36 protein-coding genes are annotated in these 40,641 nt (G+C 66.7%); 15 read left to right on the top strand and 21 right to left on the bottom strand.

The annotated features are described in order from the left end of the window. Positions 1 to 431 precede the first annotated feature (431 nt). Positions 432 to 1,286 carry a UDP-2,3-diacylglucosamine diphosphatase LpxI gene (lpxI, locus tag VM054_03555; protein ID HUT98129.1) on the bottom strand — a complete coding sequence of 285 codons (855 nt, stop codon included), beginning with the start codon at positions 1,284 to 1,286 and terminating at the stop codon, positions 432 to 434. A gap of 98 nt (positions 1,287 to 1,384) precedes the next feature. Here lpxI and VM054_03550 point away from each other — a divergent pair, with 98 nt between their 5' ends. The 5 genes from VM054_03550 to VM054_03530 all read left to right on the top strand — a co-directional run bounded on the left by VM054_03550 (position 1,385) and on the right by VM054_03530 (position 7,632). Further along, complete coding sequence (locus VM054_03550; GenBank protein HUT98128.1) at positions 1,385 to 3,118, top strand: carboxypeptidase-like regulatory domain-containing protein; 1,734 nt, start codon at positions 1,385 to 1,387, stop codon at positions 3,116 to 3,118. A 150-nt stretch (positions 3,119 to 3,268) separates the two neighbouring features. Further along, positions 3,269 to 3,796: a hypothetical protein gene (locus tag VM054_03545; protein ID HUT98127.1), complete on the top strand. Its 528-nt coding sequence runs from the start codon at positions 3,269 to 3,271 to the stop codon at positions 3,794 to 3,796. Then, complete coding sequence (locus tag VM054_03540; GenBank protein HUT98126.1) at positions 3,797 to 5,098, top strand: MiaB/RimO family radical SAM methylthiotransferase; 1,302 nt, start codon at positions 3,797 to 3,799, stop codon at positions 5,096 to 5,098. Between the two features lie 111 nt (positions 5,099 to 5,209). Next, positions 5,210 to 6,676, top strand: coding sequence for an MATE family efflux transporter (locus VM054_03535; GenBank protein HUT98125.1), 1,467 nt, complete (start codon positions 5,210 to 5,212; stop codon positions 6,674 to 6,676). After that, positions 6,673 to 7,632 (top strand): glycosyltransferase family 2 protein, encoded by a 960-nt coding sequence (locus VM054_03530; GenBank protein HUT98124.1) that lies wholly within the window; start codon positions 6,673 to 6,675, stop codon positions 7,630 to 7,632. Before VM054_03535 ends, VM054_03530 begins: the two co-directional genes overlap by 4 nt. A gap of 243 nt (positions 7,633 to 7,875) precedes the next feature. Here VM054_03530 and VM054_03525 read toward each other — a convergent pair whose 3' ends face one another. The 8 genes from VM054_03525 to VM054_03490 all read right to left on the bottom strand — a co-directional run bounded on the left by VM054_03525 (position 7,876) and on the right by VM054_03490 (position 14,166). Next, on the bottom strand, positions 7,876 to 8,394 hold the full coding sequence (locus VM054_03525; protein ID HUT98123.1) for a hypothetical protein: 519 nt from the start codon (positions 8,392 to 8,394) through the stop codon (positions 7,876 to 7,878). A 65-nt stretch (positions 8,395 to 8,459) separates the two neighbouring features. Then, positions 8,460 to 8,954 (bottom strand): polymer-forming cytoskeletal protein, encoded by a 495-nt coding sequence (locus VM054_03520; GenBank protein HUT98122.1) that lies wholly within the window; start codon positions 8,952 to 8,954, stop codon positions 8,460 to 8,462. A gap of 45 nt (positions 8,955 to 8,999) precedes the next feature. Continuing rightward, positions 9,000 to 9,890, bottom strand: a complete 891-nt coding sequence (locus VM054_03515; protein HUT98121.1) for a M23 family metallopeptidase — start codon at positions 9,888 to 9,890, stop codon at positions 9,000 to 9,002. Between the two features lie 126 nt (positions 9,891 to 10,016). After that, positions 10,017 to 10,964: a ParB/RepB/Spo0J family partition protein gene (locus VM054_03510; protein ID HUT98120.1), complete on the bottom strand. Its 948-nt coding sequence runs from the start codon at positions 10,962 to 10,964 to the stop codon at positions 10,017 to 10,019. After that, a complete protein-coding gene (locus tag VM054_03505) occupies positions 10,961 to 11,743 on the bottom strand; it encodes a ParA family protein (protein HUT98119.1) in 783 nt (260 codons plus the stop codon). The genes VM054_03510 and VM054_03505 overlap by 4 nt, the downstream gene beginning before the upstream one ends. After that, on the bottom strand, positions 11,740 to 12,429 hold the full coding sequence (locus VM054_03500; protein ID HUT98118.1) for an RsmG family class I SAM-dependent methyltransferase: 690 nt from the start codon (positions 12,427 to 12,429) through the stop codon (positions 11,740 to 11,742). The genes VM054_03505 and VM054_03500 overlap by 4 nt, the downstream gene beginning before the upstream one ends. 4 nt (positions 12,430 to 12,433) lie before the next feature. Next, complete coding sequence (locus tag VM054_03495; GenBank protein HUT98117.1) at positions 12,434 to 13,342, bottom strand: hypothetical protein; 909 nt, start codon at positions 13,340 to 13,342, stop codon at positions 12,434 to 12,436. Further along, positions 13,339 to 14,166: an acyl-CoA dehydratase activase gene (locus VM054_03490; protein ID HUT98116.1), complete on the bottom strand. Its 828-nt coding sequence runs from the start codon at positions 14,164 to 14,166 to the stop codon at positions 13,339 to 13,341. Before VM054_03490 ends, VM054_03495 begins: the two co-directional genes overlap by 4 nt. A gap of 123 nt (positions 14,167 to 14,289) precedes the next feature. Here VM054_03490 and VM054_03485 point away from each other — a divergent pair, with 123 nt between their 5' ends. Then, positions 14,290 to 16,110 (top strand): CsgG/HfaB family protein, encoded by a 1,821-nt coding sequence (locus VM054_03485; GenBank protein ID HUT98115.1) that lies wholly within the window; start codon positions 14,290 to 14,292, stop codon positions 16,108 to 16,110. 625 nt (positions 16,111 to 16,735) lie between these two features. Here the strand turns inward: VM054_03485 and VM054_03480 are convergent. From VM054_03480 to rpsT, 5 genes are all read right to left on the bottom strand, one after another. Continuing rightward, a complete protein-coding gene (locus tag VM054_03480) occupies positions 16,736 to 17,368 on the bottom strand; it encodes a V-type ATP synthase subunit D (protein HUT98114.1) in 633 nt (210 codons plus the stop codon). 597 nt (positions 17,369 to 17,965) lie between these two features. Then, positions 17,966 to 19,102 (bottom strand): radical SAM protein, encoded by a 1,137-nt coding sequence (locus tag VM054_03475; protein HUT98113.1) that lies wholly within the window; start codon positions 19,100 to 19,102, stop codon positions 17,966 to 17,968. Next, complete coding sequence (locus VM054_03470; GenBank protein HUT98112.1) at positions 19,099 to 20,235, bottom strand: glycosyltransferase family 2 protein; 1,137 nt, start codon at positions 20,233 to 20,235, stop codon at positions 19,099 to 19,101. The genes VM054_03475 and VM054_03470 overlap by 4 nt, the downstream gene beginning before the upstream one ends. Positions 20,236 to 20,238: 3 nt before the next feature. Next, positions 20,239 to 24,072: a tetratricopeptide repeat protein gene (locus VM054_03465; GenBank protein ID HUT98111.1), complete on the bottom strand. Its 3,834-nt coding sequence runs from the start codon at positions 24,070 to 24,072 to the stop codon at positions 20,239 to 20,241. Between the two features lie 508 nt (positions 24,073 to 24,580). Continuing rightward, positions 24,581 to 24,847: a 30S ribosomal protein S20 gene (gene rpsT, locus VM054_03460; GenBank protein HUT98110.1), complete on the bottom strand. Its 267-nt coding sequence runs from the start codon at positions 24,845 to 24,847 to the stop codon at positions 24,581 to 24,583. 133 nt (positions 24,848 to 24,980) lie between these two features. Here rpsT and VM054_03455 point away from each other — a divergent pair, with 133 nt between their 5' ends. The 7 genes from VM054_03455 to VM054_03425 all read left to right on the top strand — a co-directional run bounded on the left by VM054_03455 (position 24,981) and on the right by VM054_03425 (position 30,595). Beyond that, positions 24,981 to 26,915 (top strand): M6 family metalloprotease domain-containing protein, encoded by a 1,935-nt coding sequence (locus VM054_03455; protein HUT98109.1) that lies wholly within the window; start codon positions 24,981 to 24,983, stop codon positions 26,913 to 26,915. Between the two features lie 112 nt (positions 26,916 to 27,027). Continuing rightward, the gene (thiC, locus tag VM054_03450) at positions 27,028 to 28,329 is read left to right on the top strand and encodes a phosphomethylpyrimidine synthase ThiC (protein ID HUT98108.1); all 1,302 of its coding nucleotides are present in this window, start codon (positions 27,028 to 27,030) and stop codon (positions 28,327 to 28,329) included. 64 nt (positions 28,330 to 28,393) lie between these two features. Beyond that, positions 28,394 to 28,762 (top strand): hypothetical protein, encoded by a 369-nt coding sequence (locus VM054_03445; protein HUT98107.1) that lies wholly within the window; start codon positions 28,394 to 28,396, stop codon positions 28,760 to 28,762. A gap of 406 nt (positions 28,763 to 29,168) precedes the next feature. Beyond that, a complete protein-coding gene (locus tag VM054_03440) occupies positions 29,169 to 29,345 on the top strand; it encodes a hypothetical protein (protein ID HUT98106.1) in 177 nt (58 codons plus the stop codon). 18 nt (positions 29,346 to 29,363) lie between these two features. Continuing rightward, the gene (locus tag VM054_03435) at positions 29,364 to 29,804 is read left to right on the top strand and encodes a DNRLRE domain-containing protein (protein HUT98105.1); all 441 of its coding nucleotides are present in this window, start codon (positions 29,364 to 29,366) and stop codon (positions 29,802 to 29,804) included. 170 nt (positions 29,805 to 29,974) lie between these two features. Further along, complete coding sequence (locus tag VM054_03430; GenBank protein HUT98104.1) at positions 29,975 to 30,139, top strand: hypothetical protein; 165 nt, start codon at positions 29,975 to 29,977, stop codon at positions 30,137 to 30,139. Positions 30,140 to 30,142: 3 nt separating this feature from the next. Next, positions 30,143 to 30,595, top strand: coding sequence for a DNRLRE domain-containing protein (locus tag VM054_03425; GenBank protein ID HUT98103.1), 453 nt, complete (start codon positions 30,143 to 30,145; stop codon positions 30,593 to 30,595). Positions 30,596 to 30,668: 73 nt separating this feature from the next. Here the strand turns inward: VM054_03425 and tpiA are convergent, their stop codons facing one another. The 7 genes from tpiA to VM054_03390 form a co-directional block, all read right to left on the bottom strand. Further along, positions 30,669 to 31,421, bottom strand: coding sequence for a triose-phosphate isomerase (gene tpiA / locus VM054_03420; protein HUT98102.1), 753 nt, complete (start codon positions 31,419 to 31,421; stop codon positions 30,669 to 30,671). A gap of 8 nt (positions 31,422 to 31,429) precedes the next feature. After that, positions 31,430 to 32,830 (bottom strand): aminopeptidase, encoded by a 1,401-nt coding sequence (locus VM054_03415; protein ID HUT98101.1) that lies wholly within the window; start codon positions 32,828 to 32,830, stop codon positions 31,430 to 31,432. A gap of 3 nt (positions 32,831 to 32,833) precedes the next feature. Then, positions 32,834 to 34,207: an FAD-binding oxidoreductase gene (locus tag VM054_03410; protein ID HUT98100.1), complete on the bottom strand. Its 1,374-nt coding sequence runs from the start codon at positions 34,205 to 34,207 to the stop codon at positions 32,834 to 32,836. After that, positions 34,207 to 35,049 (bottom strand): hypothetical protein, encoded by an 843-nt coding sequence (locus tag VM054_03405; protein ID HUT98099.1) that lies wholly within the window; start codon positions 35,047 to 35,049, stop codon positions 34,207 to 34,209. Before VM054_03405 ends, VM054_03410 begins: the two co-directional genes overlap by 1 nt. Positions 35,050 to 35,211: 162 nt before the next feature. After that, complete coding sequence (gene lptB / locus VM054_03400) at positions 35,212 to 35,979, bottom strand: LPS export ABC transporter ATP-binding protein (protein HUT98098.1); 768 nt, start codon at positions 35,977 to 35,979, stop codon at positions 35,212 to 35,214. Between the two features lie 5 nt (positions 35,980 to 35,984). Next, positions 35,985 to 37,142 (bottom strand): LptA/OstA family protein, encoded by a 1,158-nt coding sequence (locus VM054_03395; protein HUT98097.1) that lies wholly within the window; start codon positions 37,140 to 37,142, stop codon positions 35,985 to 35,987. Positions 37,143 to 37,216: 74 nt separating this feature from the next. Then, a complete protein-coding gene (locus tag VM054_03390) occupies positions 37,217 to 37,357 on the bottom strand; it encodes a hypothetical protein (protein ID HUT98096.1) in 141 nt (46 codons plus the stop codon). A gap of 418 nt (positions 37,358 to 37,775) precedes the next feature. Here VM054_03390 and VM054_03385 point away from each other — a divergent pair, with 418 nt between their 5' ends. Both VM054_03385 and VM054_03380 read left to right on the top strand, forming a co-directional pair. After that, the gene (locus tag VM054_03385; protein ID HUT98095.1) at positions 37,776 to 39,743 is read left to right on the top strand and encodes a M14 family zinc carboxypeptidase; all 1,968 of its coding nucleotides are present in this window, start codon (positions 37,776 to 37,778) and stop codon (positions 39,741 to 39,743) included. 85 nt (positions 39,744 to 39,828) lie between these two features. Then, the gene (locus VM054_03380) at positions 39,829 to 40,347 is read left to right on the top strand and encodes a hypothetical protein (GenBank protein ID HUT98094.1); all 519 of its coding nucleotides are present in this window, start codon (positions 39,829 to 39,831) and stop codon (positions 40,345 to 40,347) included. Positions 40,348 to 40,641: the final 294 nt, after the last annotated feature.

Below are 40,641 nucleotides of genomic sequence, written 5' to 3'. Positions count from 1 at the left end.
GCGACGCTTTTAGACTCGGAGTTGACCGCGGGCCGTCACGAGGCGACCTGGAACTGCGGCGAGGTTCCCTCGGGCGTTTACCTCTACCGCCTGGAGACGACCGCGGGATCGTTGACCCAGAGGCTGGTCATCAGCCGGTAGGGGTTTCTCTCTCCCTTTGGGAGCGGGATTTATCTGTGTGGGCTACCTTGAAAAACGCGGCGGGGATTAAAATCCCCGCCCTTCGTTTGGGATAGCCGACGAGCATTGAAGGGCGTATGTAAGGCGGCTCCGTAGGACGCGTTCCCTGCGGGTCGCTGTTACGCCCCCAGAGGGGGAGGGGATTTATCTCTAAGGAAACCCTCACCCCAGCCCGTACCTCGCAGAGCTCCCACGGGGAAAGGGAAAGCGTAGGGACGGGTTTGGACACCCGCCCCTACGACAAATGGGCATCAGGCGTCGTGGAGCGGCACACCCAGCACGGCGATGCCCAGCTTTGCGGCGGTTCGCGCGAACTCCTCCACCCCATCGGCGATGAGAGTCCGACCGCTCTCCAGGGCGATGCAGGTTACGCCCGCCTCCTTCGCCTTCGCCAAGGTGTCCGTCCCCACCGTGGGCACGTCGGAGCGGACGTCGTGGTCCCATCCGGCGGCCTTGGCCATCACCAGACCCCCCTTGAACAGCCTGGAGCCGCCGCGGCTCAGTTCCCCCGCCCGGACGAGGCAGCGATCGGACCCCTCCAGCGCCTCCACGGCCACAACGATCCCGCCGCGGACCAGAACCGTCTGGCCGATGCCCAGACGCGAGCACTCCAGCGCCAGGCGGAAGGCCAGATGGGCGTCCTCCTCCTCGGCCGGGCCGGGTCTCTTCTTCGTCAACGCCCCCTCGGGGGTGACCAGCTCTCGCAGGAGATCGAGCTGGCTGACCACCTCGAGCCCCCTCTCCCCCGCCAGGTCGCAGAGCGTGCGAATGATGCCCCGGTCGCTCCGGTCACGGGTCGCGAGCCAGAGCTTCATCGCCAGGGCATCCAGCTTGAGCCCGTCGAAGAGCTTCCCCTTGACTACCTTACCCAGCAGGCTCACCTGGCGGGCGCCCGTTCCGAGGGCGTAGTCCAGGATGCCGCCGACCTGGCCGATGCTGAAGACGACGGCCTCGGTGGTCAACTCCTCCAGCTCCGGGGTAATCTGCCGAGAAAGGCTGACCAGGTGGAGGCGCCCGCCACCCGCCCGGTGGCTCCGGGCGGCCACTAGGGGGAGTCGGCCCGCCCCGGCGACGAGGACCAGTGGTTCCTGCGGTTCGTAGCTCACGGTCGGGTGATTATAATTCAGCCGCGGTCGAATGGGAAATCGAAGCTTCCCGGGCGGCTTGTCAGGCGCAGTTTCTTATGCTAGCGTAGCCGTCACAGATGAAGCTGAAACTGAAGCTGCTCCTCCCGCTCGTCCTGGTCTGGGGCGCCCAGGCGAAATTCATCGCCGGGGTGGTCCTGGACGCGGCCACGGGTGTGCCGGTGCCCGGGGCCGAGGTGACCATTCAGGATGAATCGGTTCAAGCCGACAGCCGGGGCGAGTTCCGAATCACATTTGACGGCTTCGGGGTCCTGGTGGTCGAGGCCGGGGAGCGTTTCGCCGCCTATCGGCGGCCCGTGGGGCGCACCGAGCGGGTCACCGTCGCCCTCGTCCCCGCCTTGGTGCGCCTGGGCGAGGTTCCGGTCTCCCTGGTGGATTTCATCCGGGATTCCAGTGCCACCTCCCCGGCGGATGCGGACACCCGCTGGCGGTGCCGCTGGGATTCGCCGCCCCGGGTGTACGTCGAACCGGACCTGACCGGGGCGCTCGACGACATCCGAGAACCCCTCTCCGGTCCCCGGCTCCCGGACATCGGCTTCATCGAGCTCACGCGCGCCGCCGAGGACGAGCTCCGGGCCGACATCATCGTCCGGAGCGCCCCAGTCGCAGCAGAACTGACGCCGACCTACGACACTCGGACCGGTAGGGTCGTGGGGGGCGTTGTCGGGATTCCCCCCGAAGGCGATTCCGCCGAGCTCGGTCGCGTTCTCTCGCGTGCCCTGATGCGGATCTACGGCTTCAACCCCCTCGGCGGTGGCGATCCCCGTCGAGCCCTGACCGTCCTGGGGGACGCGCCGGCCTTCACCCGGCTGGACGCCCTGGCGCTGGCGGTGGCCCGGAGGCTGCCGCCGGACACCGACATGGCGTGGTTCGGGCACCGTCTCCCCCTGGAACTGGAGGCGCGGCGCAACCGAGTCCTCGCACTCCCCTTCGTCCTCTCATACGAGGACCCTTACATGAGCCTCATCGCGGCGGCCGAGGTGGAGGAGGTGCTCGACGACTACGGCCCCGACTTCCGCGTCGTGCTGCACCCCGATCTGGCCGAGCTCGGGAAACTGGCCGAGCAGGAGCTTGAGCCCCCGGAGCGGCTCATCCGGCACAGGGCCTTCGGGTTGGAGGAGGCCGTCGCTCAGGCCGGGGAGGCTGGATGCCGGTACGCATTCTGGGGCGAGCTGGCCAACGCGGGGATGAGCTCCACCATCTCGTTCTTCGCCGTGGATGCCCTGATGGGGGAATTCATCCTGGTGCTGGAAGGAGATGTGCCCGACCGGCTCCACTTCCCTCGCTTCCTGTCCGAGGCCGGACTGGTCCTCGCGCAGGCCATCGAGCCCCGGGACGATGTCCAGACGGCGGACGGCGTCCTGCGGCTCTTCTTCACCAGTCAGCACGGCTCGACCTACGTCCACGCCCTGGTTGACGACTCCCTGGTGGCCGTTCTGCACGCGGCCGCGGGCGAGGTGAAGATTCCCCTCCCGCCGGGCCTGCACCGCGTGGAGTTCCGCTACTTCCTCCCCATGCGGCACATGGGTTGCGTGGCGGGCGTCTTTGCCGGCGAACGGGCCTTCTCCGTGGAGATTCAAAGCGGGACCGAATCCAGCGTGGCCACCCTCTACGGGATGAACCCCACGGAAACAGGGCGGGCCTGGAACTACGCCAAGACCAAGGTGGTAGGGCCCTCCGGCGAGGTCGTGCTCGAGGAGTCCCACGACCTCTACTCCGAGCGCAAGATGTGGCTGGACAGCTTCTGCCTCATCGAAAGGCTGCGGACGCCTAAGACGCCGGTTCATGACTGACCGTCGCCGCCGGGCGGCTCGATACGGTCTGGAGGCTGGATTTTACCCCGGTCGGCGTTTATAATCGTTGCAACCCGACCGCCCCCGTCCGCCGGCGAGGGAGGGGTCAAGTTAAAACACGTCCCCTGCCACTCTTTGGGGAGTATGCCGATGGATGATTTGCGCGACCGAATCGCCGATGACCGCTCGGGTGTGGAGTCGAAGCTCGCCCGCCTGATCCCCGGCTACCAGGGCTACAAGGAGCTCAAAACCCGCCGGGAGGCCGACCGCCTGCTGCGCGAAATTCTCGTCGCGCGCCTGGACGGCCTCAAGGTCAAGCTGCGCGAGATGGTCATCTCGCTGACCAACAACGGCCTGCTCGAGCTCCTGAAGGCGGTGGACGCCGTGGAGAACCGCCTGGAGACGGTGACAGACGCCTTCCACTACGCCGATTACGGCTACTCGGGAAAGACCGATCCGATCAAGGTCACGGGGGAGGTGCTGGACCAGCTCTACTCCTATGACGAGGGGCTTCTGGAGAAGGTCGGCCGTCTCGTGGAGTCGGGCGAGGGCCTCGGCACCGCCGGCGCGGACGCGGAGTCGGTGAAGAACGTGCTCCTCGCCTTCGACAACGAGCTGAAGGGGTTCGCCGCCGTGGCTCGCGACCGGAGCAAGGTTCTGAGCGGCGTCGAACTCTAGGTGAGGGTCGCCGTCGCCAGCCTCGGCTGCAAGCTCTCCGCCTGCGAGGCCGAGGCCACCCTGAGCGCCTTCGTCGGGGCCGGGTACACGGCCGTGGAGTTCGGCGAGGCCGCGGAGGTCTGCGTCGTCCATACCTGCACCGTCACGGGGAGGGCCGACTACCGTTCGCGGAACCTGTTGCGCCGGGCGGCCGGGGTCGTCGTCCCGGGGGGAAGGGTCGTGGCCGCCGGGTGCTACGCCGTCACCGATCCGGACGTCCTGGAACGCATACCGGGCGTGACGGACGTGACCCCCCTCGCGGGGGCCGCCCTTCTGCGGGCGGTGGAGGGTGGGATGGTTGAGGAAAACCGCTGGCCCGAAACGGCCGGCGGTTTTTTGCACCACACGCGGGCTTTTCTGAAGGTGCAGGACGGCTGCGATGGCGCCTGCACCTACTGCAAGGTGCGACTGGCCCGGGGGAAGGCCCGGAGCCGCCCGATTGACGACGCGAAAGCGGCTCTGGAGCGTCTCGTCGCCGCCGGGCACCGGGAGGTCGTCCTGACCGGCGTTCACCTGGGCGCCTGGGGAGCCGAATCGGGTAAAAAACTGACGGACCTCTTGGGGGCGCTCCTCGAAACCCCAGGCCTCGAGCGCCTGCGCCTGACCTCAATCGAGCCCGACGAGCTGACCGCGGGGCTGGTCAATCTCATCGCCGGTTCGGAGGGCAGGATAGCCCCACACCTCCACGTGCCGCTCCAGTCCGGAGCCGACGACGTTCTGGCCCGGATGAACCGGCCGTACACCGCCGCGCGCGCCCTGGAAAACATCCGCTTCGCCAAAGAGCGCATCCCGCGCCTGGGGCTGGGACAGGACGTAATGGTCGGCTTCCCCGGCGAGACCGACGCCGATTTCGCCCGGACGGTGGAGGTTTCTCAAAAAACCGCGGACTACCTCCACGTGTTCAGCTTTTCCCCCCGGCCGGGAACGGCGGCGGAAGGTTTTACCGACCGCGTCCCGCCCCTGGTAAAAAAAGAACGCTCCCGCGTCCTCCGGTCGCTCTCCGCCGAGCTGGCATTTAATTTTGCCGGGGAAAATATGGGCACTCGTGTCCGTCTGCTGGTCGAGCGGCGGCGGTCCGATTCGGGCGCGCAGACGGGCGTCACCGGGAATTACCTGCGCGGCGAGCTGGTGGACGCGCCGGAGGGCCTCGGCGGGCGGATGATTTCGGGCGAGGTCGTCGGCCTCCACCCCGACCCGAACCTGGCCCGTCCAAACCACGGGCCGGCCTCGGTCCTCGTCCGGTATTTGGAGGTTTCGCCCTAGGACGGCGGAGTCGAAAACAACGAAGCGACTCTCAATCTCCGTCGTCTCACCCGCGGCTCCGCCGGTCTTTTCAAATAATGCCCGTTCGATTGCTCCGCCAAAGGTAAGGCCGTGGTCCGCGAAGAAAACCTCGTCCTCGACGCCCGGCACCTGAACGGGAACATCTTACGCCTGGCGCTCCCCGCCGTGGGGGAGATGGTCCTGCAGACCATGGTGGGCGTGGTGGACACCATCATGATCGGCCAGGCGCTGGGGAAGAACGGCGTGGCGTCGGTGGCCCTGGGCGGCGGCGTGGTCTGGCCGGTTCTCTTCCTCCTGACCAGCGTGGGGGTGGGGACCACGGCGGTGGTGGCGCGCCTGTGGGGCCGTCGGGACCGTGACGGGGCGCGGTTCATCGGCGGCCAGTCCATGTTCGTGGCCCTCGGATTCGGCCTCTTCCTCTCCGCGATAGGCCCCTTCCTGCTCCCGCTCCTGCTGTCCATCTATAAGGCCGAGCCGGCGGTGATGTCCGCTGCCACGGCGTACGTGCGCATCCTGTGCTACGCCGGCCTGCCGTGGGTGGTGACGATGGTGGGCGCGTCGGTGATGCGCGGCTTCGGCGACAACGTCCGGCCCCTCATCATCACCCTCATCGCCAACCTCTTGAACGTCGCCTTCAACTACGTCTTCATCTACGGCCTGGGCCCCATCGAGCCCATGGGGGTCGCCGGGGCCGCCCTCGGGTCGTCGCTGTCCATGACCGCCGCCGGGGTCGCCACGGTGGTCATCCTCTACTTCGGGTTCACCAAGGAGCGGCTGAAATTTTCCGAGACGCTGCGGCCGGTCTGGTCCGCCATCCGCCGCATCTTCCACGTCGGCACCCCGGCCATGTTCGAGCAGGGCGTGTTCCGCGTGGGGCAGATGGTCTCGGTCTGGATCGTGAGCCAGCTCGGGACGGTGGCCCTGGCGGCCAACCAGATCGGCATCCAGGTGGAGAGCCTGTCCTTCATGCCGGGGTGGGGGCTGGCGCTGGCCTCCACGACCCTGGTGGGGCAGTACCTGGGCGCGGGGGAGCCGGAGCTGGCGGAGAAGGCGGGCCGGCGCTCGGCCGTCGTCGCCCTGGTCCTCATGGGCGCGATGGGGGTGGTCTTCGCCCTCTTCGCTCATGACCTGGCGGGGGTCTTCATAGACGAGGGCGCGACCGGGGTCAAGCTCCTGCACACCGGTGCCGCGGCCATGGTTCACACCGGGCAGGGGTGGTTCGAAAAGGTGCCCGCCCTCTTCCCACCGGCGCCCTCGGGCCAGGTGCTCTCCACCGGCGCGGTGCTGATCACCATCGCCGCCCTCGAACAGCCGGCCCTGGCCATCATGATGCCCCTGACCGGCGGTCTGCGGGGGGCGGGCGACACGCGCTGGACCCTGGCCCTGGCCGTCATCGGCTTCTGGGGGCTGCGTATTCCCCTCTCCCTTCTGGCCGTGTTCGTATTCAAATGGGGGATAGTGGGTTTTTGGGCCCTGTCGGTCCTGGCGTTCTACGTCCGCGCCGGGCTCGCCTACTGGCGGTTCGCCGGCGGCAAATGGAAGGGGTTGAAGGTGTGAGGGTCTGCGGTTTCAGCTTCGTCCGCAACGCCCTGGAGAACGACTACCCCGTCGTGGAGGCGGTGCGGAGCGTCCTGCCGCTGTGCGACGAATTCCAGCTCGTGGTCGCCCGTTCCACCGACGGCACCTTGGATTACCTCCGGGCCGAGCTCTGCGACCCGCGCGTGGTGATTTCCGAGGCGCCCTGGGACGAGTCGCTGCGGACGGGGGGCCGGATTCTGGCCCGGCTGACCGACGTGGCGCTGGAACGCTGCTCCGGCGACTGGGGCCTCTACGTCCAGGCCGACGAGGCGATACACGAACGCTACCACCCGGCCGTCCGCGCCTGTATGGAGCACCACCTGGCCGACGGCGAAATCCAGGGGCTCCTGTTCCGTTTCCGCCACTTTTACGGCGGTTATCACACGGTTCACACCGGGCGGAAGTGGTACCGGCGCGAGGTGCGGGTGATCCGGCTCGGCATAGGGCTGAAATCCTGGGGCGACGCCATGGGCTTCCGCTTCCCCGACGGGCGGCTCGCCGAACGGAAACCGTGGGTGGTCTGGGCCGCAAACGCGGAGGTCTTCCACTACGGCTGGGCCCGGCCCGAGGAATCCTTCCGCGCCAAGCAGCGGAACTTCACCCGGCTGTACGTGCCGGACGACGCCGAGCTGGAGGAGCGCCTGGCGCGGCCCGACGAGGTGCAACCTGCGCCGGTCTACAAAAACTCGCGCTACATCGTCCCCTTCACCGGGACACACCCGGCGCCGATGGGAGCCCGGGTCTTTGCCGCGCGGAAACAGGTTTTATCCGGTCCTTATACCGATTCCCCGGGTAGGCGTGCCTTGGAGTGGATCGAGCGCCGCCTCGGGGTGCGCTTCGGCGAGCCGAGGAATTTCCGCCTCCTGCGGGGCAAGCCGGGACCCGCCGGTTATCCCGCCGAGCCGCCGCCCTTCGACACCCCGCCCACGGTGTGAGCGCAATTTAGTGGGGGGAGGGTTTGGGTAAAGAGCGGCGGGGTTGGGAACCCCCGCCCTACGTTTGCGTGGGCCGTGGTGAGGGCGAAATATAAAAGCGGCGGCCGCAGAGGACTCGTCCTCCGGGGCCGCCCTATACCACCGTAATATATGTGGTGCGGTTAAAAACGGCGGCCCGCAGAGGGGCCGCCCTACATCATTTAATCTGGATGGCGGTTGCGTCATCCTTCTTTACGTGTGTTTTTAAAACCAGTACACGTTCACGTAGAGGAATCCCTTCACGTCGGGGTCCAGCCCCTCGCGGCCCAGGGGGAAGGCGATGGGCACTTCGATGTGGATCGAGAGCCAATCGGTGATGCGGGCGGTGAGCCCCGGCTCGAGGGTGATGGAGAAGACGCCGGAGGGTCCGAAGCCCTCCCCGGATACGAGGGCGTCCCAGGGGGCCTGGTGGTACTCGGCGCCCAGGAGGGCGGTGACGTACAGCTCGTGCCGGGTGAAGTTGGAGCGCCATCCCGAGAAAACGCCGGCGCGAAGGTTCCAGCCGTCGTGAATGTCGGAGTAGAGGTACGAGAGGCGTCCTCCGACGTAGAACCAGTGGTCGTAGTATCCGACGTCCGCGCGGGGGCCGATGTTGAGAAAACCGCTGAAGGCCTGGGCGACATTGAGGACGCCGCCGCCCTTCACCTCGAGGCCGGCCCTCCTCCCCGCCGCCGCGGGTGACAACAGGACCAGGATGAATATACCGGTCAGTATCCTTCGCATCCCACACCGCCGGAAGGCGCGCGCCGCCGCCGCCCTGCCGGTCGTTCGTTTGAATTGGATCCGCGCTACTTCTTCGCCTCGGGGGGCCGGTGGGGGAAGTTCGACTCGGGCCTGGGCTCCGGCCTGGGTTCGACCCTGCCCTTCTCTCCGCCGCCGCCCCCCGGTTTGGCCAGGTTGCCCAGAGACGCGAGGCGGTTCTTGTACCCCTCGGACTTGCCCATGTCTATGAAACCGTGGACGATCGCCTTCTCCGTGATGGTCAGCGACTCGGTGCGCACGTCGCCGATTATCTCCGCGGTCTCCTCGATCTCGGCGGACATGGGCGAAACCAGGTTGCCGTGGATCTTCCCGCCGATGACGCTGCGGTTGGCCTCCACCTCGGCCGTGACCTCGGCGGAGCGCCCCACGTAGAAGGCGTCGCACTTGATGGTGCCCTTGAAGATGCCGTCAATGCGGAGGCTGCCCTGGACGGAGATGTTGCCCTCGAAGATGGTGCCCTCGCCGACGATGGAGTGCACGCCGGAGGATCCGCGGTCATACTTTTTCTCTTCTTTGGTCATCAGGCCTCGCTTTACTGGGATGGCTGCCGTAACTCGTTGAAAAAACTATTCCTCTAAAAACGGCGTGGGATCTATGGGGATGTCGTCCCGCCGTATCTCGTAGTGCAGGTGGGGGCTCGTGCTGGCGCCTGTGTTGCCGGAAAGAGCGATGTGCTGTCCCCTCTCCACCGTGTCTCCGACCTGGACCAGGAGTTTGGAGTTGTGACCGTAGGTGGTGGTGTACCCGGAGTCGTGGCTGATGACGACCTTCAGTCCGTAATGCCTGTCCTCGGAGGCGAAGACGACCACTCCGGCCGCCGTGGCGGAGACAGGCCTCCCCTCGTCGCAGGCGATGTCTATTCCGGCGTGCTTCGAGTCCCCGGCGGGGACGAACCCCCGCGTGATCCAGCCCCGAAGCGGCCAGCCCCGGGGTGTGGACAGTCCCTGGACCGCCGCCCTGGCCACGTAAGCCGCCAGCTCGCTGGTCCTCCCCGCCGCCGGGCCGGTCGGGGCGTAGGTCGCCGCCTCGCCGGTCAGCTCCAGCGCTTCCGGTTCCTCGCCGGGCACGTAGGGCACCGCCGAGGTGAGTATCCTCTCCGCCTCCGCGCGCCGCTCCTCGGCAAGGTCAATCCCCAGCATCCCGCGCAGGCGGCTGACTATCTCCTCGCCCAGGGTCACCTCGCGTTCGAGGTCGACGATTAACGTCAGCTCCCCCCGGAGCTCTTCGTTCTCCACCCGCAGGCGTTTGAGCTCGACGAAGTTGAACTGGTCCATCCCCAGGGTGATCCCGAAGGATAGAAGAACGGTGATGACGATGGCGGCGAAGGCGATGAAGGTCACCAGGGAGGCGCCGATTAAAAGGGCCCTCCTCTTCAGCTCGGTGAGCCGGAAAATCCTGTGCCTCCCCGTCGAACGGGGGATGATGTGGATTTCCCATTCTGGCTGCTTTTTACCCAATGTGGTTGGCGCACGCGAGAGCGCCCGGGATGTGCATCCCTTAACGAAACGCCGTAGGGGCGGGTGTCCACACCCGCCCGCGGGCGACCGTGGAGGACTCGTCCTACCGGTCGCCCCTACGGGTTATTACCCGGTCAGCTTCTCGATGATTCCTGCCAGCTCGTCGGGGGAGTAGTACTCGATGATTATCCGCCCGCGCCCCGACTTGAGGTGGCGGATCTTCACCTGGGTGCCGATCCGGCGCTGGAGTTCCTCCTCGAAGAGGACGAGGTCTGGGTCCTTGACCGACGCCGCCCGCCGGGGTTCCGACGATTTGCCAGGGGCATAGCTCGCTTCGCTCGGTTTTTTTACCCCGCTTCCGGGCTCGGTCGGAATCTCGACCGCCGCCTGATCGGCGATGAGCATCTCCAGCTCGCGGACGGTCAGGTCCCTCTCCACGACCAGCTCGCCCAGGGCCTGCGCCATCTCTGGGGAGTCCAGGGAGGCCAGGAGCCTCCCGTGCCCCGGGGTGATGAGCCCCGCGTCCAGCAGTTCCCGGACCTTCTCCGGCAGCTTCAAAAGTCTCAGGGTGTTGGAGACTTGCTCCCGGGAGACACCGAGCCCCCGCGCCAGCTCGACCTGGGTGAGGCCGAACCGCTCGACCAGCTCCTTCAACCCCTGGGCCAGCTCGATGGGCCGCAGGTCCTCCCGCTGGAGGTTCTCCAGCAGGGTCAGGGTGAGCGCGTTACGGTCGTCCACGGCGCGGACGATGACCGGAACCCGCTCGAGACCGGCCATCCTCGCGGCCCGCAGGCGCCTTTCGCCGGCGATGACCTGATAACGGCCCTCCTCGCCCTCTTTGGGCCGGACCAGAATCGGCTGGAGGAGGCCCTGGGCCTTGATCGAGGAGGCCAGCCCCTCCAGGCTCTCGGGGGGGAAGTGCCGGCGCGGCTGGAGGGGATTCGGCTCGATCCGGTCGAGCTCCACCTCTCCCTCGGCCGGCACGGCTCGCCGTCCCGGGGTCGTATCGGCCAGGTCGCCCAGGAGGTCGTCCAGACCGCGGGCCAGACCGCGCTTGGGGTCCCGGGGGCTCATCGCGCCCCCTCGGCGAGCCGCGCAGGTTGAAGCATCAGCTCCCGGGCCAGCGCGATGTAACTCTGGGAGCCCTTGCTCGCGAGGGCGTACTCGATGACCGGCATCCCGCGGCTGGGCGCCTCGGAAAGCCGCACGTTGCGCGGGATGATGGTCCGGTAAACCTTGTCCTTGAAGTGCCTGCGGACCTCGGCCTCCACATCGGCGGCGAGGCGCGTCCGCGAATCCCCCATCGTCAGCAAAAAGCCCTCTATCTCAAGGGGGTGACCGAGGCGTTTCTGAACGTACTCCACCGCCCGCAGGAGCTGGGTCAGGCCCTCCAGGGCGTAGTACTCGGCCTGGACCGGGATCAGGATGCTCTGCGCCGCCAACAGGGCGTTGAGGGTCAGTATGCCGAGCGACGGGGGGCAGTCGAAGAGGATGAAATCGAAATCGGTGAGCCGGTTCACCGACTTGGAAAGCCGGTAGGGCGCGTCCTTCGCGTGCAAGAGGTCGCGCTCGAGGCCGATCATCTCGGGGACGCTGGGGGAGATGAAGAGGCAGTCGGAGTCGGTGGGCCGGATCGTTTCCTCCAGGTCGGCTCGATTCAGGAGGGCGTCGAGAACGGTGGGCCTGGAATCCCTCTCGAAGACGCCCAATCCCGAGGCGGCGTTCCCCTGGGGGTCGGTGTCCACGATGAGCACACGCCGGCCCGCGGCGGCCAGGGAGGCCCCGAGGTTGATGGCGGTGGTGGTCTTGCCCACTCCGCCCTTCTGGTTGGCGATGGCTATCCGTCGGCTCATTTGTATCGCCACAGAAGTCTGCGGGAGCTGTAGCCCTCGGGATGGGGGAAGAGGTCGGCGTAGCTCGACCGGCTCCACCCCTGGGGCGCGGTTGCGTCCGGTCCGGTGAGGGCGATGTAGAGGCCCCCCGGAATTAGATGGGGAGCCGCCCTCCCCCACCCCTCTTCGGGAGGCCAGACGGCCCGGGAGAAGGCGGCCCGCCAGAGACGATGTCTACGCGGACCCTCCTCGAGCTCCTCCAGACGGGCGTCCTCGACCTCGAAACCGCCGGTCCCCCGGTCGGCCAGGAGCGCCGCCACCCGCCGCAGGAAGCCGGCCTTGCGCGTGTTGGACTCGACCAGCACCAGGTCTAAACCGGGTGCTAAAAGAGCGAGGGCGACGGATAGAAGTCCGGCTCCGGCCCCGAGGTCGGCCACCGTTCGCCGGGGGCGTAGCTCGCTTCGCTCGGTTCCGTCGCCGGTCTCGAGAATCCGGGTCAGCGCGGCGGCATCAACCAGGGCGTCGGCGAGGAGGTCCGTGGGATCGCTGGCGCGGGAAACCAGATTGATCCGGCGATTCCACCGGACGAGGAGCTCCAGGAATTCGACGAGCGTCCCCGACTCGGGAACGGTCACCACGCTCTCGACGACCTCGAGGGCGCGACTGAAACGCGGCGAGTCTAGCACAGCTGGGAGCGAAAAGTCCACCGTGTCACCGCGTCCAGGACACGTCGGTGTCGAACTCCGGGGTGCTCGTCACCCGGCGGATGAAGTCCCCCGAGAAGGTGAAGATGCACAGGTCGCTGGTGCCCTCCCGGTCGCTCACGACGCAGATGTAATCCCCGTCGGGGGAGAAGCAGGGCGAGTACTCGTTCCACTCGTCGCTCTCGATGATCGTACCGTGCTCGGTGGGGGAGTCGAAGTTACAGTAAGCTATCTCGGGGTTCCCGTGGATCATCAACTCGTAGATGACGTACTTCCCGTCGGCCGAGAAGCTGGGTTTGGAAACGTCGCCGTACTCGTCGGTCAGGCGCCGCAGCGGCTCCACATCGGTCAGGTCAACGGCGTAGAGGTCGTAGGCGCCCTGCCGGTCGCTCACGAAGGCGACGAAGCGTCCGTCGGGCCGGACCGCCGGGTCGGTGTCGTTGGACCTGGAGTGTGTCAGGCGCTCCGGTTCGGCGTCCAGGTCCTCCAGATCGAGCTTGAATAGCTCCAGGTCGCCGCCGGGATCGGAGGCGTACACAACGTACCGCCCGTCGGGGGTCACCGAGGGCGAGATGTCCCGCGCCTTGTTGTGGGTGAGTTGGGTGACCTTGGGCGGGGAACCGGGCTCTACCAGCACAAGCTCGTAGTTACCGTAGATATTGGCCACGGCCACGAAGCTCTCCCCGTCGGGGAGCAGGCAGGCGTCGAAGAAGGAGCTGGCGCCGCGGATGGTCTCCGGGTTGGTGAGCGCCTCACGGTGCTCGCCCTGGGGGTCTATCCGCATGACGTGGATTCCGCCCTCGTACTCCGTCGCGTAGATTATCTTCCCCGCCAGTTGGATGTGGGGGTTGACGCTGGGTCCGCAGCCCACGATTACGGCCAGGGCGATGGACAGGGGGATGAGCAGTTTTTTCACTCCGGCTCCTTCCCGGTGGGAGTAAGTTGTGCAGCGGCCAGGGCCGCGCCGTACGCGACCGCAAGACTCGGTTCCGGCAGGACCCGCACCGGCAACCCCAGGGCGGTGAAGGCCCCGCGGAGCGCCGCCACGACCAGGGCGTTGTTGGACACGCCGCCCGCCAGGACCAGCCCGCCGTCCTCGGGCATCCCGGGACGCCCCGCCTGGACCGCCAGGGGCAACATGCGCGCTGCGATGGAGAGCGCCGCCGCCGCGGCCAGGGAGCGGGGATTAACCCCGGACGCCAGGTGACCCACCAACTCGCTCTCGGCGAAGACGCCGCAGGTAGCCGAGAGGACCAGCCCCCCCGCCTCGTCGAGCCCGACCGTTTCCCATTCTTCGAGCCGCAGCCCAATCCTCGCCGCCGCCAGCTCCAGGAATCTGCCCGTTCCGGCGGCGCAGCGGTCGTTCAGCGCGAACCCCGCCGGACGGCCGTCGGGTGTCAGCCAGAGGAACTTGGAGTCCTGACCGCCTATGTCCAGGCAGGCCGCCGCGTCACGGTCGAGGGCCCGGGCTCCCAGGGCGAGGCAGGTTATCTCGGTCAGCGTCCGATCGGCCCCGGGGACCAGCCGCCTGCCGTACCCGGTGCCCACGATGAAACCAGGTCTCCCGCCCGCCGCGTCGGCGATGACGTCCCGGGCGGCGGACGCAAAATCCTCGCCGGTGGGTCTCAGGGACCGGCCGACGACCTCCCCGTCCGCCAGCGCGACCGCCTTGGTGGTCGTCGAGCCGACGTCCACGCCGAGATGGATGGCCGCCGTCGCCTGGGTATTGCCTCCGGGCACGGGTGTAGATTAACATATTACCCCTGTTCAGGGTAAGCTGCGGGATGCATCTGGAACCCATCGGGACGGTACGACGTAACTATTTAATCCCTCATTCGGTTTGAAAGAAGCTCAGGAGGAACCATGCGTAACGCTCTTTTGTTTGTGCTTCTCGGTTTCCTGGCCCTGCCTGTCCTGGCCGGCGTGCGGATAGGCGTGCTCTACTTCGACGTCGCCGCGCCGGATGACACCTACGATTACCTCTCCACCGGCATGGCCGAGATGCTGATGACCGACCTGGCCAACCAGCCCGACATGACCGTGGTGGAGCGGGAGCGGCTGGACGAGGTCCTGGCCGAGCACTCCCTGTCGGGCTCCGGCATCACCGACCCCGTCACCGCCGTCGAATTGGGTCGCATCCTCGGTCTGGACCTGATGGTCATGGGCTCCCTGACGGTGGTCGAGGGGAGCATGCGGCTGGACGCCCAGGTCCTCTTCGTGGAGTCGGGGGAGATAGCCGGCGGCGTGCGGGCCGAGACGACCGACTCCGGCGGCGTCTTCGAGATGGTGGACCTGGTCTCCCACCAGCTCGTGGACAAGATACGCTCCCTGCGGTACGGCGTGGGGTACACCCCCGTGCTCTTCGTGGATCCCAACTCCGGCGCGCCGCGCGTGGACGTGGCCTTCTTCGTGGACACCACCGGCTCCATGGGCGACGAGATCGAGGTGGTCAAGCAGGAGATGCGCAAAATCGCCGTGAACATCGCCCAGGGCACCCCGTCCCCCGCGGTGCGCTTCGCCATCGTCGAGTACCGCGACCGGGGCGACGCGTACGTGACCCAGCTCACCGACTTCAACTACGACGTCCTCGCGATCCAGGATGCCATAGACGCCATCTACGCCGGCGGCGGCGGCGACGAGCCGGAGAGTGTTTTCCGCGCCCTGGACGACGGCATCAACGAGCTTTCCTGGGACTCCGACCGCGAGGTGACCAAGCTCGCCTTCCTTCTGGGCGACGCCGGCCCCCACGAGTACCCCGACGAGTTCTACACACTGGAAGACGCGGTGGAGGACGCCAACGACCGGGGCATCTCCATCTTCGCCATCGGCTGCTCCGGCCTCTCCACCTACGGCGAGAACTCCTTCAAGCAGGTGGCCTTCGGGACCAACGGCTCCTTCGAGTACCTGTCCTACCGCAAGACCTACGTGGACGACTCGGGCCGCGTGGCGAGCTACATCTACGAGGGCGACCACGTCTACGATGAGGAGGCGGTCCACCGGGAGCTCGCGGATTCGGGCGTCATAGACGAGGACACATCGGTGTTCGACATCGGCGTGACCCGGGCCACCGTGGCCGAGGAGGCTTTCGATGCGGGCGAGGTGGACAAGGATACCGAGGCGTACCACTCGGGCGGCGCCGTCGGCGGCGTTACCGCTTCCCCGACCTCGGTTTCCGACGACACACGGGACCGGGCCGATATCAAGGCGGCCGAGAGGGCGTACACCGGCTCCGTCTCCGGCACCGAGACGAGTGTGGACAACAACCTCGACAAGCTGGTGACCCAGGTGGTCCAGTCCAACGTGGCCAGTCGCTCAGGCGTCACCTACGACATGGGCCACACCCAGGCGCGCATCCAGGTCCGCCAGGGCGATCAGGTGTACTGGATACCGGTCACCGACGCCCGCCAGCTCGCCCGCCTCGAGGAGGCCGCCGGGACGGGCGAGACCGTCTGGCTGGCCGCCGGCGTCAAGGACACCTCGGGTGAGGAGGGCGCGGAAGCCCCCATCGCTTTCCGCTCCGGATCCCTCTCCGTGCTGGACAGCTCCGCCGATGCCCCGACCATGACCCAGCGCTCCCTGGCCGACCTCGAGGGTGACCCCTCCTACTACATGAACAACGGCCTGGGCGACGAGAACCAGTGGTCCTTCGAGGCCGAGATAACGGCCATCGAGTACATCGAATAGCGCCCGTTCCCCTCAAAAAAAAGCGGTCGGTTTCCGGCCGTTTTTTTTGCCCCGTTGACTCACGCTATTCGCGCTGGGCCTCCAGCGTCCCGGCGCTGCCATTTTCCCCGTCGTCTGGCGCTTCCGGCGCAAGTGAGCGCCGAGGTCGGCGATTTCGGAGAGTACGAAGAGGGAGCCGCAGGTTCTCTTACCTTTGGGTCGGCCGCGGATGATGCGTGGCGGGGGATTTCGATCCCCGGCGGGGCTTGCCGACGGCTCACGGATGGCGCCGGGTGAATGACGGGGAGGTTTTACCTTTCTCTCTCAGGGGGAGGGGCATGGTGAGGGTGAGCCGTTGAATGTCCATCCGGCAGTGACTCGTTCCCCCTTCTCCCTGTGGGAGGCCTGCGAGGCACAGGGATGGGGATGAGGGCTGCCTTAAAGAAGCGGACCGACCTGAACGGCGCGCCGTCGGTCGGCCCCTACGGAACCACGCGCCAATGTGTGAGGGTAAACCGTTGGATGACCCACGGCCTCCATTCCGCCGACGAAAAACGGCGGGGACTACGGCTCAGCCGACAGTCCCCGCCCTACATTTAGTTAAACCTCAAAACCGCACATCACCCCTTCGACCCCCCGGCGACGCTCACGCCTTCCGCCGGGCGGCTTCCAGCATCTCCTTGACCTTCATCAGCCGCGTCAGCGTCCCACGCTCCCGCTCGCCCAGCTTGAGCCCGATGTAGCGGATGGTCTCCTCCAGGTTCGGAATTAAAATATACTCCAGGGCGTTGACCCGCTGCCGGGTGAGCTGAATCTCCCGGGCCAGCATCTCGATGGAGTTCTCCAGCTCGGCCAGATCCAACAGCCTGGGCAGCACCCCGCGGAAGCCCTCCACCGCCAGGTCCAGCTCCGGCGGCGTCGTCGCCAGCCCGTAGGCCAGCGCGTTACCCTCCAGGATCACCTCCAGGGACGGCACCTTGAGGTTCATCACCTGACGGGTGACGGTCTTCACCTCGCCGGTGACCTTGGGCAGCGCCAGGGCCGTGGCCGTGGTCTGCTCGTCCATGAGCGCCCGGGCGATGATGAAGCCGGTCATGGCCCGCCGGAGCTCCTCCTCCACCTGGTTCCGCAGGCCCTTGGCCCGTTCGATGAGCGCGAAGAAACGCCGCAGGAGCTCGTCCTGCTTGTCCTTGAGGAGCTTGTGGCCGCGCCGCGCTATCGCAAGGCGCTTCTTCAGCCGCATCAGCTCCATGCGGGTGGCGTTGACGTCCAGAATCACGGGGCACCCCTTCCGGGAGGGTGATTATAGAGGTTCGCCCCGCCGACGGTCAAGGGCTCGCCGTCCCCCTCCACTTTTTCCTTGACCACTTCCCCTCCGTGGCCTATCATTTGCCACCTGTAGGCTGAACCGTCTCTCCTCCTCCCCCCAAGGAAAGCCCCGGATGGTTCGGCCTACTCCCCCAAGGGGGCCGGTTAAATAGCCGGCCCCTTTTGCAGGAAATAGTGGATTCACGTGTGTAGTGGGAATTGTTCGATTTATCTCCCCCAAGGGGGCCGGTCTTTTGACCGGCCCCTTTTCTATCCTTGGGGGTCGGGGTGAGGGGGCGCGATGACGTAGGGGTGGGTCTCCTGACCCGCCCGCCCCTCTCCCTAGCCCTCCCCCAGAGGGGGGAGGGGATATATGGCAGCCCTCACCCTTAGTCCCTCTCCCACGTGGAGAGGGAGATCCCTCCGACCATTAATCCCCATCTTGCGATGACGTAGGGGCGGGTCTTTAGACCCGCCCGCGGGCCGACCTGAAGGTCGGCCCCTACGAGGTTAAATGGCGGTCCGTGACGTGGGGGACGGCCTCCAAACCCGCCCGCGGCGGCCTTATCTACGACTCGGCCTTGCCCCGCATCAACCGCAGCAGGTCGGGGTAGCACCGTGGGTTGAACAGGATGCTCGTCGTCCAGGCGCACTCGTAGGTGCACCAGCAGTGACCCCGGGCGACGTGCCGCCTTATCTCCTCCGCCCGCTTCGACCACCAGAGCTTTCGCAAATTCCAGTCCGCCTCGGCCAGGTTGCCGATGGCCGCCGCCGAATGTCGGCAGAAGTGCTCCCGCTGCAGCGGGTCGTCCTCCGGCGACCCCATCAGCGTCTCGCAGGGGTAGAGGTACCCCGTCTCGGAGACCACCGCCGAGAGCGTCCCGCCGAGGCAGGGGATGACCTGCCGCCGCTCCTCCAGGATGGAAAGAATCAGCCGCCACTGGTAGCGCTCTTTGGCCGCCAGGAGCCCCAACCTGTTCAGGGTGAAATGGGGCAGCCTCCCCTCGACGAGGGCCCGGTCCTTCTTCTCCTGAAAGGCGACGTAATCCTGCGGGTCGAAAAAACCTTCCCACCGGTCGGGGGTGGTCCCCCGGAGCATGTTGAGCACCACGTCGTCGGGCTCCAGCTCGGCCAGGAGCCAGTCGAAGAATTCTCCCAGGAGCGCCGAGTTCGAGCCGCAGATGGTTGTGACGGGCGCCAGGTTCAGCCGCCGGTGGCGCTTTTTCAGCTCTTTCAGCCCCCGCCAGGTCTCCAGCGCACGATCGAAGCAGCCATCCACGCCGCGCAGGGCGTCGTGGACCTCCCGCGGGCCGTCCAGGGAGAGGTAAACCACGACCTGGAGCCGCGGGTGCAACCGCAGAATCCTTTCCGTGGACTCGAGGATGCGGTCGGTGGCCAGGCCGTTGGTGGGCAGGGTGAGGTTCCTGAGGCCGGCGTGGGCGACGAAGAGGCGGGTGATTTCAGGCAGGTCTTCGCGCAGGAACGGCTCGCCGCCGGTGAGTGAAAGCCAGAGGAGGGGGCCGGAGCTCCGCGCGATTTTTCCGAACTCCTCCAGGGTCGGTCCCGGCGCGGCCCGCTCCACCTCACGGCCGTAGAAACAGTGGCCGCAGCGGCAGTTGCAGCGGCCCGTCACGAAGACGATGAGCTGAAGCGGCAGCCCCGCGGGCTCGATGAACCGGCCCAGGAATCTCGCCGGACCGCTCATTGGCTGGCCCCGAGGAAGTCCGAGGAGGTTTTTCCGAAGACCGCCCGCGCGAGGGAAACCAGCACCGCGACCTCGGCCACCAGCGCCAGGGCAGGCTGGGTGAGCACCCCCCGGACGGTGAACCAGAACCCTTTAGTTTTTAAGAGGTAGAACCAGAACGCGGTCATCGAGAGGGGGCCGATGCACAGAAGTCCGAGACTGATCCAGAAGTAGAGCCCGAATCCGCCCAGGGCGAGGGCGACGGCGAGGTTGACGAGAGTCGGGCCGGCGATGAGGTAGTTGAACACCGCCCCACTTGGCATGCCCACCGAGAGTGGTGGGAAGTGCGGCGCGTGGCCGTGCCACGTGTGGGGCTTTTTCGCCTCCCAGGCCTTCCGGCCGCCCAGCCTCATACGCAGGTGGTAACTGAACATGTTCGCCACCTTGCGCAGGTAGTCGGTGAACAGGCGCCGGAAGCGGAACTCCTTGTGGTGGACGAAGTCCAGCCCCTTGTCCAAATGAAAGAGGGCGTCCACGGAGCCCAGCCGGTAGCCGATGTCGTAGTCCTCGTAGGTCTTCATCGAGACGTCGAAGCCGTCCACGGCGGCGAAGGCGTCCCGTCGCACCGCCATGAGCGAGGCCCACGGCGTGGCGATGATTTCCGGCATGGAGAGGTAGCGGTAGCGCAGAAATGTGTTCTGGTATCGCGAGAGGAAATTCGGGTAGGGGCACTCCAGGGAGGTGATTCCGGCGATGCCGCCCAGCTCCGGTCGGTCCTCCATCCTATCCAGGATGCGCCCGAGGGTGTCGGGGCGGATGACCACGTCCGAGTCCACGAAGACCAGAATCTCGCCCCGGGCGCATCGGGCCCCCTCGTTCCTCGCCAGGGAGGGCCCCCGAGTCGCCACGGAGCAGAGGAGCTTCACCGGGAACCGCCGGACCTCGTTGACGGTGCCGTCCCGGGAGCAGTCGTCCACCACGATGACCTCGAAACCCGCCTCCGGGTGTCCCTCGAGGCTCAACAGCGGAGGGTCGTCCTCACCTTCGGCGGCGGCGCCCCGCGCTCCGGGGGAATTGGAAAAGACCGCCTCCAGAACCTCAGCGATCAGGTCCTCCCGGTTGTGCACGCAGACGATGACGGAGATGACGCGCATGGCCTACCCGTGAACGAGGGTCACGCGGCGCCGTTCGAGCTCGTCCACCCGGCGGCAGAACTCTCGGAACTCGCCGTACTCCGACGTCTCCACCCGCTGGAGCGGAATCACCGCCACCCTCCGCAGAATCAGCCCGTCCCCGGCGTCGGAGTCCCGGGCGACCTCCAGGAGATAGCCGTTCACCCCCGACTCCACCCTCTCGGTGAAGAGGGAGTCGGCCGTGGGCGACCAGCCTTCCGGGAGCGTGTAGCGCAGCTCCTCCACGACGGCGACCATACCGTTGACATCCATGGGGTAGGAGCGCTCGGAGCGGCTGATGAAGCGGTTGGAGAGGTCCAGGGAGTAGAGGACGGGGTCCAGCACGAAACCCGACCCGCGGGGGACGGCGAGGTTGGGGGCGATGAACTCCACCGTGTAGCCGAAGGGCTTCGCGAGGTTCTCGAGGGCGGCGAAATCGTAACTCCCCAGAGAGGCGCCGGGGAAGAAGGAGTTTAGCTCCGCGTCGAGGTTGCGGCTGGCGGTCTCCGGGTCGAGGTAGTTGACGCGGTTGCCGGCGGACAGCCCGTGGTAGGTCTCCTCCAGGGTGCCGCTGCCGCGCCCCGTCTCGTCGAGGTCCACCCGAACGGCGATTTCGACGCGCTGATCCAGCGGGTCCCGCTCGCCGAAGCGCTCCATCTTCCGCGACGCGCAGCGCCAGTACGGCTGCTCCTCGTACACCGGGGAAATCTCGCCCAGGGCGACCCGCCCCATGGAAAAATCAACCCACAGAACTTCCCCGCCGAGGGGCAGCCGGCCGACGGCGTCGGTGAAATCAATCGGCGAAAAGGCCCCGGTGAGCATCGGGGTGTCCCAGCGGGAGCGGGTGAGGCAGATTTCCGGTTCCAGGCCGACCTCCCGGGCCAGGGCCGTCCACAGAAGAAGCTTGTCCACGGGCCGTCCCGAGCGCCGGTAGTACGTCTCCCGCACCGTGTCGGGGAAGAAGATGCTCCCCGACCGGTCCTTGATCCGGGTCACCACGTAGCCGTAAAGCGCCTCGGCCTTCGACCGGGGATCGTCCAGACCGTCGGTCAGGCCGTGCGCCAGCTCCCTCACCTGCCCGTCGGGGACGAGGGCCTTTACCGCCTTCCCCCAGTACCAGTCGAAGAAGTCCTCCGGGTCCTCGATGGTCGAGAGCCCGACCACGGGGGAGAAAAAGCCCCGTTCCGGCATCAGCCCCTCGCTTATGATGGCCTTCGAGTCCTTCTCCTCATAGATATACGCCACACGCGGCTCGACCGGTATGTCGGCGGAGCCGTCCGTGGTGAAGCCGTCGGGCAGTCGGTGCCTCTCCACACGGCCTGAGAAGTTCAGGCTGTCGAAGGCCGGTTCCATCCCCTCGGGTACGGTAACCACGAAACGGCTTACCAGGAGGGGGTCGGAGTACTCGCGGAAGTAGAACCGGTTGCTCCAGTAGTCCAACAGGTCGTAGAGGGTCCGCACCTCCGAGTACTGGCGGTAGTAGAGGTCCACCACGGCCCCGGGGACTGCGCCCTCCAGGCTCACCGCCAGCCCCTCGTCGGTGGGGGTGAGCACCGTGGCGTCCAAAACGCGGCCGTCGGGAGTGTACGTGCGGGCGTAGATGACCTCGGTGTTCGTGGGATCGGGGATTATCATCTCCGCCCAGCGGTCCACCCCGGACTGGGAGAAGAACTTGTACACCCGCCGTTCGGCGAAGGAGTACGCGAAGTCGGCGTGGACGTCCACCCGCAGGTAGTCCAGCAGGCAGACCGCGTCCGACTCGGGGTAGTCGGCGGCCTCGGGGGCGTTCGCGATGAGCTCCCCGACGTCGGGCATGAACTCGTCCCGGGTGGCGTTCGACCGCCAGGCGAGGTAACCGCGCAGCCAGTCCTTGGCGGGGTAAAGCTCCAGGGCCCGGCGGTAGAGTTCCCGGTCCAGGCGGCCCTGGTCCTCCTCCAGCGCCAGGGCGAGCTGGACGTAGCCGCGGTAATCGAACGGCGCGCGCTCGATGACCGTCGAGAAATCGGCCAACCGGTCCCCGAATCCCCCCTTCTGGTGGCAACGGGCCAGCTCCAGGCAGGCGTCCACCTCGGTGGTCTTGAGCTCCAGGAACCGCTCGTAGGCACGGGCGGCTTCATGGTAACCGCCGGTGCTTTGGAGGAGGTCGGCCAGGTCGCGCCAGGCGTTCTGGTGGTCCGGGGAGAGCTCCACCAGGCGCCGGAGGATTTCGATGGCTTCGGTGGGATGCTGGTGCCGGCGCAGGAAGAGGCCCGTCTCGTAGAGGGCGGCCATGTGGTCCGGTTCTGCCGCCAGGGCCCTCTCCAGGGCCTCGCGCTCCCGGGGGGTGATGTTTTTCTGCCGGTACAGATTCGCCATGGCGAGCCAGACGCGGGCGCTTTCCGGGCAAAATTCCGCCACGGCGTTGACCCTTTCCAGGGCGCTCCAGTACTTGCCCTCGGCGGTCTCGAGCTCGGCCAGGGCGAGCTGGGCCGGTACCGTTTCCGGCGCCGCCTCCACCACACGGTTGTATTGGGAGCGGGCGCGACCCAGGCGTTCCTCGCTCCCGTCGGCGTCCAGGACCCAGCCCAGGACCAGCCGCAAGAGTACGCATTCGGGACGGGACGTGCGGGCGGACTCCTCCGTCGAGGGCCCGTCGGGCGGAGGGCCGCTCCTCTCCTCGATGAGCCCCTCCAGCTCGGCGACCGCCAGGTCGTAATCCTCCCGGTGCGCGTGAGAGAGCGCCCGATGGAAACGTCCGTCCAGGGATAAATCGGAGGCCGTCGTCGGCGGTTCTATGCGAAAAGCATCCACGCCGCCCTCGGAGACCTTTCTCTCCAGGGCGAGATCGGCCCGGCACTCCAGGCCCTCGACGGGGCCGCCCCCGTCCCCGTCCTCGAAGGCGGACAGACAGAGCTGGAAACCCCAGCCGACCGGGACGTGGGCCGAGCTGGTCGCGGTGTCCCGGAGGCATTTGACCAAAATCCTGTGCCAGCCCGCGTCGGCGTAGAACCCGGCGTCGTTCGACTCCACCGCCGGGTAGCCGGAAACCGCGTCGCGCTCCAGGACCCTGATCCCGTCCATCCAGATCACCACCGAGTCGTCGCTGGTGACCCCGAATCGGTATCGTCCGTCGCGGGGAAGGCGGACGTAGGTCAGCGCGTAGCCGACGCCGCGGGGGATGGGGGAGAGGTTGTCGAAGACGGCGTACCCCTGGTAGGCGCCGCCCGGCATCTTCAGCCAGCCGTGCTCCCCGAGGGCCGGGAGATCGTAGGTTTCCTCTATCTCCTTCTCGGGCTCGAACTCCTGGTAGAGGTCCAGGCCGCCGGAGTGGATGAAAGGGGCGACCAGGAGCCAGTCGGTGAGGTAGCCGAGCTCGGTTTCCATCGCCGCAGTCCTCGCCGGGTCGCGTTCCTCACGGGCGAAATACAGAAGCCAGCGACGGGCGACGGTGCGCGTCTCGAATGTCGTGTCCGCGGCGCGCAGCACCTCCTCGCAGACGGGCTCCAGCTCGTGGAAACGCGTCACGCGTTCGCTGAAGCGGATGGCGTCGCGCAGGAGCGCCTCGGCCCGCGGGTCGGACGGATCGGAGAGGACGGCCTGGAAGAAGTGCTCCTGGGCCTCAACCTCCCGACCTTCCAGGAGGGCGATCCAGCCCAGCGCCTCGTGGGCCGCCGGGTCGCCCGGATTCTCCCGGATGACCAGCTCCGCGCCCTTTGTGACCGAGGCGGGGTCCCCCCCCAGGAGCAGGAGCTCCAGGGGGTCCAGCGCGTCCACCGCCGCGGCGTGGGAGATGCCGACCGCGAGGGACACAAAAAAGAACGCCCGAACGAACCTGGTCAAGGGTGACCTCCGGGGTGCACACCGGTTAGTTTTCCCAACTATACCCCAAAACCGCGGCTGAAGGCAAAGTGGTGACGGGGGGTGTGGACACCCGTCCTTACGCCAACCGCGAAATAGAGCCGTAGGGGCAACCGTCCACGGTCGCCCGACTCTGTGGTTGCCGAACGTAGGGGCCGACCTTTAGGTCGGCCCGCGGGCGGGGCTAAAGACCCGCCCCTACATCATCGCAACCGGGGTGAGGGTTGGAACGGTTTCCCTTTCCTCGTGGGAGCGGCGCGCCGACGGGATTGAGGGTGAGGGCTGCCCGAAAAAAAGGGCCTCGCGGCCCGTCGTAGTCCTAACTCGCTATCCCCAAATGATAAGGCCGCCGGTTTAAAACAACCGCGCGGCGGTGACTGTGTCGAGTTCGGCCAGCGGCTCTTCGTCAATGAAAAAGGCCGCCGGTTGGAACGTGGGGTTTAAACCCCTTGTCTTACGACCGCGCGGCCCATTATTTAAGTCCCGGAGCCTAGCCCTCCAGCTTGTTCACCTGCACCGTCAGGCGGCTCTTGCGGCGGCCGGCGTTGTTCTTGTGCAGGATACCCTTATCCACCGCCTTGTCCAACAGGCTCGTGGCCTCGCGGTACGAGAGCCGGGCGTCCTCGGCGCGGCCCTCGGCCACGGCCAGCCGGACCTTGCGGATGGCGGTCTTGATGCGGGATTTGTAGGCCTTGTTCCGCAGGGTGCGCTTCTCGGTCTGGCGGAGCCGCTTCTTGGCTGAACGGGTCTGGGGCACGTAATCTCCTTTTCCCCCGTGAAGAGTGGTGAATACTAGAATACCACCGGGCGGCGTGTCAAGGTCCCGGTTTATCTCCGGGAATTATTGTGCTATATTGCGGGCGGTCGTACACATCCCAGAGGCCGACATCATGCGGACCACAGCGCTCATCCTGTCCTTATTCGTGCTCGCCGGCCTCGCCGTGCCGCCCAAGCCCGGTTCCTGGGACCTGCGGACGGGCGTGCACCGGACGACGGGGGTGTCCCTGCCCGAGATGCCGCCCTGGATCGGCCCCGATGCCGATTCACCCCCCCTCCCCACCCCCCCGGTGATGGGGGCCGTCGCCGTGCTGGTGGACTTTCCCGACCACCAGGCCGACCGTGACGACCATCCCCGCTCGGCTTACGAGGAGATGCTCTTCAGCCGGGACACCTACGAGACCGGCTCACTGCGCGACTACTGGAACACGGCGAGCTACGACGCCTTCGATCTGGCGGGCGGGGTCTCGGGCTGGTTCCGGACGGTCGAGAACTACTACGGTTGTTATTCGCCTGATGGGTATCATAACGGGTACTTCGATGACAATAACTTCGGCCTCACCTACGGCGGCTCCCGGGTGGCGCTGGCCGCGGCGGGGCTGGCCGACCCCACGGTGGATTTCGGCGATTACGACAACGACGGGCCCGACGGCATCCCCAATTCCGGCGACGACGACGGCGAGGTGGACCTGTTCATGGTCTACCACGCCGGGCCCGACGGCGCCGACACCGGCGACCCCCACGACATCTGGAGCCACATGAGCTCCTACTTCGACTACACCACGAACGACCCGGCGGCCGGCGGCGGTTACATCACCATCGAGGCCTACGACATCCAGGCCGAGGAGCACCCCGACGGGAGCCTGTCCGACATCTCCGTGGCCTGCCACGAAATGGGGCACCTTCTGGGTCTGCCCGACCTCTACGACTACCAAAGGTATGACTGGGGGGCGGGGCTGTGGTGCCTGATGAGCTACGGGGCCTGGGGCGCCGACGGCTCCGACGACCGCTACCCCAGCTTCCCCTGCGCCTGGTGCCGGTCGGACCTCGGCTGGACCGACGTGGTCAACCTGGGCTCCGACGTCGGCGACCTGGTCGTCCACCCCGCCGAGACCCACGACACCGTTTACACCCTCTGGCGGGACGGCTCCCCCGATCCCGACCAGTGGTTCTACCTGGAGAACCGCCAACGGCTCGACCCCGAACCGGTGCTGGTCGGCGAGGGGCTTTTAATCTGGCACATCTACTCCGGGGCCCACGGCTTCGGTTTCGACTGGAACGACCTGGACCTGGAACAGGCCGACGGGCTCAACGAGCTGGACCAGGGCGACGGCGATCGTCCCGACCCCGATGAGGACGACCTGGGGGACGACGGCGACCCCTTCCCCGGTTCCACGGGCAACACCCGCTTCGCCGACGAGACGAACCCCAGCTCTCGGGACCGTTCCGGCAACCCGACCTGGGTGTCGGTGACCCGTATCCGCGAGTCCGGCGACGACATCATCTGCGACGTGACCATAGACTCCTCGGCGGCGGACGATCTCCTTCTGGCCGGATTCTCCCGCGAGGAGGGGCTGCTCCTGCGCTGGTCCGGCACCGCCGACTGCCTCTCCTACCGTCTTTCCCGCCGGGAGGCCGGAGCCTGGGCGCAGCTCGCCTCGGGCATCACCGGGAGCGCCTGGCTGGTCCGCGACGCGTCGGGCTCGCAGCATTACCTGCTGGAAGCCCTCGGGGCGGACGGGGGTCTCGTCGTCTCCGCCGAGGTCGAGCTCGCCTACGAACCTCCCCCGTCGCGCCCGCTGGCCATCGCCGCCTATCCCAATCCCGCCGACGGCGCGGTGGGTCTGGCCCTGGATCTGCCCTCCGGGGGACGGGTGACGGTGGCGGCCTACGACATCGCCGGACGGCGCGTAGCCCTCGTCCACGACGGATTCCTCGCCGGGGGCAGGCATCTCCTCGTCTGGGAGAGCGACTCGAGACCGGGGGTTTACCTCCTCCGGCTCACCTCGGAGACCGGGGAGGCGGGCTGCCGCGTCGTCGTCGAGTAGATGAGCCGCCTGCGTGGTAGGCTTCGCCTTCTCCGTAATTTTACCGGGTTTTTCGGTGGGATTTGCTGGTGACTGCGGCGGGTTGTGGTATAGTAATGACGGGTGAGGCGCGATGACGACGCAGTTGGAAACGGCGAGGACGGGACGTGTGACGCCCGAGATGGAGCGGGTGGCCGCCGACGAGCGGCTCGACCCCGAAATTCTGCGGGAACGCGTCGCCCGGGGGACGGTGGTCGTCCTCAAGAACGTAGCCCGGGAGACCTCCGTGGCCCTGGGCGTCGGCGAAGGCCTGCGGATCAAGGTCAACGCCAACCTGGGCACCTCCAAGGATTCGCCGGATACGGCGCTCGAGCTGGAGAAGCTCCGCGTCGCGCTGGAGGCCGGCGCCGACACGGTGATGGACCTCTCCACCGGGGGTGATCTCCACGCCACCCGACTGGCGGTTCTGGAAAACACCCCCGTCCCCGTCGGCACGGTGCCCATCTACGACGCCGCCGTCCGGGTGGGGGAAGAGGGGCGCGAAATCTGGGAGATGACCGCCGACGAGCTCTTCGACGCCGTCGAGCTCCACGGTTCCGACGGCGTTGACTTCATCACCGTCCACTGCGGCGTGACCCGGGCGGCCATCGAGCTTTTGCAGCGAGCCCCTCGGGTGGCGGGGGTGGTGAGCCGGGGCGGGGCCATCCTCACCGAGTGGATGCTGCGCAACGACCGCGAGAACCCTCTCTACGAGCAGTTCGACCGCCTGCTGGAGATCGCCCGGCGCCACGACATGACCCTTTCCCTGGGCGACGGGCTGCGGCCGGGCTGCCTGGCCGACGCCACCGACCGGGCCCAGATGCAGGAGCTCGTAACCCTGGGCGAGCTGGGCCGCCGCGCCCGGGAGGCCGGTGTGCAGGTGATGATCGAGGGTCCGGGCCACGTGCCCGCCGACCAGATAACCGAGAACGTCCGGCTGGAAAAGTCGCTCTGCGACGGGGCGCCCTTCTACGTCCTCGGGCCGCTGGTGACCGACATCGCGCCCGGCTACGACCACATCACCGGGGCCATCGGGGGCACCATCGCCGCCATGGCCGGGGCCGACTTTCTCTGCTACGTCACCCCCGCCGAGCACATCCGCCTGCCCGGCGTCGAGCACGTGAAGCTGGGGGTCATCGCCAGCCGGATCGCGGCCCACGCCGGTGACATCGCCAGAAAACTCCCCGGGGCGCGGGAGGCCGACGACGAGATGGGCCGCGCCCGCTGTGCCCTGGACTGGCACCGCCAGTACGAGCTGGCCCTGGACCCGGAGCTGGTCCGGCAGTGGCGGGACATGAGCCGCCCCGCCGACGAATCGGTCTGCACCATGTGTTCCGAGCTGTGCGCCATCAAGGGGATGCGCCGCGTGCTCTACGGGGATGGAAACGACCGGTAAAGGCCTTCCAGGGTCCGGCGCGGTCGTTCTTGCGGAATGACGAATACGACCTACGGGGATGAAAATGACCGGTAAAAGTTTTTTGAAAGGTCCCGAATGGCGGGTGGAGCGGATCGCCCTCGTAGCGATGGCGGGGTTGGCGGCCGCGATAATCGTCCTCTTCGCCCTGGCCCCCACGGTGGAGGAGGGCCGCGCCGAGCGGCTGGACCTCTTCCTCGCCGCGCTGCCGGACGACGCCCGGGCGGCCTTCGAGGGCGGGCGCTACGACGAGGCTGCCGCCCTGATTTCCGAGGCCTACCGCACCGACCTCGTCTTCCACGAGCGGTGGGAGGAGCTCAAGGACACCGAGCTCGTCAACATCTTCACCGTGGGCGAGGTCCTGGATTACTACGTCCGGTACTTCGTCCCCGCGGCGCGCTCCGAGGCTCGGTAAAATTGAAACGTCCGTCGTCCGCGGAAGTGGGAGGCGCACGGGCCTCCTTTTTTTACGCCCGTTTACGAAATCGCCGCGGCGGATGAGGATGATGCGCACCACTCGAACCTTCCGTGTTATCGGTTTGAGACATCGAGCTGGTATGGGGAGTGAATCCGGCGCTCGACGGTCATGGGCGCGGCGGTGCGTTCGGTGACGCGTTTTTTAATAAAGGGCGACATAAAAAATCAATGGAGGAGTAATATAGGTGCCCGGGAGGGCGCCCTTTTTATAGTTAGTCCCGTGTCCCAGGCTTATTCATAGAAATCGAATACCCCACTTGTCAGTGGGTCGCTTCTCTGCTATCCTCTCAATCGGACGCATTACGACGTTCAACTATCATAAATCCAAGGTGGAAGGAGAACCCATGAAATTCTTAGGTGTGGTATGCGTAAGTCTTCTGTTCTTCGCCTCGCTGGCGACGGCCGGAACGCTTGTCTTCCAACCCGGCGGCGACGAGGGTAAGGACGCGGAGATTGACAACAAACAGGGCGGCACCCCCCACGGGCATTACCCCTACGTGCTGTTGCCCATGGGCGGGTGAAGCAACGACTTCGCCGGTTTGGTCGAGTTCGACCTGAACCCAATCATGAGCTGGTCCATCAGCGTTGACAGCGCCACTCTCGAGGTTTACGAAGACTTGATAAGTGACGTCGGGGTGGCCTTCGGCGCCTACCGCATCCTCGCAGACTGGGACGAGGCCACGGTCATCTGGAACAGCCGACCGGCCTGGGGGAGCAGCGCCTACGGTTACATCACCACCGACTACTCCACCGGTTGGTGGTCGTTTGACGTCACCTCTCTGGTGAATGACTGGCTGGATGGCGTCTTTCCAAACTACGGCGTCTCCATCACCCACCCCGGCGGCGGGTGCTCGCCCCCGCGGGTGTGCGCTTCCGAGTATTCCCAGGTGGACCCGTTGCTCTGCCCCAAGCTGACCATTATGTATACCGAGACCGCCGTCGAGGACGCCTCCTGGGGCCAGATCAAGGCCAACTTCTAGATCGTCTCGTTTTCCGGTCGTAGAGGGGAACCTTCCGAGAAGCTCGCTTCGCCGGGTATTGCGGGGTTTTTGCCGTGCGTTGTGATGATTCTGTTTTTCAACGTACCCACCGGCGCACCGGTTGCCCCTCTGTTAGTTGCTTGTACCCTTTTAAAAAAGGGAGGTGTGAGATGCGGCTAATCGTGCTATGTGTCCTGCTCTTCTTCACCCTGGCCCTGGCCGAGACGCAGGTTTACCAGCCCGGACCCGAGGGGAAGGATGCCGAGATAGACAGTTTGCAAGGTGGTACGCCTCACGGGGGTTACCCGTACCTCTTGATGCCCGTCGGCGGGTGAGGCGTGCAGGCCTGGGGCTTGGTCGAGTTCGACCTGAGCGATATCCTGGCCGAAGAGATAACCATCGAGCTGGCGACCCTCGAGGTTTACGAGGGTCAGGTGGGCACCTACGGCGCCGCAATCAATTGCCAGCGCATCAAGTACGCCTGGGAAGAGGCGAGCGTCATCTGGGGGAACCGTCCCCAGCTCGGGGCGAGGGTGTGGGACTCCGTCGTCGGCGACGGCGTGCCCGGCTGGTGGGTGTTCGACATCACCGAGCAGGTCCAGCTATGGGCGGACGGCGAACAGGAGAACTGCGGGGTGGCCCTGGTTCACTCACCCGGCTGCACGTTCCCCATCGTGTACTCCTCGGATTACACCACCGATCCCGATCTGCGGCCAAAACTGTGCGTAGATTACTCCCCCCGCACCGAGGTGGTGGAGGCCTCCTGGGGCCAGATCAAGGCCAACTTCTAATCTTTGCGGTCAATACGAGGGAAAACCAAAGACGCCCGGCCGGGCGTCTTCTTTTTATATCGACCTGAAGCGGCTACGCGCCGGCGCGGGCGATGGCGGCGAAGGCCTCCGGGTCCAGACTCGCCCCGCCCACCAGTGCACCGTTCACGTCGGTCTGCGCCATGAGCTCACGGGCGTTCTCCGGTTTCACCGATCCGCCGTAGAGGATTCTCACCCCTTCCGCGGCTGTGCCGAGCGTTTCTTTGAGCAGCCCCCTCAAAAATTGGTGGGCCTCCTGGGCCGTCTCCGGTGTGGCGGTCCGGCCCGTACCGATGGCCCAAACCGGCTCGTAGGCTAGGGCGGTTTTCCCCGCGAGCTCCGGTCCCGCCCCGGCCAGGCTTTGGGAAAACTGCCTCCGCAGCACCGCCTCGGTCTCACCCCGGTCGCGCTCCTCCAGGAGCTCGCCCACGCAGACTATCGGTCGCAGGCCCAGCTCGTGGGCCCGCTCGAGCTTTGCCAGGACCAGGGCGTCGGTCTCGCCGTAGACGTGCCGGCGCTCCGAATGGCCCAGAATCACCCACCCGACGCCGAGGTCAACGAGCATAGCACCCGATACCTCGCCGGTGAAGGCCCCGGATAACTCCTGGTGCATGTTCTGCGCGCCCACCGCAACGTGCGTGCCCCTGAAGGCCGCCACCGCCGCGGGCAGCGCGGGGTAGCTCGGGCAGACGAGGAGGTCCACCGTCCCGGCCAGGTCCGCCGTTCGGGGCACCAACCGCCCGGCGTACCCGGCAACCTCCCCCGGCGAGAGGTGCATTTTCCAGTTCCCGGCGACGAGGTTTTTCACTGTTGCTCCTAGTTGAACCGCTCGAAGAAGGCGCGGTAGCCGAGATAGGCGGAGTAGATATCGCACTTGGCCACCAGTTCCATGGGTGAGTGCATCCCGAGGATCGGCGGTCCGGCGTCCACCACGTCCATCCCGTGGGCGGCGAGGAACCGGGCCACGGTCCCGCCCCCGCCTTCGTCCACCTTGCCCAGCTCGGCGACGTGCCAGGGGACCCCGGCCTCGTTGAACAGGCGGCGTATCCGGCCCACGAACTCGGCGTTGGCGTCGTTGGCGCCCGCCTTGCCCCGGGAGCCGGTGTACTTGGTCAGGGCGAGGCCGTGACCCATGCGGGCGGCGTTCTGCTTCTCCTGAACCTCTTGCCAGTCGGGGTGCAGCGCGGCGCCGACGTCGGCGGAGATGACGCTGGTGTTTTCCGCGGCGCGACGGAGCGCCAGATCGCCCGTCTCGCCCTCCAGGGCCAGGATTTCGGCCAGGGTATTGAGGATGAAGGCCGACCCCGCCCCGGTGGCGCCTATGCTTCCTACCTCCTCCTTGTCCACGGCGAAGGCCACCCCGCCCCGCTCGAGGCTCTCGGCCTCCAGCAGGGCCCGGACGGAGGTGAAGGCACAAACCCGGTCGTCGTGGCCGTAACCGCCCAGAATCGCCCGGTCGAAGCCCACGTCGCGCACCATGCAGGCCGGCACCACCTCGAGCTCGGCGCTGACGAAGTCCTCCTCGGTCATCCCGTACCGTTCGTGAAGGATGTCCAGCACGGCCAGCTTGACCCGGTTCTTCGCCTCCTCGTCGGCGTCGGGGATGATTCCGGCCACCAGGTTCAGCTTCTCCCCGGGGTAGAACTCGGTGACCTTTTTGTCGTTCTGGACCTTGTACGACAAATGGGGCTCCAGGTCGCTGATGACGAAGACGGGGTCCTCCTTCGACGAGCCGATGGAGATCGGGAGGGTCGTGCCGTCGGCGAGGACGACCACGCCGTGAATCGCCAGGGGCCGCGACAGCCACTGGTGCTTGCGGACGCCGCCGTAATAGTGGGTCTTGAGCTGGGCGATGTCCGCCTCCTCGATGAGGGGGCTCACCTTGAGGTCCAGGCGGGGGCTGTCGGTATGGGCGATGACGATGTTCAGGCCCCGCGCGGCGGGGAGCTTGCCGGACCGGTAGAGGGCGACCGCCTTCTCCTTCCAGACGAAGAGGTAGCCCGGGGCGCCCTTCTTCGACTCGCCGGGGACGTGCTCGACGAAGCCGTGCTCCGCCGCCATCTTGGCGAAGCTGGCCACGCACTCACGCTCGGTCTTGGAGATGTTCAGGAAGCTGCGGTAGCGGTCGGCGAAGGCGAAGGACTCGGCGTGCCAGGCCGCGTCCTGGGTGTCGAAGCAGGACTTGCGGGGCAGCTCGTAGGTTTCTTTCTCGGTCACGGTTCACTCCTCGGGGGAGGGGAAAATTTTTGCGGGGTTCAAGACGTTCCGGGGGTCCAGGCGCCGCTTGACGCGCCGGGAGAGCGCTATCACCGCCTCGGGCAGCTCCCGCCCGATGAAGGGCTGCTTCGACACGCCGACGCCGTGCTCGCCGGAAAGCGTACCGCCCAAGGCTAACACGGCGGTCAAGATCTCGTCCAGGGCCTTCCGCGCCCGGGCGTATTCGCCGGAGTCCGCCGGGTCGCACATGACGTTCACGTGGAGGTTGCCGTCGCCGGCGTGGCCGAAGACGGGAATTAAAAGGCCGTACTTCCGCCTGAGCTCCTCGATGGTCCCGACCATCCGGGGGAGCGCGCCCCGGGGGACGACCACGTCCTCGTTTATCTTCAGGGGCTTGAGGCGGGCGATGGCCGGCGAACCGGCGCGGCGCATGGCCCAAAGATTTTCCTGCTCCCCGGCCTCCCGGGCCACGGACAGCTCTACGGCCCCCCGGCGCTCGCAGATGCCGTGGACGGCGGGCAGGGATTCCCCGACCTCCCCCGCGGAGCCGTCCAGCTCGACCAGGAGGAGGGCGGAATCCCTCGGTGGCGGCGGTTCACCCAGGTAGCGGCTGACGCACCGCAGGGTTTCGGCGTCCATGAACTCAAGTTTGGACGGCGCGAGGCCCGAGGAGAGAATCTCGGTCACCGCGTCGCAGGCGGAGGCCGTATCGGTGAACAACGCCCGGACGGTCGCCGTGTCCGGGGGATTTTTAGCCAGGTGCAGCCGGAGCTCCAGCGCCACGCCCAGCGTTCCCTCGCCGGCCAGGAGGAGTTGGGTCAGCGCCGGGTCGGACGCCGTATCCACGAGCGTCCCGTCGGGCAGGGCCGCCAGGACCGACTTCACCCAGTCCCCGGTGACGCCGTAGCGCACGCCGCGGGGGCCCCCGGCGTTCTCCGAGAAATTGCCGCCCAGGGTCGAGACGTCCTGGCTGGCGGGGTCCGGCGGGTAGAAAAGCCCGATTTTTTCCACCGCCCGTTGGAGGTCTTCCGTCACCACGCCGGGCTCGACCACCGCCTCGCGCCCTTTTTCGTCAATCCCGAGAATCCGGTTCAGCCGGTCCAGGAGCAGCACCGCGCCGCCCCGGACGGTCAGGCTACCGCCGGTGAAGCCGGTCCCCGCCCCCCGGGGGACGATGGGAATCCCGTGCTCGTTCGCCAGCCTGAGAATCGGCGGGACCTGGCCCCGCTCGGTCACGCGGACGACGAGCCCGGGTTTCACGGGCCGGTTGGTGGCGTCGTAGGAGTGGGCGAAGAGGTCGGTGGGTTTTTGGAGCAGATTTTTCCGGCCGACGATGCGGCGCAGACCGCGGAGGAAGGCGCGCGGCAGCTCGACCATCACCAGTCCTCGGGGGTGGGGCCCCAGTCCAGGCCGCGGCAGTCGCAGAGGTCGTAGAGCTTCACCGGGTCGCCGCCCTCCACGGGCACGGCCATGACCGCCCCGCCCCCGGCGTCGTAGTAGGCGAGCCACTCACCGTCGGGGCTGAAGGAGGGCCAGCGCAGCTCGCCCGCGGAAGACGCCGCCCGCAACGGCGGTCCGCCCCCCTCCAGGTCCAGGAACAGAATCGCCCCGGAGGACTCCACCCACGAAAACGCCAGGTAGCGCCCGTCGGGGCTCACGTCCAGGTCGTCCAGGCGCTCGGTGACGCGCTCGGTGGAGAGCACCGCCTCCTCCGCACCCTCGTTGACGTTCACGTGGACGATGGCCTCCTCCCCGTCCGGGTAGTCGAGGATGTAAAAAATGTTCACCCAGTCGCGGTGGACCGGGGAGCGGCCCGCGTCCGGCTGCCAGTCCAGGGGGTCGTTGACGCCGTCCCAGTGCCACAGGTCGCCCGAAATCGTGTAGCACAAAGTCGTGTAGGCGATCCAGGAGGGTTCGGCGCCGGGGAAGGGCGCCCGGTGCAGCGCTCTTTCGCCGGTGCGCGTGGGGCAGACGTAGAGGAGCTGTTCGCCGTCCGCGTCCAGCTCGACGGCCACGCGGGAGCCGTCGTAGATGAGGGCCAGGTCGCCGCAGTCGGCCTCGACGGGAATTACGACCTCGCGGAGGTCGTCGGTGGCGAGGTCGTAGGTGTAGGTGAGGTGGCGCCCGGTGGCCTCGTCGTAGGCGGAAAAGGCCAGCCGGCCCTCCTGGGCGAGGGTGGCGGTCGCCAGGAAGCAGATAAGGGATATTTTATTAATCATATAAGGTTTAATGGGTTTTGGTGGGTCGCTCTATACCCGTATTTCTACCCTCACCCTAACCCTCTCCCTTAAAGGGAGAGGGGACATAAGGTAGCCCTCACCCCGGCCCTCTCCCACGGGGAGAGGGAGACCGACCCGCAACCTCCCACAGGGAGAGGGGGCTTACATCTGGAAACGCTCGCCGAGGTAGATCCGGCGGGCTTCGGGGTCGTTCGCCAACTCCCGGCTCGTACCCTCGATTAAAATCTGCCCCTCGTACATGATGTACGACCGGTCAGTTATGGAGAGCGTCTCGCGCACGTTGTGGTCGGTCACCAGGATTCCGAGCCCGTCCTCCTGGAGCTTCTCGATGATTTTCTGGATGCCCTCGACGGCTATGGGGTCTATACCGGCGAAGGGCTCGTCCAGGAGCATGAACCTCGGCTGCCTGACTAAAGCCCGCGTGATTTCCACCCGCCGCCTCTCGCCGCCGGAAAGCGTGTAGGCTTTTTTATCCGCCAGCGGCGTGAGGTCCAGCTTTGCCAAAAGCTCCTTGAGGCGTCCGGCGCGCTCGGCGTGCGTCAGCGGCAGCGTCTCCAGGATGGCGTAGATGTTGTCCCGGACGGTGAGCTTGGTGAAGATGGAGGGCTCCTGGGCCAGGTAGCCGATGCCCATCCGCGCCCGCTTGTACATCGGCTCGTGGGTGATTTCATCGCCGTCCAGGTAAACCTGGCCCGCGTCGGGGCGGATGAGCCCCGTTATCATGTAAAAGGTGGTGGTCTTCCCCGCGCCGTTGGGGCCCAGAAGGCCCACCACCTCGCCCTGCCGCACCCGGATGGTGGCTTCGTTGACCACCTTCCGCTTGCGGTAGATTTTGTCCAGCCCCGAGGTGGAGAGGACGGACCCGTTGTGCTCCGGCTTTCCCGCGGGCCTGGCGTCTTTTTCGACCACCGGCTCTACTCCTCCGTTTGCGTTTCCTCGACGGGCGGCGTCTCCGGTTCGGGGGCCTCGGCCCTCTCGGGGGGGACGTAGCTCCCCTGGGCGTGCCCGCGGGCGACGAAGCGGTCCAGCTCGCCGTCCACCATGAAGAGGTCCATGTGCGAGCCCTGCATCTCGGTGCGACCCCGGTCGGGGTGCGGGTTGCCGGGGTCGGGCTGGTAGAGGGCGTAGGCGTCACCCTCGAGGGTTATCTGGGTCGCCACCTCTTCCTCGAGGTAGATGGTTATCTCCTGGGCCCGGGAGTCTATCCGCCCCTCCTCCCCCGAGGCCGGGTCGGGCAGGTAGAGGGCGGTGGCGTTCCCGGTGCAGACGATGCGGTCGGCCTCGTCGCCCACGTAGAAGAGTACGATACGGTCGCCGGCCAGTTCAAGCTTCCCCTTCTCCCCGTCCGCCGTGTCCTCTTCCTTGGCCACGTGGTACACCGCGCGGGCGGTGCCGTCAATCTCTATCTTCTCCAGGCCGCCCTCCTCGTCGAGGAGGTACATGGTCATCAGCTCCCCGCCGGCCTTGTCGTCCCCCCGCCAGGCGATGGGGTCGCCCTCCAGGATGATCTTGTTCTCGCCGCCGTAGTAGGTCGCCCGGTCGCCCTCGGCGTAGAGCTCCTCCTGGTCTATTCGCACCCCGCCCGAGGCCACTCCCCGGTCCTCGTCCAGGTAGTACTCCATTACCTTGCCCGTGACGTGGACGTCGCCCCCGGCGCGGTTCACCAGGAAGAGCTCCGGCTCCTCGGTGAGAATCACGTAGCGGCCGGCGCGGTGGTACTCCAGGTAGCGCCCCTCGAGGCGGGCGTTCTTCTCTCTATCCAGGACCATGACCTTGCCCTTGAGGAGGGCTATCTGCTCCCGGTCGTAGTAGTAGAGCTCGTCGGCGGTTATCTCCGTCGGTCCCTGGACGAGTTTCACGTGACCCAGGGCGCGGACGGTGCGGATGCCCTCGGTGAAGTTCCCCACCACGCGGTCGGCCTCCAGGTAGTAGTCCTCGCCGGGCTTGCCGAGCTCGATGCGCCGGGTCTCCCCGTCGGAGGGCGCCTCCCCGGTCTCCTCGGCCGCGAGGGCCGCGATAGGCAGGAGCAGCAGGAGAAGGGCCATGCCCAGGCTTTTTTTGCCGCGTGTCATTTTGAAGGTCTCGACTCTCTTCGGGCAGGCGCTCTCCACCGCATCCTCGGCCGACTATTCCGTGGTCCGCCGACTCACACCGCGGACGGAGGCTCGCCCACCCCCATTATCACGCGGGCCGGGTTCCCGGCGATGACGACCTTCTCGGGGAAGCGGCCCATCACGACCGCTCCCGCGGCGACGGTGCTGCCCCGGCGGATGCGCGTGCCGTTCAAGTAGCTGCCGGCGCCGATGCGTATCTCGGCCCCGGGTGAGTACGTCGGCAGGCTGACGGTCGGGGGGGCCGTCCACGTAAACGTCGTCCCCGATCACCACCCGACCCGGTCCTCGAATTCGCAGCCGGCCCAGCAGCCGGAAGCCCTTCCCGATGGTCACCCGTTCCGGAAGACGCAACGAAAACGGGCGAGCCCTCCGCGCAGACGGCTCCACGCGTACCGGAGGGCGCGACCCGGCTCGCGGGCGGCCCGGTCGAGGTTAGATCGCCGTGGTTCGTCCATCGCCACGGGAAAACGGGTTTAGTCCCCTTTCGACAAGGGATTATGCCACGCGGAATCCGGCGGGTCAACGCGCGGGCTCGACTCCCCTTGACGCTCGGTCGGTCGGGTACTAATATGATTCGTGGAAGGAGGAGCCATGAAACGGGTCGTGCTTTTGCTCCTGGTCTGGGCGGTTCTGGCCGGCGCAACCGAGTCACTGGTCCTGGTTGGCCCGATCGAGCGCGAGGATCTGGCCCTGCTCTCCGGGTACCCCCTCGTCGTTGACGACTATCGCTCGGGATACGCCTACTGCTACACCGACGCCCCGGAGCTCCTGGCCGGTCTGCCGTGGCCGCACCGGGTGCTCGTCGCCGACCTGGCGGCGCATTACGCCGCCGAGCGTGCCCTCTGGCCGGCCGACGACCGTGACGAGCCTTGGGACGCCTTCCACTCCTACGACGACACCATCGCCCTGCTGCAGCAGTGGGCCGTCGAATACCCCAACATCTGCCGCCTGGTGGACGCGGGCGATTCGGTTCAGGACCGTGAGCTCTACGTTCTCGTCGTCACCGACAATCCCTCCTTCGAGGAGTACGAGCCCGAGGTTCGCATAGTCGGCACCATCCACGGTGACGAGATAACCGCCAACGAGATAGTCCTCTACGCCGCCGAGCGCCTTCTCACCGGCTACGGCGTCGATCCCGAAATAACCGATCTGGTCAAGAGCTTCGAAATCTGGCTCCAGCCGCTGGTCAACCCCGACGGCTACGTCATGGGCACCCGGTTAAACGCCGATGGTGTGGACCTGAACCGCAACTTCAGCTACCAGTGGGATGAGGGTGAGTGGTACGCCGGCCCCAACCCGTTCAGCGAGCCGGAGACCCGGGCCGTGGCCGATTACTCCGGGTGTCGGGAGGCAAACGTCCCCGACCTGGTCGAGGACAACACCTTCGTCCTGGGCCTCACCTACCACTCCGGCGCCATCTGCGTGAACTACGTCTGGAACTACCAACCGGAGCGCGCACCCGACGACGACCACATCCAGACCATCTGCTACGACTACTCCGACTCCTGCGAGCTCTCCCCCCAGTACCCGCCCTGGGTGGAGGGCCACAGCTACCAGGACGACACGTACATGGACTGGGTGACCGACGGCTGGGACTGGTACGAGACCCACGGGGATCTGAACGACTGGAGCTACGGCGCGCGGGGGTGCATTGACACCACCATCGAGGCCGACAACGATAAGCACACCGACCCGCGCGACATCCTCTCCCAGGCCGACGTGAACTGGTGTGCCATCAAGAGCTGGATCGAGTGGGCCGACGACGGTCTCCACGGGAGGGCCACCGAGGCCGGCGACGGCCCCGTTCCGGTCACCATCACCGTGGGCGCCCGCGACGAGGCCTTTGCGTACTCCGATCCCACGGAGCACGGCGACTACTGGCTCCCCCTGGCCGACGGTTTTTACGACATCGTCTTTTCCGCCAAGGGTTACAACCCCATCGTCTTCAAGAATGTGGAGGTCACCGGTGAGGGCACACCGCCGCTGGACGTGGAGTTCGAGCCCGTCGAGGCGGGCGACGATCTGGGGCTCAGCGCCCGGCGGACCTCCGACGGGGTGCTGATCCTGTGGCGGCCGGTCGGCGATTACACCGGTTTCAGCCTATACCGGTGCGACGCCGCGGGTCACATCGGGGAGAAATTGAACGGGGCGACCCTTCCGGGTGCCGCCGTGAGCTACCTGGACCTCGAACCGCCCGCCACGGTGGCGCGTTACCGCCTCGAGGCCTTTACACCCGAAGGTCACCGCCTGCTCTTCGGTCCCGTCGAGATCGAGACGGTGGCCGACCCGGAAAGGTTCGCGATTCTGGGCGTCTATCCCAACCCGGTCGGGGAGCGGGCCTGTGTGGAGGTGAACTCGGCCGGCGGGTACTGCGAGATAACCGTGTACGATCTGGCGGGGCGGCTGGAATGCGTCCTGTATCGGGGGGAACTCCCGTCCGGCCGTAACCTCGTCGAGCTGGACGCCAGTGGGCTCTCCAACGGCGTGCACGTGCTGGTGGCGCGGGCGGCGCGCCGGGGAGACGTGGTTCGGGTCCAGCGCTTCGTCGTCGCCCGATGACCTTTAAATCAACCGCCTCCGGAGGGTCGCAGGTCGGCGACCCTTCGACTTGTCGGAAGGCGGTCACATCGTATATCATCTTCGCGTGAGCTTCACTCCTTTCAAAAACGCGGCCCTCGTCATCTTTTTACCGGCGCTCACCCTGGCGGCCTCTTACGGCGGATTCGCCCTCTCAGCCGAGGCCGGGCTCTCCACCTACGGTCTATCCAACGTGCCGGCGGCTTTCAGTTGCGCGCTGGATCTCGGCTTCCGCCTGGATGAGGTGGCCTTCACCCTCGGCTATTTCGCCGAGCCCTTCTCGGAGATGGGCGGCTCCCAGGGGCCGCGGCTCCTCGTGTACTACTTCACCAACCCCGCCTCCCAGCTCTTCCTGCGCCTGGGGGGAGGGGTGGATTACTTCTGGCGCCTGGCCCCCTTCAACCGGTCGGCCGATGTCCTGAAGTCCCAGGTGAGGCGTCTTTGGGCCGGCGAGCTCGGTATTCGGGTGGGGATCAAATTGCTCGGCGCCCTGGACGCCTTTGTGGACGCGGCGCTCCTCTTCCCCGTGGGTGAGCGGGTCGGGCTGTCGGTGCGCATGGTCTTCGGTCTGGGGTTCCAGCTCTGAACGGACGAGGGGTTTTGAAGGCGGCATATAAAAGCTGCCGCCCTACGCATCATCCAATTGGACGTAGGGCGGGGGCTCCGTACCCCGCCCATGTTATGCTATGACGTAGTTTTTTATAGGGATCACCACTTCATTTCGGACCAGCACGATGTCGAGACGACCGCTAACGATCTGTCAGCACACTTTTAAAAGAAGAGATGCTGAATGTAAAAGGTGTATGGCGGCCCTTCCACGGGCCGCCGAAAAGGGCGGGTCATTCGAGAGGGTGATATAAACTCGACAGGCGTGTCCTTC

Source organism: bacterium (assembly GCA_035528375.1).
Taxonomy (GTDB): domain Bacteria; phylum RBG-13-66-14; class RBG-13-66-14; order RBG-13-66-14; family RBG-13-66-14; genus RBG-13-66-14.
This window is presented reverse-complemented; position numbering and strand designations above follow the sequence as displayed.

Excerpts from the sequence above, each read along its gene's own strand:
- VM054_03550 (HUT98128.1), top strand. The coding sequence starts at position 1,385 with ATGAAGCTGAAACTGAAGCTGCTCCTCCCGCTCGTCCTGGTCTGGGGC.
- VM054_03545 (HUT98127.1), top strand. The coding sequence starts at position 3,269 with ATGGATGATTTGCGCGACCGAATCGCCGATGACCGCTCGGGTGTGGAG.
- VM054_03525 (HUT98123.1), bottom strand. The coding sequence starts at position 8,394 with ATGCGAAGGATACTGACCGGTATATTCATCCTGGTCCTGTTGTCACCC.
- VM054_03520 (HUT98122.1), bottom strand. The coding sequence starts at position 8,954 with ATGACCAAAGAAGAGAAAAAGTATGACCGCGGATCCTCCGGCGTGCAC.
- VM054_03510 (HUT98120.1), bottom strand. The coding sequence starts at position 10,964 with ATGAGCCCCCGGGACCCCAAGCGCGGTCTGGCCCGCGGTCTGGACGAC.
- VM054_03505 (HUT98119.1), bottom strand. The coding sequence starts at position 11,743 with ATGAGCCGACGGATAGCCATCGCCAACCAGAAGGGCGGAGTGGGCAAG.
- VM054_03485 (HUT98115.1), top strand. The coding sequence starts at position 14,290 with ATGCGTAACGCTCTTTTGTTTGTGCTTCTCGGTTTCCTGGCCCTGCCT.
- VM054_03475 (HUT98113.1), bottom strand. The coding sequence starts at position 19,102 with ATGAGCGGTCCGGCGAGATTCCTGGGCCGGTTCATCGAGCCCGCGGGG.
- VM054_03470 (HUT98112.1), bottom strand. The coding sequence starts at position 20,235 with ATGCGCGTCATCTCCGTCATCGTCTGCGTGCACAACCGGGAGGACCTG.
- VM054_03455 (HUT98109.1), top strand. The coding sequence starts at position 24,981 with ATGCGGACCACAGCGCTCATCCTGTCCTTATTCGTGCTCGCCGGCCTC.
- thiC (HUT98108.1), top strand. The coding sequence starts at position 27,028 with ATGACGACGCAGTTGGAAACGGCGAGGACGGGACGTGTGACGCCCGAG.
- VM054_03445 (HUT98107.1), top strand. The coding sequence starts at position 28,394 with ATGACCGGTAAAAGTTTTTTGAAAGGTCCCGAATGGCGGGTGGAGCGG.
- VM054_03440 (HUT98106.1), top strand. The coding sequence starts at position 29,169 with ATGAAATTCTTAGGTGTGGTATGCGTAAGTCTTCTGTTCTTCGCCTCG.
- VM054_03430 (HUT98104.1), top strand. The coding sequence starts at position 29,975 with ATGCGGCTAATCGTGCTATGTGTCCTGCTCTTCTTCACCCTGGCCCTG.
- VM054_03410 (HUT98100.1), bottom strand. The coding sequence starts at position 34,207 with ATGGTCGAGCTGCCGCGCGCCTTCCTCCGCGGTCTGCGCCGCATCGTC.
- VM054_03405 (HUT98099.1), bottom strand. The coding sequence starts at position 35,049 with ATGATTAATAAAATATCCCTTATCTGCTTCCTGGCGACCGCCACCCTC.
- VM054_03395 (HUT98097.1), bottom strand. The coding sequence starts at position 37,142 with ATGACACGCGGCAAAAAAAGCCTGGGCATGGCCCTTCTCCTGCTGCTC.
- VM054_03385 (HUT98095.1), top strand. The coding sequence starts at position 37,776 with ATGAAACGGGTCGTGCTTTTGCTCCTGGTCTGGGCGGTTCTGGCCGGC.